The sequence below is a fragment of the Nannocystis pusilla genome, assembly GCF_026626665.1.
In the GTDB taxonomy this organism is placed as follows: domain Bacteria; phylum Myxococcota_A; class Polyangia; order Nannocystales; family Nannocystaceae; genus Nannocystis; species Nannocystis pusilla.
This window is the reverse complement of record NZ_JAPNKE010000002.1, coordinates 734,560-792,230: the sequence shown is the minus strand read 5'-3', so window position 1 is coordinate 792,230 and position 57,671 is coordinate 734,560. Positions and strand designations below refer to the sequence as shown.

Genomic DNA, 57,671 nt, shown 5'->3' with positions numbered 1-57,671 from the left:
TCCTGCAACGACGCCAGCTGGCGGTGCGGGTCGAACAGCTCGTGCGCGCTGCCCCCGGTGAAGAACACGCCCGCGAAGGCGCCGAGCTCGAAGGTGTTGCGCGCGGGCCGGCAGCGGCGGATCCACGGCACCTCGTGCGCGTCCTGGCAGCGCGCGCCCGGGGTCTCGGGCGGGGCCGCGGACGGCGGGGCGGATGTCCGAGCTTCGCTGTCGGCGCCGGGCCTTCGGCTTCGACCTGTCCCGAAGGACTGGTCCGGGACGGCGGCGCGGAGGTCGCTGACGTCGCTGTGGGCGCTGGGTCTTCTGGTCTCACCTGTCCCGAAGGACTGGTACTGGCGAGGGCGCTCGCGGGCAGCGCGACGAGCAGCGCGGCGACGAACAGGCCGGGGGAGCGGCGCGGAACGAGGGCATGGGTCATGGCGGCCGCTGAAGTACCGACCTCCGCCGAGCCGATCGGTCGCCCGCGCGAGAAATGTTCGCGGCGTGAAGTCGCGCCCCGCCGCAGGCCGACCTACACGGTCTCTCCCTCGCGGCCAGCGCCCCGCGACCCGTCGTCATACCCGACCTCGCGAGCGTTTACGTCCGCCTGTTGTGCGCGGTAACTTGGCCGCCTCTCGTCACGAGTCTCGCTCGCATGTCGCTCAAGTCCCTCGTCGATCTGCTGGACAGCCTGTTCTCACCCGACGGCCTGCAACGATTCGTCCACCTCGAACTCGACGCCGAGAAAGTCGTGCAGGAGGTCGATTTCAAGACCGCCCCAGCCCGGGTCTTCTACGAGGTCGCGGTCGCCCTGCGCCAACAGGGACGCATCGACTCGCAGCTGTTCGCCAAGCTCCGGGGAAAGTTCCCGCGACGGGTGAGCGACATCGACGCCGTCGCCATCTTCTTCGGGGAGCCCGCCGCTCCGTCCGGTCTCCAAACGCACGTGATCACCCTCGAGGCCGCGATCGCCGGCCAGATCTCCGCGATCGACGAGGAGCAGATACGAGTCGCGCTCGGCACGGCCGTCCCGGTCAGCCGGCTGAAGCTGGACCTGCACGACCTCGATACCCTGGCGGGCGATCCATCGACATGGTCGAAAGGCCAGGTGAGAATCCGCGAATCGATCCAGCAGCACCTCCGCGATGAAGTGCTCCGCTCCGGAGCCCGCCACCTGTCCCTGTTCGGCCTGGCCCCGATCCCGTGGCTCGTCGCCTTCGGCCTCGCCGTGTCGGAGACGATCGACGCCCGCGTGTTCCAGCGCCTCCGAGCGCCCGCCGGCTGGAGCTGGCAACCCGAGGAGCCCGAGCTCGATCGCTGGTCCGTCATCCCCGATCCCGACGCTCCGCCGGCGCGCGACGTCGCCGTGCTCATCTCGGCCAGCGCGAGCGTCAAGCGCGAGCGGGTCGACGCCGTGCTGCCGCGAGCCGATCGCGCGACCTACGAGATCACGCTCGCCGATCCCCGGATCGACGCCGTGCGCAGCGAGGCCCTGCTCGAAGCGTTCGCTCACCACTACCGCGCGGTCCTCGGACAGATCGAAGCGCGACACCCCGGGATCGAGCGGCTCCACATCTTCGCGGCGGCGCCGGTGGCCGTGGCGATCGAATGCGGGCGGCGGATCTTGCACAATGCCGCGCCGCGGATCGTCTCCTATGAGTTCGCCGGCGGGCAGTACCGCAAGGCGCTCGAGCTCTAGCCGTGAGCTACGCGCACCCGCCACACACCCTACAGCCCGGCATTGCGACGTCCTGGCCGCCTCGCTCGAGCGCGCTCGCGTCGAGCTCGTAGCGAGCCGAGGTGCGAAGCCCTGCCGCCTCGAACGCCGCGCCGTCGCCCTTCCACGAGCGCAGCAGCGAGGCTTGCCTGCGTCCGCCGAGCACCTCGAGGGCCAGACGACCCGCGAGCTCTGCCGTCCGCAGGGCGTCGAGCGAGCTGTACGGCGTGAACGCGTTCCCGCAACCAGCGAGTTCGCGGGTGAACACCTGGCCGGCCGCCGCGAACGCGGCCCGATTCACCAGCACGGCATCCCGCTCCCACGCGTGCGGCGTGAACAAACAGTCGAGGCACCCCGACGACGCGCCCTGGACCGCCAGCGCGTGACCGCCGATACCCAGCGGCTCGAGCCACGTGAACAGCAGCGGCGGACGATTGGCCAGGCCGTGGAGCCGTTCGTTCAGGTCACGATCGACGTTGGGATCGCCGGTCGCCGAGACGACGAGGTCGTATCGGGTGACATCGATCGTCCCCGCGTCGAGCGCCTGCTCGATCGAAGCGGCGCAACAGTCGACCTGGACGCCAGGATAGCGCCGCTGGACCTCGCCTCCGAGCTGCAACGACTTTGCGAGCGGCACTCCCAGCGACGGCGTCCCGAGGACGTGACGATATGCGTTCTCCGGGCGCAGCCGATCGGGATCGACCAGCGTCAGGTGCCCGATCCCGCAGCGGACCAGCTCCAGCGCCAGATGCCCGCCGATGGCGCCGCAACCGACCAGCAACACTCGCTTCGCCTGCAACGACGACTCTCCGCCCCCGCGCGGCACCAGGTAGCCCGGGTCGCGCCGCTCGACGTGGAACTGCCTCACCTCGGCGGTACCCGTCGCCCCCGCCAGGGGATGGGTCCCGCGGATGTCGTCGAACTGCACACCGACGAGGTGGTCGCCGCCGCGAGGCTTCGGCACGCGCACGAGCGCGAACGAGGGCTTCGCCCTGCCCCGCGCGTGGTCCTCCAGCCGCCGCTTTTGCGACCGGGACAGGTTCTGGCGGATGAACTCCACGAGCTGGACCCGGGTCCACGGCCCCAGCGGAAACGGGTCGGGCGGTCGCGGGACGCGCTCGAGCGGAATGTACAGCCCCGGAGTCGCTAGGTTGTCGATGGCTTGCTCGACGAGCCTCATGAGCTCGGGGCCGCGGAAGGGCATCGGCGCGGCGATCAGCTCGAGCGCCTGTGCCCGATCGCGGACGAACGCGAGCGTCCCGGTCCAGGGCAAGAGGACGCGCAGGATCGGCTCGATCTGCGCGCCGGCGGCGAAGAAGACGGTCCCTTCCGGCGGCCCGGGCCAGTACAGCGCCAATTCCTCGATGAAGTCGGCTTTGTTCTCACCGGTGAGCCCGCGACGGATCGTCTCGACCGCGCGGGCCAGCGCCTCGCCGGCGACCGCGACGGGCCGATAGCGATCGAGGAGCACTCCCTCGTGTTCCTGGTAGCAGACGTACCCGTGCTGAAACACGTGAGGGATCCGGCCGTGCAAGTGCTCGTCGAGGACGAACACTTCGGCAGCCGCCCCGGGAACAGCGGCGGGAGGCCGAGCCGCAGCGAGAGTGCATGCCCTTCGACGTGCACCACGCCGTCGATCGCCGCCCTGACGCCATGGGTTTGCGCCCACGGTTCGTACATCGATTCGGCCGGGACCAGGCGAGCCTGCTCGAGCAAGTCGGCGGCGCACAGCTGCTCCGCCACCGCAGTGAGCTCGTGCTCGTGCATCACCCGGCCGATCCCGACGAGACGATCGCCCCGGCCGCGCGACGGACCGTCGAGGACTTGCTCACCTCGGGAAAGTCATCGCCGAAGAACCTCCGGAGGGTGCGGCTCGCGGAGCTCTCGTCGGCGTCGGCGAGCGCGCGCCGCAGACCGTCGTCGAGGTCCTGCAGCTTGTCCCGGAAGACGCGCATCTGCTCGTCGTTCATCCGCCGGAACAGATCGTCGTGCGGCGACACGGGCAGCTTGACCACCAGCCGGGGCGTCGCGTTCGCCAGCATCGTCGACACCAGCCCGGACAACGCCCTGAGGTCATCGTAGTGGACCCGATTGGCCACACCGTCGCGCTCCTTGCTCGGCGCGAACCACTGCAGCGCCGCCGCCGTCAGGCCGATCCCCTTCGGCGCCGCGTCGCCCTCCGCGGAGAATTTCAGGTCTTTCCACCGCTTCAAGCAGCGGATCGCGCGGCGACACTGCTCGCGGTCGTCGTCCGCGAACGTCGCGTCGATCGCCTTGCTCAGGGCCAGCGGGTCGGTATAGCGCCACTCCTTCAATTTCCCGGCGTCTCCGACCTTGCCGACCGCGAGGTGGAACATCCCGTCGGTCCCGGCCGGCACGTACACGTTGAGATCGACGTGGTAGAGCGCCTCGTTGCGCCGTTGATAGTACACCGTCACGCACGGGCGCCGGAGCTCGACCTTGTACCCCGACAGCGCGTCGACCACCCTCTGCTTCAACGCCACGGGATCGGGCCACTCCTCCTTCGTCGTGTTGAAGCGCAGGCCGACGTCGATGTCGTAGTCGCCGTCCACCGGCTTGACGCCGGTCCGCAGCTCGTAGCTCCCCTGGTTGAAGTGACTGAAGCTGGGGCCGTCGAGACGCTCGCGGATCCGGTCGAGCACTGCGTCGCGCCGCTCCTCAACGTGGCCTGCTCGTTGTCCCAGCCGAGCCGGATCGCGTCGTTGAACTTGTTGAACTCCGTCTGCAAGATCGTCATGACTCTCCTGGTTTAGGTGTGGTGCCCGGCCCCGCTCTCGACGATCACCGCCGCCCTGCCCGCGGGCGCTTGTGTTGCATCACGATGACGCGCGCCCGGCTTGTGCTGCAGTGAAGCGCGGCGACGAGCATGGGACCGGACTCGTGGTAGTGGCCGCCGGAGAGCGGACCGTTCGCGTCGCAACGATGTTCGGTCGCTTCGCCGCCCCACTCCGGTCGGCGCACCACGGCCGAGGCCGGCAACCTCGGCGACTCCGGACCCCACGGAACCTCCTCGCCGTCTGCGTGTCCCCCGCGCGAATGCGAGTCCTTCCGCTCCTCGCCCTCGGCCTCTGCGCCTGCGTGACGCGCTCCTCATCCACGCAGCCGCCGACGCCCGCAGCATCGCCGGCCCCTGTTTGCGTGTCCTCCTCGCCCGCGCCCGCTCCCACGCCCGAGCCCCCGCGCCTCTCGCTGCCCGACAGCGAGCCGGCCTGGGCCCTCACGCGGGACGACGTGCTCCTCCAGCTCGAGCACGAGCCGACCTTCGTCATCATCTCTGCCGGCGACCCGACCCGGCCTTTCGGCCGCGTGCCCGCCTTCACCCTCTACCGCGACGGCACCGTCCTCTTCACCCGGGACTCGGAGCAGCGCCGCGGCCTCTTCCGCTACAGCGTGTTCGAGTGGGCCGCCAGGGACCACATCGAGCACGTGCGGGCTCTCGGCGTCGCGCGCATGCGCAGCTACCTCGACGAGTGCAACCCCGCGCCGCATCGACCGGTCTGCGCCGCCGATGCGAGCATTACGATCCTGCGCACCCGACTGCCCGACGGCTCCTTGCACGAAGTGCGCAACTACAACGGCTTCGCCGCCAGGCTCGCCGCGCAGCTCCACGCCGTCTACGACCGGATCGCCCGGCTCGCCGCGCCGCGGACCGGCGTCGACCTCTACCTCCCGCACGCCGCGACCCTGTTCGTCCGCCGCATCGCCGCGCCATCCGACCTCGACGACGCGGAGCTCGCCCGCGCTCGCCCCTGGCCGCTCGACGCCGACTGGCTGTCCCGCACCGCCGCCTCCGGCGCGCAGGTGATCGAGATCCCGCAGATCCGGGCCATCATCGCCGCCACCGGCACCAACACCCCGCACAACCAGCTGTTCGTCCTCGGCGAGGCGTTCGTCCGCGTCAGCATGGTGCCCTGGCTCCCCGGCCACGATCACCGCGCCGCCCTCGATCGACGCGACATGCCCCGCTGATCGCCGCGCAACCTCGCGCCAGTTGTCCGTCCACCGTGACACCGACACCGCCGGCCGGGCGCGGGTTATGCTCGTCGCGTGTCGCTCGCTCCTGCCGTCGCGCGCCTGTTCACCACGCTCGCCGAGCTCGCCGACGCCCCCGTCCCCGCCGACCTCGGCGCGGCGCTGCGGCGCCTCCCGGACGTCGGCGCCCTGCCCTCGCCGTGGGACACCTGGACGCTCATCGGTCTGGCCCGGCATCAAGCCCGCCAGGACTGGGTGCTGAGGGTCGTGCGCGAGCGCCTGCGCGGCGACTCGTCGGCCGTCGACGACGACGAGGGCGAGGTGCCCGGCCTCGCGGGGTGGCACTACCTGTTCCACGGCCGCGGCTGCTGCCTCACCTGCGAGGCCACCGGCGAGGCCATCGACGTCGACTTCGTCGACGACACCGCCGAGCACTTCGACTCTTACTTCTACCTCGGCCACCTCCGCTCGCTGCGCGAGCCGGATGTCCCCGAGGCCAGGTTGCACGCGCTCTGTCCCGAGCTCGAGCTCGCGGTCCTGGCCATCGAGGACCTGCAGGACGCCGGCGCGCTGCTCCGCGGCGAGCACCGCGTCTACTTTCGCCTCTCGCCGGCGCTGCGCGGCAGCATCGACGCCATCGACCGCGTGTGCCGGGCGCTCGCCGACCCCGCGCGCCGCTGCTGGCTCGCCGCCTGCCTCGGCGACTGGCCGTGGGCCCGCGAGCTGGCGACCGACCCCGCGCTGCTCGCCGAGCTCGACGCGCGCGCCGGGCAGTGCCTGGCGCTCCGCCGCGAACGCCTCGATCACGGCCTCGCCCGCCGCGAGCACCACACCTCGCTCCTGGCCCTGCGGGGGCTCGCAGCGCTGCGCGTGGACGACCTCGACGCGCTGCTGCTGACCGCGCTGGCAGGCTCCCCGAGCGGGCTGGTCTCGCTCGCGCTCGAGCTCGTCGAGCCGCGCTGGCGCCCCGAGCTCCACGCCGACGCCGTGCTCGCCCGCCTCGAGCGCGTCGACCCGCGCGGCGAGATCCCGCAGCCGCACATCTTCGCCACCTGCGCCGCGCTCCTGCTCGAGCACCGGTGCCACGTCGACGCAGTGCTCGCCCTGCTCGATGGCCTCGACGACCGCGCCGACGCCCGACTGTTGACGCTGGCGCTGGCCTTCCGCGCCCCCGCGGCTCTCGGTCTGCTCCGTCGCGCCCTGCGCTCGCGCGTGCCCATGCACCGCGGCGAGGCGGCGGCCTTGCTGGCCGCGATCGATGCGCCGTGGACCCGCCGCGAGCTGCGGGCCGTGCTGTCCGAGTCCGACGATCTCGAGGCCACCGCCGAGTGCCGCGCGGCCCTCCGCTGCAGCCGCGATCCCTCCGCCCGCACCGCCCTCGACGCGTGGGAGCGGCTGCACCCGTACACGCCGGCGACGGAGCCGCCGTTCACCTGGCTCGACATCCAGACCGCCCAGTCCGACGACGACCTGGCCTACAGGATCGAAGATCAAGCCGACCTGCTCGCCCGCTACCGCGATCGCCTGGCCGACCCGGACCGCGCTCGAATGTCATGATCCCAAATTCTTTTGAAATGGGGACATGTCTCTCTGAACACGCCCATCCAGGCAGGAGCGAAGGACGGCCGGCCGCGAGCAGATCCTACGATGACCCTAAGGACATGTTCCATGGGTCACATCAAAACATCCGGTCCCGGAAGCCAGCCGACGAGCCTGCGCCCCACGGTATGACCTGTCCCATACGCCATGTCGTGGCGCATGTCCTCACGAACATGTCCGTGCGTACGCCCGGTCGCCGAAGTGGTGGCTCCACTCCGCCGGCGTCAGATCGCGGCCGGCGCGGGCGCAGGCCTCGGCGAGGCGGCCGTCGAGCGTCGCCGGGAACACGCGGGCCAGGCCTTCGGCGCCCGCGGTCACCACCAGCAGCCCGTCGGGCGAAAAAGCACCGGTCCACAGCGTCTGGTCGGGCTCGCCGGGGCCGGCCGCGGGCGTGTGGGGCAGCCGCAGCGACGTGAAGCCTGCGCCCTGGCGCGACCACAGGCGGGCGCTCCCGTCGGCCGAGGCCGTGAGGATCGCGGCGCCGTCGGGGCTGTACGCCGCGACCCATACCGCGTCCGTGTGCCCACGCAGCGACACCGGCTCGCCGCCGTCGAGCGGCCACTCGCACGCGGTCCCGTCGGTCGACGCGGTCAGCGCCGTCCGGCCGTCCGGGCGCAGCTGGATCTGCCCGATCGAGCCCGCGTGGCCGCGCAGCTCGATCGGCGCCGCCTCGGGGTGCGTCAGCGACCACACCCGCGCCACCGCGTCGTCGCCGGCGCTGGCCAGGCGGCCGCCGTCGCCGCTGATCGCCAGGGCGCGGACCGGTCCGGCGTGGCCCTGCAGGCTGGCCTTGCGGACAGACGAGCCCGGCAGCGGCGTCACCCGCACCGGCCCGTCGTCCCCGGCGCTGGCGATGGCTGTCCCATCGGACATGAACTGAAGGACACGCACTGCCCCCGCGTGGGCCGCCACCTCGTCGAGGCTGGGCGGGCCGATCGCGGGGAAGCGGACCAGGTGGACGCGGCCGTCCTCGCCCGCCACCGCCGCGACGTCGCCGGCGGGGCTCCAGCGGGCGTCGTAGAACGCCGCCCCGCGGGGCGCGGTGAAGCTGGCCTCAGGAACAGGCTCGGTCCCCGCCAGCGACCACAGGCGCAGCCGCCCGTCGCTGCCGACCGTCAGCAGGCGCGCGCCGTCGGGGCTCGGCGCCAGCGCGACCGAGCCGCCCTCGCGGTGGCCGCCGAGGCGCGCCGAGGCTCGCCCGTCGCGCGGCCACACCCGCGCCGACCCGTCGAGGCCCGCCGTCACCACCGTGCGCGCGTCGGCCAGGAACGCCGCCTGTTCGATCCCCGCCGCGTGCCCGCGGAGCAGCCATGGGTCGTCCGCGATCGGCCAGCGGCGCGCGCTGCCGTCGACCGACGCCGACAGCACGCGCGCGCCGTCGTGCGAGAAGCGGGCCGCCACCACGCTGCCCGCGTGGCCGCGCAGGCGCAGCGGCGGGCCGCGGACGTCGAGCTGCCACAACCACAGCTCACCGCCCGCGGGTGTCCCGAGGAGCAGGTTGCGATCCGGCCCGATCTGGACCCCGAGCAGCGCCTCCTCGTGGCCTTGCAGCTCGATCCGCTCGCTGCTGCCGTCGCGCTCCCACACCCGCGCGCTGCCGTCGCGCGAGACCGTCACGACCTGCTGCCCGCCGGCCAGGAACGCCGCCCCGTAGACCTCGTCGTTGTGCCCGGACAGCCGCTGCGCCGGCCCGCCGTCGACCTGCACGATCGCCGCCGTGTGGTCGGCGCGGGCGACCACGATCTCCGCGCCGTCGGCCCGCCACTCGGCCGCCAGCAGCCCCGTCGCCCCGCGGGCGGCCGGCGCCGGCAGCTTGAGCGCGCGCGCCGGACCTCCGGCCTCGGGCCACAGCTGCAGCGCCCCGTCGCCCGCGAGCGTCAGCAACGTGGCGCCGTCGGGGCTCCACAGCGCGCGGCGCAGCTCGACCGTCGGCTCGCCGATCGCCTGCGGCGGTTGCTGCGGGCGCAGCACGTGCACGCTCGCCCCGTCGCGCAGCACCAGCGCTCCGCGGGCGCTCCACGCCAGGTCGCGTGGGTCGGCCGGTGACATGTCCCAACAGACAGGCTCGTCCAATTTCCCCGCCGGCCCCAGCGCATGGACGCACGGCGCACCGCCGGCGCGCGCGACCGCCAGCGCCGCCCCGTCCGGCGCGAACGCCAGGCCGCGGACGCTACCTGTCCCGAGAGCCATGTCGACCGGGGCCCGCGGCGTCGCCGTCGACCACAACACGACCGCCCCCTCGCGCTCGCCGGTGGCCAGCCAGCGTCCGTCGGCGCTCTCGGCCAGCGCGTCGACCACCGCCGCGCCCGGCCGGGCGAACAGCTCGCTGCGCGGTCCGTCGAGCGCGTCGAGCAGCGCCTGCTCGACCTCGAGCGGCGGCGCCTCGCCGCCCTCGCGCGCCGTCGCCACCGCCGCCACCGCCAGCAGCAGCCGCACGGCCGGGTCGGCGTGCTGCCCGGCGGCCGCGGCCAGCCGGCGCGCCTCCTCGGCGGCCTGGGTGCGCTCGAGGTCGGCGGCGGTCGCCGCCGTGCGGGCCCGCTGCTCCTCGACGTCGCGGGCGTGGCGCTGCTCGAGCCGCTGCCAGGCCCACGCCCCGCCGCCGGCCAGCGCGGCCAGCAGCGCCAGCGCCAGCGCCAGCTGCCGGCGCACGCGGGTCGGGTCGCGGCCCAGCGCGGTCAGCAGCGCGTCCATGCTCGGCCAGCGCGCGGCCGGGTCGGCCTGCAGCCCGCGGTCGACCACCCGCTGCAGCCAGGCCGGCACCTCGCGCGGGCCGCGGGCGATCGCCCCCGCCACGATCGCCGCGTGCACGTCCTCGCGGCGCTCGCCGGCGAACGGCCGCGCCCCGTGCAGCGCCTCGTGCAGCGCCACGCAGAAGCAGAACACGTCGCTGCGCGCGTCGGCCTCCCCGCCCGCGTGCTGCTCCGGGGCCATGTACGCCGGCGTGCCGACCACCGCGCCGGGGGCCGTCAGCTCGGCCGCCTCGACGCGCAGACCTGCCCGTGGGGTCATGCCCATTCGGACCTGTTCTTTCGGACCTTCCCCTTCGGACCTGTTCTCTGCGCCATCCGGAGGCCGGGCCCGGGCCAGCCCGAAGTCGACCACGCGCGGGCGCCCGTCGTCGCCGACCAGCACGTTCTCGGGCTTGAAGTCGCGGTGGACCAGGCCGACCGCGTGAGCCGCCGCCAGGCCGCGCCCGGCCTGCACGTACATCGCCAGCGTCTCGCGCCAGCTCCGCGGCGCGCGCTGCTGCCAGGCCCGCAGCGTCTCGCCCTGCACGAACTCCATGGCGATGTACACGTGCCCGCGGGCCTCGCCGACCTCGTAGACCTGGACCACGTTGGGGTGCGACAGCCGGGCCAGCGCCTGCGCCTCGCGCTTGCTGCGGGCCGCGGCCGCCGGGTCGTGGTGACCGGGGTGGACCAGCTTGAGCGCGATCCGGCGGTCGAGCTGCTCGTCGTAGGCGGCGAACACCACGCCCATGCCGCCGGCGCCGACGCGGCGCAGCACCGCGAACCGCCCGACCCGCTCCGACTCGTTCGGCGGGCCGAACAACCTGGCCTTCAGGTCAGCCCGCGCCAGCGCGTGCGCCAGCCGCTCCGGGTCGATCCGGAGCGGCGTGTTGCGGACGCTCCGCGGGTCGTCGGACATCCTCCGCGAGGATAACCCGCGAGCGCGCCGCCCGGGACGCGCGTCCCCGCGCACGCGCCCGAACGCCCCGCGCACGCGGCGGACCGGCCGCCTCGGCGAGCCGGAGCGCGGGCGGCCGCCCTGCTCCAAGAACCAGGTCGCGGCAGCGTCGCGCCGCCGACCCGCTCGCGCCTTCGGGGCTCCGTCACGGCTCGAAGCCGATCCCCCGCTCGCGCCAGGCAGCGCCCTGGTGCGGTGTGCGACTCACGACCCCGACGTCGCGCCCGCCGGCGTGCGCGGCCACGACCGGGGCGCCCGCCGGACGGCACATGACTCGCACGACATGTCCTCCGGAACCTGCCGAACGCCGGCCCCCCGCGCGGTCCAATCTGCCCCTTCGGACATGTCGCGGCCTACTCCCGGCCGTGCTGCCGCCGCAGCTCGCGGGCCCACGCCTCGAGCTGCTCCGGCGTCACGTCGACGGTCGGGGCCGCGGGCGCGGCCGCCAGCAGGGCCGCCACGCGCTCGCGCAGGCGCTGGCGCCCGCGGGCGATCCGGCCGCGCACGGTGCCCTCCGGCACGCCGAGCAGCGCCGCCGCCTCGCTGCCCGACAGCCCCTCGAAGTACATCAGCTCGAGCACGATCTGGTCCTCGACCGCGATCTCCCGCAGCGCCTGGACCAGGCACCGCGCCTCTCGCCGGTGCGCCACGATCGAGCTCATCGACGCCCCCTCGCAGTCCTGCACGCACACCGCCGCGAAGTCGAGCGCCTCGCTCTTGCGCTTGTAGCGGCCGCGGATGTACTTGCGCAGCACGTTGCCGGCGATCGCGTAGAGGAACTGGCGCGCCCCCGCCTCGCCGCGCCAGCGGTCCTTGCTCGCGGTGCAGCCGAGGAACGTCTGGCCGACCAGCTCGGCGACGTCGTCCTCGCTGCACACCTTGTTGCGGAAGAAGCGGGTGATCGCGTCGAAGTGGCGGTCGACGAACGCCTCGCCGGCCGCGGCGTCGCCGGCCTGCCACGCGCCCAGGAGCTCGCCGTCGCCGCGCGCCGCCACGCCCGGCACTCTAGCGCACGGCCCGCCCGCGGTCGACCGCCGCGATCGATACCTGTGCGTACGGCCATGTCCCTCGAGACAGCTCTTCCTGCTACTCGCGCGCGACCCGGGGGAACGCGGCCGGGCTGCGGTAGCCGTCGCGGTCGTAGGCGCGCACCGCGAACAGCCAGTCGTCCTTGCTGAGCGGCAGCGTCGCCTCGGTGACCTGGCCGACGTCCTGCGCGTGCTCCCACGTCGCCGCCGAGGTCGCACGCCGCAGCACCTCGTAGCCGGCCACGTCGGGCTCCGGGCTGGCGGTCCAGCGCAGCGTCGTGTCGCCGGTCAGCGCGGTCGCCATGAGCTGCGGGTCACCGGGCGCGGACGGGGCGTTGGCCAGGTGGGCCAGCGCCGCCGCGTCGAGGCGGGCCACGTCGGCCAGGTAGGCCGCGTCGACGTGCTCCGGCAGGTCGCCGTAGCTGCGGCCGGCCTCCGCGCGCACGTCCTGGTGCTGGCGGTCGTAGTCCTCGGCGACCTCGGTGAAGCGCACTGCAGCGAAGCCCTGCTCGTTGAAGGCGGTGTGGTCGCCGCCGCGCAGGAATCGATCTGGCCGAAAGACCAGGCGCGGCCGCACCGGCAGCTCGTGCAGCGCCGCCACCTCGGCGACCACGCGGGCCAGCTGCCGCGACGGCGCGTCGGCGAACGCCCCCGTCTGGCGGGCCAGCTGCCACGCCGCCGGATCGGCGGTCGCCGGCACCCCCTCCGAGAACAGACGGATCTCGCCACGATGACTGCCGCCGCGCGGGTCGCTCGGGTCGCCGACGATGTCGTTGCTGAGCACCCCGGCGATCTCGAGCCCCGCCGCCTTCGCCGCCTCCGCGTGGCGGCGCGCGCCCACGAGGCCCTGCTCCTCGCCGGCGGTGGCCATGAACACCAGCGTCGCGTCGAAGCTGCGGGTCGCCATCACCCGCGCCAGCTCGAGCACCAGCGCCGTACCCGAGCCGTCGTCGTCGGCCCCGGGCGCGTCGATCGTCGCGTCCATCACGTCGCTCGCCCGCGAGTCGTAGTGCCCGAGCACGTAGTAGCGCCGCCGCCTCGCCTCCGGCATCGATCCCGGCAGCACCGCGATCACGTTGACGACCTCGACCGCGCGATCGATGCGCTTGCCGTCGGGCGCGACGCCGTGGACCTCGAGCTCCGCCGTCATCGCCAGCTCGCCGGTGCGGCCGCTGCTCGCCGCGGCCCGCTGCAGCTCGGCCAGCAGCCACCGCCGCGCCGCCCCGATCCCGCGCGTCTCCGAGGTCGTGTCCGACAGCGTGTGGCGCGTGCCGAACCCCGCCAGGCGATCGACGTCCGCCCGCAGGCGCGCCGGATCGATGTCCGCCAGCATCGCGGTCACCACCGCCGGCGCCGGGCCGGGCAACACCGCGGTCACGGGCGCCGGCGCGGGCGAGGCCGGCCGCTCGCTCGCCGGCGTCGTGCTGCGCACCTCCTCGCGGTCATCCCCTCCAACGGGCCGCGGGCTCGAGCTCGCGGGAGCCGCGGCCGTCCCGGCGGCGCCTGCGGGCGGACCGCCGCAGGCCAGCAGCAGCGCCGCCGACACGAAAACGCAGGGTCGCAGCGACACCGCCTCATGGTAGCGGAGACCGGCGCTCGCGTCGCCGCGGCTCGCGGTCCTCCGGCGATCGGGCGGCGCGCGCCGGCGCGGGGGCGGTCCGCCACGACCTGTCCTTTGGGACTGGTGACGCACGCCGCGATCGCGGCGCGCGGTCCGTTCGCCCCGCCGCTGCCGACGCCGGCCGGCGGTCGCGGCGCTGCCGACCGCCGCCCGCTCGCGCCCGGGTGCGACGCTTGAAAAGGGTCCGATCGGTTCTATTCCGACTCCGAAAGGAAGGATGGCCAGCGAGCGTCGCTACATCGGAGAGCTCCTCGCCGCGTCCGGCGCCTTCGTCGGCGACCACGACGACCTCGTCGAGTGCCTCGAGCAGAGCGCCGTGGGGATCTGCGTCGTCGACCGCACCGGCGCGATCGTGTGGGTCAACGCCGCCCTGTGCGCCGCGCTCGGCCGCGACCCCGACGACTGCGTCGGCCGCCACGCCGCCGAGCTGCACGTCGACCCCGAGGTCTTCACCGACATCTGGGCGCGGCTCGGCGCCGGCGAGCGGGTGCGCGGGCGGCCGGCCCGCCTGCGTGGGACCTCCGGCACCTGCGACGTCGTTCTCTCCGCCAGCGCCGGCCGCGACCCTCGCGGCGCCCTCGTCGGCGCCCGCTTCTGCATGCGCGCCCCGGTCGGTCCGGCCGATCCCGCGGCCGCGGCCATGGTCGCCGGCGCACCGCTGGGCATCGTCCGCGCCCAGCTCGACGGCACCGTGCTGGCCGTCAATCGAGCGCTGTGCGACCTGCTCGCGCGGCCGCCCGCGGAGCTCGTCGGCCACGACCTGTTCGCGCTCACCCACCCCGAAGACCGCCAGTTCGACCAGGAAAAATTCGCCCAGCTGTGCGCCGAGCAGACCCGCAGCTACGCCGTGGCCAAGCGGCTCATCCGCGGCGACGGCTCTGCCGTGTGGACGCGGGTCCACGCCGGCGTCGTGCGCGGCCCCGGCGGCGAGCCGCGGTTCTGGTTCGGCCTCGTCGAGGACATCGACGCCGCCCGCCTCGCCGAGGACGAACGCCGCCGGCGCGAGCGGCAGTACGAGCTGCTCAGCCGCCTGTCGCCGGTCGGCATCTTCCTCGGCGAGGCCGACAACGAGTGCGTGTTCGTCAACGAGGAGTGGGTGCGGATCACCGGCCGCACCTTGCCCGAGGTGCGCGGCGGCGGCTGGCGGCGCGCCCTTCACCCCGACGACGCCGAGCGGGTCATCGCCGGCTGTCGCCGCGCCTTCGTCGAGGCCGAGCCGTTCAGCGGCGAGTGGCGCATGCTCCGGCCCGACGGCGCCACCGTGTGGGTGCTCGGGCAGTTCGCCGGCGTGCTCGACGGCGCCGGCCGCAAGCTCTACGTCGGCACCATCACCGACATCACCGCCCGCGTGCGCGCCGAGCTCGATCGGGCCCGCCTCGCGGTCATCGTCGAGAACGCCGCCGACGCGCTGTTCCTGCTCAACCCCGACGGCACCGTGGCGATCTGGAACCCCGGCGCCGAGAAGCTGCTCGGCCACGCCGGCGCCGAGATCCGCGGCCGCTTCCTCGGCGACCTCGTGCCCGGCCACGGCCGCGAGATCGAGGCCGCCCTGCGGCGCGTGCTCGCCGGCGACGTCGTGCGCGAGCTCGAGGCCCAGGTGCGGCGCGACGACGGCGCCCTGTTCGCCGTCACCGTCTCGGCCTGTCCCGTCCACGATCCGACCGGCGAGGTCTCGGCGATCTCCGTCATCCTCCACGACGTCACCGAGCTGAAGGACGTCGAGCAGGCGCTGCGGACCAGCGAGAGCCGGTTCCGCGGCCTGGTCGAGGCCACCGCGCAGATCGTGTGGTCGACCGATCCGAGCGGCGCCGCCGTCGAGGACTCGCCGTCGTGGCGCGCCTTCACCGGCCTCACCCTCGAGGAGACGCTCGGCGCCGGCTGGCTCGACGCGGTCGCCCCCGAGGACCGCGCCCGCGTGCGCGAGACCTGGAAGCAGATCTGCAGCAGCCGCCGGCCCGGCAGCATGGAGTACCGCCTGCGCCGCGCCGACGGCACCTACGCCGCCACCGAGGTGCGAGCCGTGCCGATGCTGGGCCAGGACGGCGAGGTCCGCGAGTGGGTCGGCGTGTGCGTCGACGTCAGCGAGAAGCGGCGCGTCGAGGAGCAGCGCGAGGCGCTGGTCGCCGACCTGCGGCGGGCCATGCACTACCAGGAGATGTTTATGGCCGTGCTCGGCCACGACCTGCGCAGCCCGCTGTCGGCGATCCTCATGGCCACCAGCCTCGGCCTGCGGCGCAGCGGCGACGAGCGCACGCGCCGGGTCCTGCACCAGATCGCCAGCAGCGGCCACCGCATGCTGCGGATGATCGAGCAGCTGCTCGACGTCACGCGGATCCGGGCCGCCGGCGGCCTCGAGATCCGGCCGACCCGCGCCGACCTGGCCGCGATCTGCCGCACCATCATCGACGAGCACCAGCAGGCCAACCCGGCCGCGCGGGTCGTCCTCGACGTGCGCGGCGAGACCCGCGGCACCTGGGACGTCGACCGCCTGTCGCAGATGGCCTCGAACCTGATCGGCAACGCGATCCAGCACGCCGAGGGCGCGCCGGTGGCGACCGCCCAGGTCGACGGGCGCGAGCCCGGCGTCGTCCGCTTCGTCGTGCACAACCGCGGCGTGATCGCGCCCGAGATGCTGGGCGCGATCTTCGACCCGTTCCAGCGCGCCGCCAAGGGCGGGGCCAAGACGGCCGGCCTCGGCCTCGGCCTCTACATCACCGAGCAGATCGCGCTCGCCCACGGCGGCTCCGTCGCGGTCGAGTCGACGCGCACCGGCGGCACCTACTTCCGCGTCGAGCTGCCGCGGCACCCCCGGCCCGCGACGCTGTCGCCGCCGGGCGCCCGCGACCAGGACGGCGTGCCGCTGCTGCGAGGGGACGTGGTCGGATGAGCGGCGGCGCCTCTCCCGTTGCACGCACGCCGGGCGACGGCGGGCCGCCGCTGCAGATGATCGTCGGCCTCGCCCGAGCGATCGCCCAGGTGCGCACCGACCCCGCCGCGATCGTCGAGGTCACCACCCGCACCCTCGTCAAGGACTTCGTCGACGGCAGCGCCGCCCACCTGCTGGCCGGCTTCGACGTCCGCGCCTACGCCCACCGCGACCTCGGCGCGGAGGAGTTCCTGCGCGAGAGCTTCGCGCACGTGCCCGTCGATCTGTTGCCGGCCGGGCGGGTGATCGCCAGCGGCCGCGCGGTGTTCCACGCCCACCTGCCGACCGACTTCGCCGACCAGCTGCCGCCCGAGCTGCGCGCGTACGTGCGGCGGTTCGCCATCACCAGCGTCATCATCGTCCCGATCCGGGCCGAGGACGCCGTCGTCGGCGCGCTGGCGATGTGGCGCGACGAGCAGCGGCGGCCGTTCTGCGACGACGACCTCAACACCGCCTACGTGTGCGCCGAGCACGTCGGCCTCGCGCTCGAGCACGCGATCGCCTTCCGCGCCGTGAAGGACCGCGAGAGCCGCTTCGAGCTGGCCGCGCGGGCCACCCAGGAGGTGCTGTGGGACTGGCACGTCGCCACCGGCCGGGTGTTCTGGGGCGACGCCCTGTACGACACGCTCGCCTGGTCGCGCGACCAGGTGCGGTCCACCTTCACCTGGTGGACCGACAACATCCACGACGTCGACCGCGAGCGCGTCATCGCCGACGTCGAGCGGATGATCCGCGACAACCCGGACCGCGTGCGCTGGCAGCTCGAGTACCGGTTCCGCCGCGGCGACGGCCGCTTCGCCAACATCGTCGATCGCGGCTTCGTCCAGCGCGACGAGCGGGGCCGGCTGTTGCGGCTGGTCGGGTCGATGCAGGACATCAGCGATCGCGTCGAGGTGACCGAGCGGCTGGCGCGGCGCGAGGAGAGCTACCGCGCCTTCGTCGCCGGCAGCGGCGAGGCCATCTGGTGCCTCGAGGGCGACGAGCCGGTGCCGACCGACCTCCCGCCCGACCAGCAGATCGACCTGTGGTACGAGCGCAGCCGGATCTGCGAGTGCAACGACGCCATGGCGCGCATGTTCGGCTACGAGCGGGCCGACGAGCTGCGCGGCGCGCCGATGGACCTGCTGTTCCCGCGCGACGACCCGCGGCTGCGCGAGTTCTACCGCGCCTTCATCGCCGAGGGTTATCGCCTCCTCGACGTCGAGACCGCCGAGACCGACCGCGCCGGCGGCCAGCGCCGCTTCCTCCGCTCGCTGATCGGCACCGTCGAGCACGGCAAGCTGCGCCGCGCCTGGGGCACCCAGCGCGAGGTCACCGACCTGGCGCGCCAGGCCGCCGCGCTGGCCCGCTATCAATTGATGTCGCAGCACGGGCGCGACATCTTCCTGTTCGTCCGCTGCGACGACGGCCGCATCATCGAGGCCAACGACGCCGCCGTCGCCGCCTACGGCTACGCGCGCGACGAGCTGCTGCGCCTGCGGCTGGCCGACCTGCGGTCGGGCGGCGCCCCCGGCGAGCCGGACGCCGTGACCGGCTGCGAGGACGCCGAGGGCGACCTGTTCGAGACGACCCACCGGCGCAAGGACGGCAGCACCTTCCCGGTCGAGGTCAGCTCGCGCGGCGCCGACGTCCACGGCGAGCGGATCGTGCTCAGCGTCATCCGCGACATCACCGAGCGCCGGCGGACCGAGGCGGCCGCGCACCACGCCAGCGCCATCTTGCGGGCCGTGTGCGACAACACCCCGGACCTCGTCTTCGCCAAGGACAACCAGGGGCGCATGGTGTTCGTCAACCCGGCCGCCATCGACGCCATCGGCAAGCCGGCCGAGGCGGTGCTGGGCCGGCGCGACGCCGAGTTCATGGACTCCGGGTACGGCCGCGACATCAGCGACAACGACCAGCGCGTGCTGGCCAGCGGGCGCGCCGACTTCTTCGAGGAGCAGGGCCCCGGCGGACGGACCTTCCTGACCTCGAAGTCGCCGTATCGCGACGCCACCGGCGCGGTCGTCGGCCTCATCGGCATCTCGATGGACATCACCGACCGCAAGCAGGCCGAGGTGCGGCTGCGCAAGACCCAGGAGGCGCTGTCGCTGGTCATGCGCGCCGGCCACATGGGCACCTGGATGCTCGACCCCGACACCGACGCGACCTGGCTGTCGCGCGAGCTCGAGGACATCCTCGGCCACACCGCCGGGGCCGCGGGCGAGGGCAACCTCTACGCCGCCGTCCACCCTGAAGACCGCGGCCACCTGCGCGCCGAGATACGCGCCGCCGTGGCGGCCCGGCGCGACTACATGATCGAGTTCCGCTTCGTCCGCGCCGACACCGGCGCGGTCGGCTGGATGGAGGGCCGCGGTCGCGCCGCATATGACGAGTCTGGCCGTACGACCATGATTTATGGGATAGGTATCGACATCACCCAGCGCAAGCAGGCCGAGCTCGACCTGCGGGAGAGCGAGCAGCTGTTCGCGCGGGCCTTCGGCAAGAACCCCAACCCGATGACGGTCAACGAGCTCCCCGGCGGCGAGTACCTCGAGGTCAACGAGGCCGCGATCAGGACCAGCGGGTTCTCGCGCGACGAGATGCTCGGCAAGAGCCCGCTGCAGCTCGGCGTGCTCGTCGACGCCGAGGACATCGAGCGCTTCGACCGCCTGCTGTCGCGCCGCGCCGCGGTCCGCGACCTCGAGCTGCGCCTGCGCAGCAAGACCGGGCGGATCCACAGCGTCCTGATGTCGGCCGAGCTGATCGAGTACCGCAAGCGGCCGTGCATCCTGACCGTGGCCGTCGACGTCAGCGCCCGCAAGCGGGCCGAGTGGGCCCTGCTCGAGAGCGAGGAGCGCTTCCGCCAGATCGCCGCCACCATCGACGAGGCGTTCTGGTTGATGGAGTTCTCGCCGCACTGGCACTTCGTCTACGTCAGCCCCGGCTGGGAGCACGCCTGGCGCCGCGCGCCCGAGGAGCTGTACGGCGACCCCACCCTGTGGACCCGCGCGATCCACCCCGACGACCGCGTCGCCGCCGAGAACTCGCAGCGCGACCTCGTCACCGGCGCCGTCGACTCGCGCGACCTCGAGTACCGGGTCGTCCGGCCCGACGGCGCGGTGCAGTGGATCCGCGACCGCGGCACCCTGATCCGCGACGCCGTCGGGCGCCCGTGGCGGGCCGCCGGCATCGCCGAGGACATCACCGAGCGCAAGCTGGCCGAGCGCGAGCGCGAGCGGCTGGTCGCCGACCTGCAGGTCGCGATCGCCGTGCGCGACGACTTCCTCTCGGTCGCCTCGCACGAGCTGCGGACCCCGCTGACCGCGCTCGGCTTCCACCTCGAGCACCTGGTGCGGCTCGTCGACCGCGGCGAGCACGACTCGGGCGTGCTGGCGCGCAAGGTCGACGGCGCGATCCGGCAGATCGAGCGCGTCACCGCGTTGGTCGACAGCCTGATCCACGTCAGCCGCATGAGCCTCGGCCGGCTCTCGCTCGAGCTGACGGAGTTCGACCTCGTGGTCCTCGTGCGCGACCTGGTCGCGCGGGCCGAGCCGGACGCCCAGCGGGCCCGCTGCGAGATCCGCGTCGACGCCCCGGCCGAGCTGTTCGGCGCCTGGGACCGCAAGCAGCTCGACCAGGCGCTGCACAACCTCCTGGCCAACGCCCTCAAGTACGGCGCCGGCCGCCCGGTCGACGTGCGCGTGTTCGAGTGCGGGCCCGACGTCGCCATCGAGGTGCAGGACCGCGGGATCGGCATCGCCGAGGAGGACCGGCCGCGGATCTTCGACCGCTTCGAGCGCGCGGTCTCGTCGGCGCACTACGGCGGCTTCGGCCTCGGCCTCTACATCGCCCGGCGGATCGTCGAGGCGCACGGCGGCGTCCTCGACGTCACCAGCACCCCGGGCCAGGGCTCGACCTTTCGCCTGCAGCTCCCGCGTCAGGCGGCGCAACCATGAACGTGGAGAACGAGGGACCGATGAACCGCGCACCGATCATCCTGATCGTCGAAGACGACCGCGACATCCGCGACGTGCTCGCCGAGATCCTCGCCGAGGAGGGCTACCAGGTGCTCGTCGCCGAGGACGGCGCCGACGGCCTGCGGCGGCTGGCCGAGGGGCCGCAGCCCGACCTCATCCTCCTCGACCTCATGATGCCGCGCATGGACGGCTATCAGTTCCGCGAGGAGCAGCGAAAGAACCCCGACTGGAGCGCCATCCCGCTGGTGCTGCTGACCGCGGGCGTCGAGACCTCCGACAAGATCACCGCTCTGGGCGCGCTCGACGTCGTGCGCAAGCCGGTCAAGATCGACTTCCTCCTCGAGCTCATCGGCGGCGTCGTCCGCCGCGCCGCCTGAGCGCGGCCGTCACGCGCGCGGCGGGATCGGCTTGCGGTCGGTCGCCAGCAGGCCCGCGCTGACCGCCAGGATCGCCGCCCCGCACCAGCCGACCAGGTCGACCTGCTCCTGGAACAACCAGATCCCCGCCAGCATCGCCAGCAGCACCTGCACGTAGCCCAGCGCCGTCGCCCGGCCGGCGCGCACCATGTGGAGCCCGCGGGTCATGCTCTGCTGATGAAGAAACGTGCAGACCCCGATCGCCAAAAGGATGGTCCACTCGCGCGCATCGGGCGTCACCCACGTCGTCGCCGCCCACGGGGCCGACAGCAGCGACGCCACCAGCGCGTTGTAGAAGACCACCCGCACCGGGTGCTCCGTCGATCGCAGCTCGCGGATCATCACGTACACGCCGGCCGAGATCAGGGCCCCGAGCACCGCGATCGTCAGGGCGAACGGGTCGGCGGGGACCGCCTCGGCGCCGAACAGCGCCTGCGGCTGCGTCACCAGCACCACGCCGACGAAGCACCCGACGATGAAGACCGTCTCGCGGCGGTCGAGCGCCTCGCCCAGCCACACCGTGGCCAGCAGCAGCGTGAACACCGGGTGGATGTAATGAATGACGATCGCGTCGGCGATCGGCAGGTGCATCAGCGCGTAGAAATAACAGGTCAGGGCGACGAAGCCGAACAGCCCCCGCAGCGCCAGCATCGTGCGCCGCTGGCCCCATACGGGGATGTCACCACGCGCGAGCGTCCCCCGGGCGAAAGCGACCGTCACCAGGCTGCGGACGAGAATCACCTCCGGGAGCGGAACGCGCGCCCCGACCAGCTTCGCCAGCACGCTGAGTCCGCTGAAGAGAATCGCGGCAGTGACGAGGTGGATCACGCCTCGCTGCGTGGCCGCCGCCTCCGCGTCTTGCGGGTTCTCGACGACACCCACGGGACAGTGACTGTACCATGGGCGCACGACGTTCGCATGAGCTTCGCAGTCCACCGCGTGCCCGCGGTCGCCGCGATCGGCGGTGACGACGAGCCCACTCGGGAGCGCGCGGCTTGAGTCGCTCCGGCCTCGCCATCGACCCTGCGAATCGACACCTCATCGAGCTGCTGTCGAGCATCTCGTCGGGCATCGCGTCGGTGAACGACCTCGACGGCTTCGCGCAGGAGATCGAGCGCGCGCTCGACGAGCTGTGCGACGCCGAGTACATCGCGCTGTACCTGTGGGACTTCGACGCCGGGCGCCTGCGGACCTTCGCGGGCCGCGGCTTCTCGCCGGCCGAGCGCGCCGAGGCCGAGCGGACCGCGTGGGAGCGGCACCCGGGCAGCGTGTTCCGCGAGCCGCGGCTGCTGCACGTCCCCGACGTCCTGAACGACCAGAGCCAGCAGACCCAGAACAGCGCGCGCAGCTTCGTCGTGCGCGCGCGCCTGTTCATGCCGATCCTGTGCCGCGACGAGGTGCTCGGCGTGATCGGCCTCGCCTCCGGCACGCCCCACCGCTTCACCGACGGCGACATCGCCGTGCTCGGCTTCATCAGCAAGCTCACCGGCGTGGTCTACCGCCAGCTGCTCGACCGCATCGAGCGCCAGCGGGCCGAGACCTCGCTCGCGACCACCGCCCGGCGCCTCCAGCTCGTCGTCGACGCCCTGCCGATCGCCCTGCTCAGCCTCGACCCCGCGACGCGACGGATCTCCCTCGCCGAGGGCGCCGGCCTGCGCCAGCTCGGCCTCGATCCCGCCGCCTGCCTCGGCGCCTGCGCCGACCAGGCCCTCGCCGGCTTCCCCGCCCTCCGCGACGCCGTCCAGCGGGCCGCCGCCGGCGACGTCGTGGCCGAGCAGCTCGCCATGGGCGAGCGCGTCATCTCGTTCCAGGCCGCCGCCCACCGCGGCGGCGAGCTGACCGCCCTGCTGTTCGACATCACCGACCTGCGGCGCGCCCTCGACGAGCTCACCCTCGCCAACAGCGACCTCGCCCAGGCGCGCGACCAGGCGCTCGAGGCCACGGCGGCCAAGAGCTCGTTCCTCGCGGCGATGAGCCACGAGCTGCGCACCCCGCTCAACGCGATCATCGGCTACACCGAGCTGCTGCTCGAGGAGCACGCCCCCGCGGCCTCGCCCGGCTTCGTCGCCGACATCGAGCGGATCGCCGCGTCGGCGCGCCACCTGCTCGGCCTCATCAACGACGTCCTCGACCTGTCGCAGATCGAGGCCGGCAAGTTCACCCTGCACCCGGAGGACATCGACCTCGGCGCCCTGCTCGCCAGCATCGACGCCGCCTGTCGCCCGGGCCAGCAGCGCCGCGGCAACCGCTTCGTCCTCGACGTCCCCGACCCCCTGCCGGCCCTGCGCGCCGACGCCACGGCCGTGCGCGCGATCCTCATCAACCTCCTCGGCAACGCCCACAAGTTCACGCAGCACGGCGCCGTGACCCTGCGGATCCGCGAGCGCGTGGAGGCCGGCGCCCGCCGATTGGTGTTCGTCGTCGAGGACACCGGCATCGGCATGAGCGAGCCCCAGCTGCGCCGGATCTTCGACAACTTCACCCAGGCCGACGCCTCGATCTCCCGCCGCTTCGGCGGCACCGGCCTCGGCCTCGCCATCACCCTCAACTTCGTCCAGCTGATGGGCGGCGACATCTCCGTCACCAGCAAGCCCGGCGTCGGCTCGACCTTCACGTTCTGGCTGCCGGCCGATTGAGTCGTCTCGGAAAGAGACATGCCCCATCGGGCATGTCTCTTCGCGCATGCCCGAAAGGTCATGCTCGAAGGCGCCCTCGCGCCGGCGCTCACCCGAGCGCGCGCTCGAGGTTGAAGGCCGCGCTGATCAGCGACAGGTGCGTGAACGCCTGCGGGAAGTTGCCGAGCGCCTCGCCGTGCTCGCCGGTCTCCTCCGAGTAGAGGCCGAGGTGGTTGCCGTAGCCGATCATGCGTTCGAACAGCAGGCGGGACTCCTCGAGCAGCGCCGGGTCGACGCGGCCGGCCCGGGTCAGCGCCTCGACCAGCCAGAACGAGCACATGTTGAACGTGCCCTCGCGGCCCGGCAGGCCGTCGGGCAGCTCCTCCGGGTGGTAGCGGTAGACCATGCCGTCGGACACCAGGCCGCCCTGGTTCGGCGGGCGGCGGATCGCCTTCAGCGTCTTCAGCATGCGCGGGTCGTCGGGCCCGAGGAAGAACACCAGCGGCATCAGCAGCGCCGACGCGTCGAGCGAGCGCTCGTCGAACGCGGCCACGAACGACTGCTCCTCGTCGCTCCAGCCGCGGCGGAAGATGGCCTCGTAGATGTCGTCGCGGGCGCGGTACCACTGCTCGCGCGGGGCCGGGAACGAGCGCTTCTCGGCCAGGCGCAGCGCCCGGTCGAGCGCCACCCAGCACATCACCTTCGAGTTGACGTTGTGGCGCATGCCGGTGCGCGGCTCCCAGATCCCGTGGTCCGGCAGGTGCCAGCTCTCGCTGACGTAGTCGACGATCCGGCGCAGGTGCATCCACGCGTCGTAGGAGACCGGGCGGCTGTGCTTGTTCGACAGGTACACCGCGTCGAGCAGCTCGCCGTAGATGTCGAGCTGGAACTGGCTGTGCGCGGCGTTGCCGACCCGCACCGGCTTCGCGCCCTTGTAGCCGGCCAGGTGCGGCAGCTCGAACTCCTCGATGCAGGTCGCGCCCTCGACCGTGTAGAGCAGCCGCAGCGGCGCGCCGTCCTCGCCCGGCGGCTCGTGGTAGCGGCGGTCGAGCCAGCCCATGAACGCGTCGGCCTCCTGGGTGAAGCCGATGCGCAAGAACCCGTACAGCGTGAACGCGGCGTCGCGCATCCACGTGTAGCGGTAGTCCCAGTTGCGCACCCCACCTGGCTCTTCGGGCAGCCCGAGCGTCGGCGCCGCGACGATCGCCCCGGTCGGCTCGTAGGTCAGCAGCTTCAGCGTCAGCGCCGAGCGGTGGACCGTCTCGCGCCAGCGACCGCGGTACGAGCAGCGCGACAGCCAGCGCCGCCAGTACGCCACCGTCCAGCGGAACAGGGTCTCCGCCTCGTCGGGGTCGGGGCCGCGCGGGCAGTCGTCCTCGGCCCCGCCGCGGAACACGAACACCGCGTGCTCGCCCTGGCGCAGGCGGAAGCGGGCGTGCACCCCGCCGCGCTCGGCGACCGTCAGCGGCACGCTGGCCGACAGCGACATCGTCAGCCCGGGCGCGCGGAACACCGCCCCGTGCCGGACGAGCTCGACCTCGTGGGGCGCGCGCGCGTAGTCGAAGGCCGGGCGGCAGTCGGCGTGCAGCCACACCTCGCCGCGGACCGCCCGCACGCGGCGCACGATCTGGTGGTGCCAGCCGTGGTCGAGGTTGTCGCCGACCGGCATGAAGTCCTCGATCTCCACCACCCCGCTCTCGCAGAAGAACCGCGTGACCAGGATGTTGGTGTCGGGCCAGTAGAACTGCTTGCTCGGCGCGGCCTGGCCTTCGGCGCAGATCCGGAACTCGCCGCCCTTCTCGTCGTCGAGCAGCGACGCGAACACGCTCGGCGAGTCGAAGCGCGGGTGGCAGAACCAGTCGATCGCGCCATCGGTGCCGACCAGCGCGATCGTCCGCATGTTGCCGATGATCCCGTGGTCGTGGATCGGCAGGTATCCCATCGCGTCACTCCTCGTGGAACCAGGTCATGCCGCCGTCGACGAAGTACGTCGAGCCGGTCACGTACGCCGCGTCGTCCGACGCCAGCAGCACCGCGATGCCGGCGACGTCGGCCGGCGTCCCGATCCGCTTCAACGGGATCCGCGCCAGCAGCCCGGCGCGGGCCCGCGGATCCTCGGTGACGTCGCGGTTGATGTCGGTGGCGATCGCGCCCGGCGCGATCGCGTTGACCGTGATCCCGTGGCCACCGAGCTCGGCCGCGAGGTCGCGCGTGAGCATCCGGATCGCCCCCTTGGCCGCGCAGTAGGTCGCGTGGCCCGGGAACGACAGCTCCTCGTGGACCGAGCTGATGTTGACGATCCGGCCCGCCCGCTCGCCCTTCAGCCAGCGGCGCACCACCGCCTGCGTGGTGAAGAACGTGCCCTTGAGGTTGGTGCCCAGCACCGCGTCGAAGTCGGCCTCCGTGACCTCGACGAACGGCGCCCGGATCTCCATGCCCGCGTTGTTGACGAGGATGTCGATGGGTCCCAGCGCCTGCCACGCCTCGGCCACCAGCTTCTCGCACTCGTCGGTGCGGCCCACGTCGGCCTGGACCACCACGGCGCGCCGACCCTCGGCCCGGATCGTGCCGGCGACCGCCTCGGCCGCCTCGACGCTGCCGTTGTAGTTGACGGCGACGTCGGCGCCCTCGCGCGCGAAGCGGAGGGCGATCTCGCGGCCGATGCCGCGGCTCGAGCCCGTGATCAGGGCCGTCTTCCCTTTCAATCGCATCCGACCTCCCGACGCGGCGGCGCGGCGCTGCGGCCGGACGACGCTCGCCGACGGCGGGCCTCGTGCGGTGCGTCCTCGCTCGTGCGCATCGCCCATGTGTGACGCACGCGCGCCCGCGGGGCACGGCGAAAAGCCGGTCTTCGCCGCGCGGGCGGCCCCGGGCGCGGCCTCGGCTCCGCCACGCGGCCCGGGCTCGCGGCCCGCGGAGTTGACGCGACCGCGATCGGTCGCCGCGACGCCTCGATCGTCCGCGCCCGAGTTGACGCGGCCCTGCGAGTGCGCTTCGCTCACCGCGTGGTGATCGTCGTCATGGGGGTGTCGGGGGCCGGCAAGACCACCATCGGCCTGCGCCTCGCCGCCGCGCTCGCCGCCCGCTTCGTCGACGCCGACGAGTTTCATCCGGCCGCCAACCGGGCCAAGATGGCGGCCGGGACCCCGCTCGACGACGCCGACCGCGCCCCGTGGCTGCACACCCTGTCGACCGAGATCGACGGCTGGCTGCAGCACGAGGGCGACGTGGTGCTCGCCTGCTCCGCGCTGCGCGCGGTCCACCGCGCCATGCTGCGCCGCGATCCGACCCGGGTCGTGTTCGTGTACCTGCAGATCGATCCGGACGTGGCCCGCGCCCGCTTGCTCGCCCGCCGCCACCACTTTTTCAAGGCTGGCCTGCTGGACAGCCAGCTGGCCACGCTGGAGCCGCCCGACGACGCCGTCACGGTCGACGCCGGCCAGCCGGTCGAGGCGGTCGTCGCCGACATCCTCGCGGGCCTCCCCTGCCCGTCATGACATGCGTTAAAAAACATGTCATCAAGGACATGCTCTCATGAGCATGTCCGAATGCGCAGGTCGTCACGCGACCGCGAGCCCGAGGCTCTTGCGGACGGTGAAGTAGTCCTCGCTGATGCTGTAGCGCACCAGCTCCTGGACCATGTCGCGCGCCGTCAGGAACGAGAAGCCCTCACGCTCCCCTCGGATGTGCTGCGCAGCCACGCCGAGGTCGTCGGCGAGGATGAGGCCGATGCGGTGCGCGGTGATCTCGAGACCACGGGCCCACTTCTCGGCGTCGAGCTGGTGGCCCGCGGCCTCGATGCGCGCGAACAGCTCGCGGAGCTGCTCGGGGTGGCGGCTGGGCAGCCGCGCTCGCAGCTCGCGCGCGAGGACCTCCATGTCGGGCGGAACGCCGACGTCGAGCCCGGCCATGGCCCGACAGGCGCGCAGCACCGCCTTGAGGTTGGGCAAGGAGCGGTCGACGCAGACGAACATGTAGTGCGGCAGGTAGAGCTCGGTCATGGCGCGACCGAGCGCGAACGCCAGCGGCCGCAGGTCGTCGCCGACCGCCTCGCGACCGACGAACAGCGCCGGGTGGACGCGACCGTCGCGCTGCGAGTTGAACACCGACACGCCCGCGCCATCGTCCATGAGGTAGACGTCCGGCTCTCCGACGTTTAGCACCTCCTTGACGTACTTGATCATGCGCGCCACCGGCGAGCGATCGCCGGCGAGGTCGAGGCGGCCGCGCGACCTCGCGAACGACGGCAGGGGCTTGGCCCACCGCGCCGCCGCGGCCGGAGCGTTCATCCCGAACACGCCGGTGAGCCACAGGTCCTCGTCCGGGTGGAACACCTGGCGCCGCAGCATGTCCTCGCTCAGCGGCTGGCGCACCTGGCGAAACTCGGGCCGGTGGAACTGCCGGTGGAGCTGCGTCTCGTCGGCGCTCGCCTGCTTGAGGAACACGAGCGCCCGCGCCACACAGAAGGCCGCGTCGAGCTGGTCCTGGCCGCGGTAGTGCGAGAACAGAGCGTGAAAGCTGTCGTACGCGAGCGGGTCCGCGTCGATGCGCGCCCGGTGCTCCTCGGGGGTCCCCGTCACGGTCGCCGCCACGGCCGCTGCCGCAGTCGCAGGCTTGCTGCCGCCGACGGGCGCTGCCGGAGTCGTGGTCGCAGGCTTGCTGTCGCCAATCGCCGCCGCGGCCTCCTGCACGCGCGAGGCGATCAGCTGCCGCAGCAGATCGTCGGTCATCGGCACGTGCCCGGGCAGCGGCGGCCCCGGCCACGAAGCCCACTGCCGTGCCCACTCGCGCCAGCGCTCCAGCTGCCCGTCGTCGTCACTCATAGCCCGCACGATACCGACGACCCGCGCGAGGCACCAGCCCGCCGCGAATACCGGGCTTCGTGTCGACCGTGCCCGGCCGCGGCCGCTCGAATTCGTCCGGCGGCCGCGCTCGGCGTGTTTCATGACATGTCTCCTGGAACATGCCCGAACGGTCACCCCGTCGCGCGGCGCCGCAAGCACCTCGATCGCCGTCGTCGGCCAGCCGCGCTCAGGGACATGTCCGCCGGGACATGTCGTCTACCCCGACGCGTGGACCTGCAGCTCGCCCACGCCCTGGTACGTCCCGTAGAGCGTCGGCGAGGTGAAGATCCGGACCGCGTAGGTGCCCTTCGCCAGCGGCCCGCACGACACCGAGACCGCGCGGGTCCCGGTCAGCTCGCACTCGACCGCGGGCGAGCTGTCCTCGGGGACAGCCTTGACGATCAGGTTGCGGCCGCGCGGGTTGTCGAGGCTCATCGCGAACTCGCCGGCGACGGTGACCTGCGAGCGGCGCGGCTCGACCAGCTGCAGGCCGTCGGCGAAGAACTTGGGCCGCATCATCGGCTGGCGGGCGAACTCGCCGCGGGTGAGCGGCTGCTCGCGCAGCTGCCAGGCCGGCTCCTCGGGGAAGTGCGTGACCCCGATCAACGCCGGCGGCACGAACAGGTAGTCGGTGCGGTACTCGCGGACGAACGCGCCGTCCTTGAGGTGACCGGAGTCCCAGGTGGCGTCGATGAGGTACCAGCGGCCGTCGACGCGGGCGGCGTTCCACGCGTGCGACTCGCCCTCGACCTCGCGCGACAGCCCGCGCGCGTCGCCGACGACGACCACCACCTCGTCGCCGGTGACCGCCGCGATCGCCCGCATCAGGTTGGCGTAGCCGGCGCAGACGGCCAGGCGCGAGGCGAACACCGCCTCGGCGCGCTGGTCGGGGTAGACGTCGCGGTTGAGGTACGACGCCGCGTCGTAGGCGAGGTGGGTGGCGACGAAGTCGTGGATCGCCTTGATCCGGCGCGCCGGATCGGGCTCGCTCGCGGCGAGGTGCCGACCGACGGCGTCGATGCTGCCGCGCGCCTCGTCGGGCATCGCCAGCACCGCCGGGTGGAGCTCCGCGGGCGACGGCCAGGCCGCCCCGCTCGCGGCTTGCGGCTCGCTCGCGGGCAACGGGTCCGGCGTCGGCGCGGGCTCGGTGCCCGGCGCGGGCGACGGCTGCGGCGGCCGCTCCCACGGGTCGCTCCACGCGTCGTCCGCGGGCACCGGCTGCGGCGCCGGGGCCTCGGCCGGCTTCGTCTCGATCAGCTCCGCGTACTGGTTGTCGTGGGCCGCCTCGTACAGCCACTGCAGCCCGTCGGCCGCCTGCAGCAGGCCGGCGCGGGCGCGGCCTGCCAGCGGGTGCTCGGCGCCCTCGAGGAACCAGTCGCCGCGCGTCGAGATCGCCGTGAACACCGCCTCGGGCCGCGACCACAGCAGCGCGGTCAAGACCGCCAGGTTGACCACGAGCGTGCGCAGGACGATCCGGTCCCACGTCGTCAGCACCCGCCGGTCGCGCCCGTGGGCCCGGCGCCGCCGCAGCAGCTCGGACAACATGTCCCAAGCGACAGGTACGATCGGGAACAGCAGCAGCCCCGCCGCGCACACCAGCCACACCGGCCCGTTGCGGTAGGCCGCCAGCGACGACGCCACCCACACCCCGAGGGCCGGCGCCACCACCACCACGGCCGCCCAAATCGCGCGAAATATCCAGAATAACAACGTTCCGAGCCAGCTCAGCCGCGCACGCGTCATCCTGGGCCAGCCTAGCACGGGCGGACCCGGCGCGCCCTGGCCGAGCCCGCCGGAGCCGCCGACGCGGGGCGCGAGCGCTCACCTGCCATCTCGCACCTTGCTCGCGTCACGCCCGAAGCCGCCGAGCCCTGCACGGGCGCGCTACGGCTTCGGCTCGATGTGGAATACGATCTCGGCGCGGTCCTTGCGGCCCCGCGCGTCGCGTACGGTCAACGGGAACACCCAGTCGCCGGGCGTGGTGAAGTCGACCGAGACCATCCACTTGAAGCCGTCGGGGGTGATGGGCCAGGTCCTGGCGGTCAGGTCGGTGATGGCCTCGTCGAGCACGTTCCACGGCGGCTCGAGGGTCAGGGTGAGCGGCGGCTCCAGCACGTCGCCGTGGAGCTGCGGGCTGGGGTGCGGCGGGTCGGGCCCGACCTCGATGTTGGCCGCGAGCGCGGTCGGCCCGACGTACCGGGGCCAGGCGCGCCCCTCGGCGGCGCGGAGGGAGATCGAGAACTGCCCGTTGTCGGTGGCGATCGGGGTGTCGACTTCGACGTAAGGATTCGGGTCCTCCTCGGGCGTACACGCAGCCGTCGCCACGATCGCGGCGACGGCGACGCTGCTGCTGAGAACGGTCTGAACACAGGGCACCATGGTGCACCTCCCGGGGAGTCATACGCTCGCGCGCGGACCGGGCAACCGCAACGCGTGCGAACGCCACGGTCGCCGCGCGCAACGATTGCTCGCGCGGCGCTCGCACGACCTGTCTCATCGACCAGGTGATGCCGGCGCGATCACGACCTCGGCCCGGAGAATGCGGTCGCCGACCACCAGCGCGAGCGCTGCGGGCAGGCCGTCGCGGACCTCGCCGACGTGGGTGTAGCGGCCGTCGAGGTGCGGGGCGCGGGCGTGCATGATGAAGAATTGACTGCCGCCGGTGTCCTTGCCGGCGTCGGCGATGCCCACGGCGCCTCGCGCGAATGGAGCGTCGCCTGGCTCCGAGGGCAGGGTGAAACCGGGGCCGCCCCAGCCGGTACCGCCGGGGTCGCCGCCCTGGACCACGTAGCCGGGGACGACGCGGTGGAACGTCAGGCCGTCGTAGAAGCCGCGCTGCGTCAACGCGACGATCGCGGCCACGTGCCACGGCGCGGCCGACGGGGCCAGGGCGACGTCGATACGGCCGCGCTCGGTGTGCAGCCGCCACAGCAGTTCGCGTCCGAGCACGGTCTGCGGATCGTGCGGCGGCGTGGGGGCCGGCGCGGCGGGCCCGGTGACGCCGGGGTCTTCGCCGCCGGCCGCCTTCACGCAGGCGCGGGCCGCCGCGCGCACGCTCGGATTGGCGTCGCCCAGCGCGGCGCGACAGACCTGCAGCCCGCGCGCCCCGCCCACCTCCGCCAGCGCCCCGGCCATGCCCGCGAACAGCTCGGCGTCACGGTCGGCCGTGGCCCGCTCGAGCAGCGCGTCGACGATCGCCGGCTCCGGCTCGGGCGCCGCGTCGCCGGCGAAGCGCCCCTGCACCACCTCGGCCGCGGTGCCGGCGACCGCCGGTGAGCTGTCCCGAAGGCCAGCCGCGATCAGGCCGCCGACGTCGACCTCGGACCCCAGGCCCGCCGCCGCCGCCAGGGCGGCCGCCCGCACGCGCGCGTCGGCGTGGCCGGCCAGCGCCGTCAGCCGGGCCGCCCGCGCCTCCGCCGGGCCGCCCACGCCCTGTCCCAAAAGCCCTGTCTCGAAGGACAGACGCTCGACCTCTCCCGCCGCCCCGGCCGCCTCGGCGCAGCGCAGCGGCGGCCGCCACTCGCCGGTCCGGGCCGCCAGCGCCGCCAGGCCGCAGCTCAGCCGCGCCCACACCCGCCGCGCCTCCGGCCGCGCCGCCGCCAGCCGGGCCTCGGCGCGCGCGTGGGCCTCCGCGGCCCCCGGCGGGGCGGTCTTGCCGGCTGTCATGACGGACATGGCCTCGAGGACAGGGTGTCCGGGACCTGTCCCATCGACGATGTCACCCGCGAGCTCGGCCCGCAGCCAGTCCCACAGCGCCGCGGTCGCGGCCGCGTCGCCCAGCTCGCCGAGGCCGCGCACCGCCGCCACCCGCACCCACGGGTCGGGATCGCCGAGGCCGGCCTTCATCGCCGCCAGCGCCTCCGGCGGCTTGCGGCGGGCCAGGCCCTTCAGCGCCAGCGCCCTCGCGTCGGGGTCGACCGCCGCGGCGGCGCGCAGCAGCGCCGCCTCGCCCGCGTCGTGGCCGGCCGCGTGGGCGTGCGCCAGCCCGTACACCGCCGCGTAGACGCGCCGCGGCTCGCCCTCGGCCGCCAGCGCCACCAGGCCGTCGCGCGCCGCGTCGGCGAGCGGCAGCTCGCGGCGGCCGAGGATCCCGAGCACGATCGCCGCCGCCTCGCGCACCTCCGGCGCCTCGCCGGCGCCCAGCGCCGCGGCCAGGCGCGCGCTCGCGGCCGGACCGCCGAGGCGCCGCGTGGCCGTCACGATCGCCAGCCGCTCGCGCGGCGACGCCTGCGGCCAGCGCTGCCACACAGCGTCCTCGAAGCCCGCGACCTCGGACCCGAGCGCGCCGGCGACGTCGAGCGCCTGCATGGCCGCCACGCGCGTGGCCTCGTCGGGGCTCGCCAGCAGCTCGCCGAGCCGCGCCAGCGCGACCGCGTCACCGACCCGCCCGAGCCCGCGGATCGCCGCCGCCGACGGCCCGGGCGGAGCGGTGAGCTCGACCAGCGCGGCCGAGCCGGCCTCGCGCCGCGCCTCGGCGCGCGCGATCGAGAGGCCCGGATCGTCCTCGCCGCCCGGCGGCGTCGGCGGCCGCGCGCACGCGGTCGGCAGAAACACGGAGGCGGCGAGGACGCGGACGAGGCGCGGCACTTCCATGGCCGAACGGTCAGGTCACAGGCACTGCTGCCCGCAGCTCTGCTGGGCGCAGGTGAACAGGGCGAGGATCTGCGGGTTCTGCATCGGGTTGATCATGCACGTCCCGGCGCACTGCTGCGGGTCGTTCGTGGCGAGGCAGTCGAAGAAGCACGCGCAGTCCTCGTCGCCGGCGCAGGCGACCTGCTCGTCGCAGCAGCCGTCCTTGAGGCAGGTCGTGCACTCGTCGTCGTTCGGGGCCGGCGCGCACACGTCGGGCTCGCCGGTGGTGGTCGTCGTGTCGGCGGTCGTCCCGGCGGTGGTGTCCGTCGTCGTCGTGGTCGTCGTCCCCGGCTCGGTGGTGCTGGTCAGCGGCTCGCCGGTCGTGGTGGTGGTCGTCGTCTCCGACTCGGTCGTCGTCGGCGGGACGGTCGCCCCGGACACGCTCTCGCTGTCCGTGCCTTCGGTGGGGCCCGTCGTCGTGGTCGTCGTCGTGCTCGTCGTGGTGGTCTCGGTCCCCGTGCCGGTCTCGGTCCCCGTGCCGGTCTCGGTCCCCGTGCCGGTCTCGGTCCCCGTCGCCTCTTCCTTGCCGTTGCAGCCCGGCAGCGCGAGCAACATCAAGGACAGACCGGCGATCGCACGCAGTGAAGTCGAGTCATGGCGCATGTTAGAAAAACTCCTGGTAGGCAAGTCGAACCGTCACCTTACTGCACGGTTCTCGGGCCTACCAGGCCCGCCGAAGACGAGCTGTCCTCTGGAGCATGTCCCTTGCGCCAGGTACGGCAGACCTCAGATCCCCATGCGCGAGAGCGCGTCGACGACGCTCTCGATCGCGGTCGCGACCTGCGGGTGGTCGGCCTCGAATTGCCGGGCCGACGCGCGCAGCAGATCGACCGTCTCGACGTCGGCGATCGCCGTGGTCGGCTGCGTCGCCACCTCGCCGCCCCGCGCCGAGAGGCGGTCGGCGATCTCGCGCAGCGTCTGCGTCAACATCCCGCGCACCTCGGGATCGGCGGTCGACACCGACTCGAGTTCATGATGCAAATGTGTAAGCGTCTGGCGCAGTTGGTCCGTGTGGCTCACAGGGGGAACATAGAGGATCTTGGCCGCCTGACAAGCGGGCCCGGCCCCGGCGGCCCGCGCGGCGCGGCTTCCAGCGGCGAGGTGACGGGCGTACAGTCCCCGCTCGATGCAGCAGCCAAGGATCAGTCGTCGGCGTCTGGCCGGCCTCTTCGTCTGGGCCGGCGCGGCCCATGCCCTCCCCGCCTGCGGTCAAGCCGCCGCCTCCGACAAGCGCGTGCTCGTGCTCGGAGCGGGTCTCGCCGGCCTCTCTGCGGCCTGGGAGCTACAGCAGCTCGGCTACGAGGTCACCGTGATCGAGGGGCGCGACCGCGTCGGCGGCCGCGTGTGGACCCTGCGCGAGGGCCTCGAGCAGGGCCAGTTCGCCGAGATCGGCGCGGTGCGGATCCCCGACGTCCACGAGCGCACCCTCGACTACTGCGAGATGCTGGGCCTCGAGCTCGACGAGTACAAGGACGGCGAGCCGCTCTACTACATCGACGGCAAGCGGTTCATGCACGTCGCGGGCGAGCCGTGGCCGCTCGACGGCCTCAACGACGACGAGCTCGAGCTGAGCCTCGGCGACTACTGGACCCGCGAGATCTACGCCACCTTCACCGAGTTCGGCGACCCGCGCATGAACGGCTTCCCCAAGCCGGGCATCGTCGAGGAGTACGACGGCATGGTCTACGCCGACTTCCTGCGCATGCGCGGGACCAGCGAGACCTACCTGAAGCTCTACGGCGCCGACAACGGCTCCGAGATCAGCACCATCGGCACCCTGGCGTGGATGGGCGCCGAGGTGGCCGACCAGGCGTGGGGCGCCACCTATCACATCCGCGGCGGCAACGACCAATTGCCGAAGCGCCTGGCGGAAGAGGTGGGGGAGGGCAACATCCGCCTCGGCAGCAAGGTCACCAAGATCGCGCACGACGACGCCGGCGTGACGGTGACGTTCGTCGGGCCCGACGGCGAGACCTCGCTGTCCGCCGACTACCTGGTGTGCGCCATCCCCTTCACCACCCTGCGCGACGTCGCCATCGAGCCCGAGTTCTCGGCCGACAAGACGAAGGCGATCAAGGAGCTGTTCCTGATGAACGCCGGCCGCGGCTACATCCAGACGCGCACCCGCTTCTGGGAGAAGGAAGGCATCGGCGGCCTCAAGATCGCCAAGACCGACGGCCCGGCCGAGCGGATCTGGAACCTCAGCGACGTCCAGCCCGCCGGGACCACGATGGGCGTGATCCAGTCGTACACGCAGAACCACAACGCCGACGCCTACTGCGCGATCGCCCCCGAGGAGCGCGAGGAGTTCTGCCTCTCCGCGGTCGAGAAGTTCTTCCCCGAGATCCGCGACGAGAAGGTGGTCTTCTTCCACTTCTGCTGGTCCGACGACCCGTGGTCCAAGGGCGCGTGGACCGACACCCTGCCCAACCAATGGTGGATCGTCGACGCCACCCGCAAGCCCGAGGGACGGGTGGTGTTCGCCGGCGAACACACCTCCGTGTGGGCCGGCTGGATGCAGGGCGCGATCGAGTCCGGCCAGCGCGCGGCCGACGAGATCGCGGCGATGGGCTAAACGATCGGGCATGCCCGTCCGGGCATGTTCTCGGGGACATGGTTCGAGGGACATGCTCGCAGGGGCATGTCCCTTCGTACTTGTGATGAAAGACGAGCTCGCGGCCCGGGTCGTTGCTGCGAGTCGCTACGCCCCGCGTGGCCCGAGATCGCTGCGAGCCGCGCTTCGCTCGTCGTGCATGGGCCGCTGGTGCGAGCCACGCTTGCGAGGGCGGGTCACGAGCGGTGCCCCTGTGGCCCGGCATCGCGGCGCACGCGCGCCGAAGCAATCGAGAGCGCGCTTCGGACCGACGCGCCGATCGTTTCGCGCTCGCACCCTCACCGTCGCGGTTCGCGCCTCTGCGGGTCGCGTCGATGCACCCCGCGCACGGCGGCATCGCCGTGATGCCGGGCTCGGCCGCTCGCGGCGTCACCAGGCATGGGCGACGCGCTCGTGTGGCGTCACGGACAGCGGTCCCCCGCTGCGCTCGCGCGCGTCGTGCTCGCCACGCACGGCGAGTGCATGTCCGCAGCGAAGCGAGGGAGCGCCGTCTCCGCTCGCCCGCCTCCTCACCTCGCCGCGGCAGTGACGCCGGCTTTCTCGCGTGCTTGCGAGGGCCGCTCGGCCGATCATCCCCTCCGTAGCCCGCGCCATGACGGCCTCCGCGTCGACCCCGATCTTCGCCAACCGCGACGTCGCGCTCTACTGGTGCGTGCGCCTGTGCTCGATGATGGCCTTCCAGATGCTGGCCGTCGCCGTCGGCTGGCAGGTCTACGAGCTCACCGACAGCGCCCTCGCGCTCGGCTACGTCGGCCTCGCGGGGTTCATGCCGGCGGTGCTGCTGGTGCTGGTCGCCGGCCAGGTCGCCGACCGGTTCGACCGCCGCCGCGTGGTCCAGGCCGGGCACGTGCTCGAGGGTCTGGTCGCGCTGGTGCTCGCGCTCGGCTGCTTGCAGGGTTGGCTCGACGTCACCGGCATCTTCGTCGGCGTGTTCATGCTCGGGATCGGCAAGGCATTCGCCGCCCCGTCGCTGTCCGCGTTGCTGCCGGTGCTGGTGACCCCGGCCGAGCTGCCGCAGGCGGTCAGCGTCACCAGCGCGGCGACCCAGTCGGCGGTCATCCTCGGGCCCGCGCTCGGCGGCTTCATCTACCTCGCCGGCCCGGGGGCGGTGTACGCCGTCGGCGGGCTGTTGTTCGCGGCCTCGGTCGCGCTGCTCGGCGTGATCCGCCGCCCGCCGGCGCCGACGATCGCGGTCGCCGACGACCCGGAGGCGAAGTCGGTGTTCGCCGGCATCCGCTACATCCGCAGCCAGCCGGTGGTGTTCGGCGCCATCTCGCTCGACCTGTTCGCGGTGCTGCTCGGCGGAGCCACTGCGATCTTGCCGATCATCGCCCGCGACCTCGTCCACGCCGGCCCGATCGGCCTCGGCTTCATGCGCTCGGCCCCGGCCGCGGGGGCGCTGGCGATCTCGTTCTGGCTGGCGCGGCGACCGATCGAGCGCCAGGCCGGCCGGGTGATGTTCGCCGGAGTGGCGGTGTTCGGCCTGGCGACGATCGTCCTCGGCCTGTCGACGTCGTTCGTCCTGTCGATGATCGCGCTGCTGGTGCTCGGCGCGGCGGACATGCTGAGCGTGGTCATCCGCGCGTCGCTGGTCCAGCTCGAGACGCCGGACGCGTACCGCGGTCGCGTCAACGCCGTGAACTACCTGTTCATCGGCGCCTCCAATCAATTGGGCGAGTTCCGCTCCGGCGTCACCGCGGCGTGGATGGGCCTGGTGCCGTCGATCGTGTTCGGCGGGGTCGGCACGCTGGTGTGCGTGCTGCTGTGGATGAAGTGGTTCCCGGCCCTGGCCGAGCGCGATCGATTGACGGGAGGCTAGTGCTACCAGGCGTAGTTCGCCAGAAGTTCGGGACGGGCTCGTACCCGCACCGGGCCCTTCCAAAGCCGCATGTCGGGAAAATGCGGCACACCTGCGCAGGGCGGCAAGTCAGCCCTGAAACGCCTTGCCGGCGATCTCGCGCAGCGGCGTGGTCGACATCGGCGCGCCGGCGCCGACCGACTCGGCCGCCGGATCGAACGCCCGCAGGCAGGTCAGCAGGACGTCGGACATGTTGCCGTCGCTGAACGGGTACGGCGTCACCTGGTAGTGGATGCCGGGATGGATCAGCTGCTCGCGGCCGTGGCCGGCGAGCAGGATCGGCTGGCGGGCGATGCTGTGCGAGATGCCCTCGGCGCAGTCGGAGCTGCAGTAGATGATCGAGGTGTCGAGCAGGTTGGTGCCGTCGATGTCCTGCCAGGCCTTGAACTTGCGCAGCAGGTCGGCGAAGCGCTCCATGATGTACACCACCCCGTCGTGGACCAGGGCCTGCGCGCCGGCGTCGTGGGTGTGGAGGTGGTGCCCCGCGGTCTGGCCGATCTCCGCGAACACGGTCTCGGCGGCGCCGCCGATGAACAGGCAGCTGGCCACGCGGGTGATGTCGCAGGCGAACGCGTACACCAGCAGGTCGCTCATCACGTCGTTGACCGCGGTGATCGGCTCGACCCCGTCGACGTCGACGTTGGCCTGGCTCGGCATGGCCGGCAAGCTGCACAGCGGGGCGGCGGCGGTGATCTTCTTCTCCAGCGCGGCGATGCCGTCGAGGTGGGCGTCGAGGCGCTGGTTGTCGTGCTTGCCGATCCGCCGGCGCAGGCGCGCCACGTCGTCGCGGACCGCGTCGAGGATGCTGGTCCGCAGCGCGCGGTCGTCCGGCCGCGGCACGAACGCGCCGAACAGCTCGGCCCACACCTCCTGCGGATCGAACGAGGGGTACTGCGGCTCGTTCGGGCCCTTGTGCGACAGGGCGAACATCGTCGTGCCGGAGTCCATGATGCTGACGTGCTTGGAGATCCCGAGGTGGACCGAGGCGATCGGGGTCTTGTCGCCGATGACGTCGGCGATCCTCTGGTCGATCGTCGGCCCGCCCGCCTTCGAGAACAGACCGTCGATCTCGACCATCGTGAAGCCGTTGAAGGCGGTCATGCCCTCGTGGTGGGTGATGATCTGCTCGCAGCGGTTCTGCAGCCCGGTCAGCACCGTCACGTACTCGCGCACGTCCGCCAGCGGCGCCGCTGCTCGCTCAGCGGCCAGTCGACGCCGGTGGCGGTCGGCTCGAAGCGCGGCAGCAGCACGCCGTTGCCGAAGAACCACGTCATGAAGCGGGTCGGCAGCGGCGTCTCGTCGGCGAGGGCGGTGCCGTGGTCGTTGAGCATGGCTTCGAGCAGCGGCAAGGCGATCACGGCCTGGGCCGCGCCGCGCAGGAAGGTGCGACGAGCGAGGGGGCGACGAGGCATGGCGAGGCTCCTAGCGAGGGTCCGCGACCGCGCGGAACAGCGGGCTGGCGACGAGGTCGACGAGCAGGCCCTGGACGCGGTGGCCGCCGGCGACGAACCTGTCCTCCAGGACATCCAGCTCCGGCAGCTCGCCGAAGGTCTCGAGGTGACCGAGGCCGCCGCGCACGAAGTTCTTGATCACGCAGGCCGCGGCGCGCGGGTCGGCGGTCAGGACCGCGGCCAGCTCGCGCGCGCCGGTGAATTCGCCGAGGTCGTCGGTCGCGGCGGCGGCGTCGATCGGCAGGCCGTTGTCGGCGGTGCGGTAGCGACCGAGCGCGTCGTATTCTCGAGCGTGAGGCCGAGCGGGTCCATCGAGCGGTGACAGCCGGCGCAGCCGGCGTCGCTCATGTGCTGCTGCAGCTTGTCCTTCATCGTCTGCGGCTTGTCGGGGTCGTCGGGCGGCAGGTGCGTGTCGACCCCGGGCGGCGGCGGCAAGATGATGTCGCACAGCAGCCGGGTGCGAATGAACTGACCGCGGCGCGTCGGTGAGGTCACCGCCGGGTGGGCGAAGCGGGCCAAGAAGCTGGCCTGACCGAGCAGACCGGCGCGCCCCTGCGCCTCGGGCAGCGCGACCGCGTGGAAGCCGGGCCCCTCCGGCGCCGGCACTCCGTACAGCCCGGCCAGCGCGGCGTCGACGAAGGTGTGGTCGCTGTCGATGAGGCCGCGGATGTCGCCGTCCTGCTCCCACACGATCTCTTCGATCAAGTGCAGGGTCTCCTGCGCCATCGATGCGGCCAGCTGCGGCGAGAACTCGGGGAACAGCGCGGCGCTCTTGGCGATCGTCGGCAGGTCGCGCAGCAAGAACAGCTCGCTGTAGAAATTCGTCAGGGTCGCGCGGGCCTCCGGACGCGCGAGCATCGCCGTCGCCGCGGCCCGCACCTGCTCCTCGGTCTCGAGCGCGCCCGCCTCGGCGGCGGCCAGCAGCTTGGCGTCGGGCGTGCGCCCGAGCAAGAAGAACGACATGCGGGCCGCCAGCTCGAGACCGGTGAGTCGCCGCCGATCCGGCGCGTCCGCGTCGGGCTCGCCGAGCTCGATCGAATAGACGAAGTGCGGCGATTGCAGCAGCGCCATCAATTCGTATTCGAGGCCGACGGCGAACGAATGACCCCAGGCGCGCCCGTCCTCGGCGATCCGCACCAGCGTCGCGACCTCGTCGTCCACCAGCGGCCGGCGCCACGCCAGGCGCCCGAAATCGGCGGCCACGCTGGCGTAACAGCTCGAGTCGGGGGTTGAATCATTCACGCACGGCGCGAATTCCCCGAGCCGCTCGGGGCGAGCCACGGCGGTCATCGCGACCGCCCGCGCCGACGTCTCGCATTGCTCGACCGCGCTCGCCTGCAGCGCCAGCTCCGCCGCGCCGATGGCGTCGAATCCGTGCAGCGGATAGTCCTCGGGGGGCGCAGCCGCAGCCGCCGCCTCGTCGCCGAGGAGGTAGCGGATCGAGCCGACGTACTGGTGGCGCAGCAGGCGACGCAGGCCGCCGGAGACGGGCGCGAAAGGTGGATCTTGCGGAGCGCCGTCGCTGCCCGCGAGGGGCAGGCCGGTGCTCGTCTCGTCGTCGCCGCTCGGGTCCGTGACCTCATTCGCCGGACACGCGAGCAAGGTGAGACACGATGCGACAGTGATCGCCTCGGGGATCGACCGCATCATCGCAGATTGCTATGCACGAACTTCGATCGCTGCGAGTCGCGGAAGGTCGGCCGGATCACGCCGCTCCCGGCGCGACACGATGGCCCGATCTGCCACTTCGTCGGAGCGTCACCCCTGGCGGCCGCGCCACCCGCGAGCCGCGAACGGCGGGCGCGTCGACATCGCCGGCGCGTGAACGGTCGCCGCGTCGGCAGACGCGGGCCGACGACGCGGACCGCCGCGGCGGCCTTCGACTATGATCATTCGCGAATCATCGCAGCAGCCCGCGAGGCGCGCGAGCAGGGCGGGTCCGGCCCGGAGGGGCGCGAGCACGCGCGCCCCTCCGCCCGCGACGACCTCCGGTATACTCGCGGCGGCCCCGCATGCCCCTCACCCGTCGCGCCCTCTCCGGCCAGGCCCTCGCCGCGCTCGCCACCGTCGGTCTGGCGCAGCTGCTGGGGTCGCGCGACGTCGTCGCGGGCCCGCTGCGGCCGGCGCTCCACGCCTGGCTGCGGGACCTGTCGGAGATGACCCGGGCCCTGCGCGGCCGCCAGATCGGCGAGCGCGAGTTCCAGGGGCTGCTCGACGACCTGTGCGGCCGCGTCGACCTCGCCGACCTCTACGCCGCGGTCGATCTCGACGCCCTGGCGGCCCGGGCGTCGCTGCCCGACACCGGCGCGCGCAGCCTCGACGTCGACCTCGCCGCGCTGGCCGGCGTCCCGCGGCTCGGCTTCGGCCAGCGCGTGTTCGGCTGCCGCCGCGGCCGCGCGATCGTCCCCCACGGGCACGAGGACCTGTGCACCGCCTTCATCGTGCTCGCGGGCCGCTGGCGCGGGCGCCACTACGATCGGCTCGAGAGGCACGCCGATCACTACGTCATCCGCCCGACGATCGACCGCGAGTTCCAGCCCGGCGATCACTCGTCCGTGTCGGACCGCCGCGACAACGTCCACTGGTTCCAGGCCGAGGCCGACGGGGCGTTCGTGTTCAACGTCCACGTCGGCTGCCCCGGGCGCAGAAGCGGCGCGCGTGTACCTCGACCCGGACGGCGAGCGCCTGGCCGGCGGGGCCATCCGCGCGCCGAAGCTGAGTCACGCCGCCTGCGTCGCCAAGTACGGCGGCTGAGCGCGCCCGAGCCCGACCGCATGTCCCTGCGGACATGTTTTGAAAACACCGGGCACGAACGTCGGCCCGGCTCCGCCGGCGGCCTGCGTCGGCGCCGCGGCCCGCTGTTTCGGCCTGCCCGATCGAGCATGCTCCAAAAACATGCCCGATCGAGCATGCCCAGGAGAACATGCTCTAAGCGCCAGCCAGCAGCGCCGCGACCTCGTCCTGCGCGTTGAACTCGGCCCACTCCAGCGGCGTCGCCCCGTAGACCGCCTCTCGCGCGGTGACATCGGCCCCGCGGGCCAGCAGCTCTCGGACCACTTCGACGTGGCCGTTGCCCGCGGCCACGTGCAGCGGCGTCGGCAGCCCGGGGCCGGCGAGGCCGTCGACGGCGGCGCCGGCGGCCAGCAGCGCCTCCACCGCGGCGACATGGCCCTCGCGGGCCGCCAGGTGCAGCGCGGTCACCTCGGCCGTCGTCTCGCCGAGCAGCCGGCGCGTGCGGGCGTCGACCGCGGCCCCGCCGCGCAAGAGCGGCCCTATCGCCTCCACGCGCCCGTTCTTGGCCGTCAGCGCCAACCACGCGGCCAGCAGCGCCGGCGGCTGCGGCTCGTCGCGCAGCCGCGCCGCCATCGTCGCCAGGTCGCCCGTGACGAGCGCGGTCGCCACGTCCTCGCCGGCCCCGAGCCCGCGCAGCAGCTCGACCTGGGCCGCGTCCCCGCGGGCCAGCGCCAGCGCCAGCGGCGTGAGGCCGTCGTCGGTGTGCGCGTGGACGTCGGCGCCGAGCTCGACCAGCAGCGTCAGCGAGTTCTTGAGCCCGCGCGCGACCGAGAGGTGCAGCGCGGTCATGCTGGCCGACACGAAGCCCATGCGCTGCGCCACCGCCCCGGGGTCGGCCTCCGCGACCGCCCGGATCGCGCCGAGCCCCGACGGCAGCGCGGTGAAGATGTCCTCGCGCGCCCCGGCGGCCCGCAGCAGGCGCGTCACCGCCGGCCGGTCCTGGTGGCCCTGCGGGGCCCAGCGCACCACCAGGGACCAGCCCAGCGGCGTCAGGCCGAACCACCGATCGCGGTGCTCGAGCGCGGCGCCGTTCGCGAGCAGCAGCTCGGCCACCGCGGGGATGCCCATCTCGGCCGCCCAGTGCAGCGCCGTGGTGTCGCTGGCCGCCTCGCGCGCGTGGACGTCGGCGCCGGCCTGCAGCAGCGCGGCGACCACCGGCAGCTGCCCGCGGTGGGCCGCGAAGATCAGCGGCGTGCTGCCCAGCGCCGGCTCGCGCGCGTGGACCAGCGCCGGCTCGGCCTGCACCTGCGCCACCGCGGCGTCGAGCTCGCCGCGCTGGATGGCCTCGAACAGCGCGGACCCCGGTGACTCCTCGTGGCTGGCGGTCATGACCGGCGGAGGATCGCCCGGTTCACCGGCCGCGACAAGCCGCGGTCCCGCGCACGACATGGCCTTCGAGACAGATCGCCGGCGCGCCGGCAGCCCCTCCGCGCGCCCCGATTTCGCCTGTCATCCTCGCCATTTACGAAATCTCGAAAAATTCGCCGGCGCGTGTCGATCCGCGCCGGCCTCGTTCGACGTGGTCATGAAGGCCGGACGCGGCGACCCCACCGGGCGCCGCCGGCCACGAAAGGGTTCGACGCATGCGATTCATGATGATGATGAAGGCCGATCGGAGCTACGAGGAGGGCGTCCCTCCGAGCCCCGCGCTGGTCGAGGAGATGGGCAAGTTCATCGAGGAGACGATGCGGGCCGGCGTCCTGCTCGACACCGGCGGCCTCGCGCCGACCGCGATGGGCACCAAGATCCGGGCCGCCGACGGCAAGCTGACCGTGACCGACGGCCCGTTCACCGAGGCCAAGGAGATCATCGGCGGCTTCGCCATCGTGCAGACGCGCACCAGGGAGGAGGCGGTCGAGCTCGGCCGGCGCTTCATGCAGCTGCACACCCGCGTGCTCGGCGACGCCTACACCGGCGAGTGCGAGATCCGCCAGATGTTCGGGCCGGGCGACGTCCGATCGCCGACTCCCCTCATTCACCAGCCCCCCACATTTCAGGAGACCTGTCATGCAGACCTCGTCCGCCAAGAGCGCGCTCGCGCCGGTGTCATCCTCAGCGCCCTGCCGGTGCTGTTCCTCCTCGCCGACGCCGTCGGCAAGTTCATCCAGCCCGAGCCGGTCGTGACCGCCTCGGCAGCGCTCGGCTTCCCGCCCGACACGTTGTTCGCCCTCGGCACGCTCGAGGCCGCGTGCGCCCTCCTGTTCGCAATCCCGCGCACCGCCGTGCTCGGCGCGGTGCTCCTCACCGGCTACCTCGGCGGCGCCACTGCGGTCCACGTCGTCCACGGCTCGTCGTTCGCCTTCACGATCGTGTTCGGCGTGATCGTGTGGCTCGGCATGCTGCTGCGCGACGATCGCCTGCTGGCCCTGTTCCCGCTCCGCCACCCGCGCGCGGTGTGAGCGTCAGGGCTTGGCCGCCACGCACAGCGGGCGCGCGGCCTTGGTCGTCACGCGCACCGACGTCTGGCTGCCCTTCGGCAGCCACACCACGAGCGCGCGGCCGCGGTGGGCCGCGGTGGTCCAGTAGCCGCCCGGCTTGATGCCCGCGACCTTGGCGAAGCTCTTGGCCTCGTTGGGGTTGGCGAGCTTCCAGCGGGCGATGCCGAGGTACTTGTTCTTGTCGAGGGCCGCGCAGTACTCCTTGGCCCAGTGCTGGTTGCCGGCCTTGCCGAGGGCCGACGGCGTCACCAGGTCGCCCGACGCGATCAGCGGCGGCGGGGTCGCCGGCGGGGTCGCCTCGGTCGGCGGGGGCGTCGTGGTCGTCGCGGGCGCCGGCTCCTCGCCGGTGGTCGCGCCCGGGGCTGGCGCTTGGGCCATGTCCTCGGGGACAGGTGTGGGCGGCACCACGACCGGCTGCGCCGGCGGCGTCGCCACCGCGCCACCTGCCGTCGGGTCGGGCGGAGGCGCGGGCGCGGGATCGACGGTGCGGAGCGCCTCGGACACGATCGTCGGCAGCTCGATCGGCGGCGCGTCGGGGCCGCGGCCGACGTACCACCAGGCCCCGAACCCGGCGGCGCCGAGCACCACGAGGCCCATGAGCCGCGCCGGCCAGCGCGAAGGCGACGACGGCGGCGGCGACGGCAGCGACAGCGCGACCGTCGGCGCGAACACTGCCGCGTGCGAGGACACCGCCGCCTGCGAGGAGGCCGCGGCGGCCGGGGTCTCGAACGGCTGCAGCGCGTCGGCCAGCTCCTTGGCGGTCTGGAACCGCTCGTCTGGCTTCTTGGCCAGGCAGCGCAGGATCACCGCCGACAGCCCGCTCGGGACCCCGGGCACGCGCGCGTCGACCGGCTCGGGCTCGGCGGTGATGATCGCGATCAGCGTCGCCGGCACCGAGGCGGCGGTGAACGGGTCGACGCCGGTGATCGCCTTGTAGAGCACCGCGCCGATCGCCCAGATGTCGGTGCGGGCGTCGGCGTAGACGGCCCCGTTGATCTGCTCCGGCGCCATGTACTCGGGCGTGCCCATGAGCACGCCGCTGCCGGTGAGGGCCCCGTCGCGGTCGATGAACTTGGAGATCCCGAAGTCCATCAGCTTGACCACCGCGGGGCCGGTCTCGGGCTGGTGGATGAACAGGTTCTCGGGCTTGAGGTCGCGGTGGATGATGCCGGCGCGGTGGGCCGCGTCGAGCGCGTGGAGGGCCTCGCGGATCAGCGCCACCGCGACCGTCGGCGCCAGCTTGCCCTCGCGGGCGATCCGCTGGCCGAGGTTCTCCCCGCGCAGCAGCTCCATCACGATCACCGGGCCGAGCGCGCTCGTCTCGAGGTCGAGGATGTCGCAGATCCCCGGGTGCCCGATCCGCGCGGCCACCCGCGCCTCGTTCTGGAAGCGGGCCACGATCTCTTTGTTCTTCAGCGCCTCCGGCAGGATCAGCTTGAGCGCCACCTCGCGGTCGACGTGGACGTTGCGGCCGCGCCACACCGCCCCCATGCCGCCGCGCCCGAGCTCGCTGACGAGGCGGAACTTGCCCGCCAGCATCCGGCCCTCGAACGGCAGCACCATGTCCGTGGCCGGACAGCGCAGCGTCGCCTCGTCGTGGTCCGCGCCGCAGAACGGACATGCTTCGAGGTGCGCCCCTGCCGATTCGGCGTTCATCGGGAGCCGCAACGTATCACAGGCGCCAGGGGGCCGGCTCGCGCCCGGGGGCGAACCGAAGCGCGCCTGCCCTCGGCCGGCCCGCGGCGTCTCCCCGGGCGTTCCCCGGCGACCCCCTCTGCGGGCCACGGGCGCCCCCCGCGTCGCCGAGCGCACGCCGCGCAGCGCCCGCGTGAGCCGTACGGGCGAAGATCGCCCGCCCCGCGCGAGCCCGAGCCCGCTGCGATTACCTGTCTCGCAGGACAGGATCTCGCCGCCCGCGGCGCTCGCCTCGCCGGGCGTCGAGCTGTCCCTCGGGACAGGCAGGATCGAGCGCCCCGCGGACGCTCGCGCGTGCCTGTCCCTCGGGACATGCAGGATCGAGCACCCGCGGACCTCGTCATTCCCTGTCCCTCGGGACATGCACGATTGCCGAGCGGGCTGTCTCTCCGGACAGGCGATCGCCGGCCCGGTCACGCGCCTGTCCGGATTCATCTGTCTCTCCGGACATGTCTATTTAAAAAATGTCTCTCGGGACAGCCTCGTGCGCGGCCGCGCGGCTCGATCGCGTCAATCGCAGCCCGACACGCCCATCTCGCCGCACTCGACCCAGCCGGCGGGGACGCAACCCGACGGCGAGTCGTAGGGCTGGTCGGGCTCGTCGGGGTCGCAGACCACCGGGATGAAGGGCGGGCAGGCGCCGCCGTTGGCCTGGCAGGCCAGGAACTCCATCGCGGTGTAATCGGCGCACACGTCCCCGTTCGTCTGGATGTGCGGCGCGCCGTAGAGCGGCTGGCACTCGGAGGGTTCGGCCAGGCACCCGGCCTCGTCGAGCGTCCCGCACGTGTCGCAGAACGCGACCCCCGGCGGCTCGCACTGGACGAACCCCGGCGGCGAGCAGGTCGTCCCCTGGACCTCGTAGGCCTCGTCGGTGCCCTCGCGGCAGAACGTGTGCTTGTCGTGCTCGCAGACGATCTCGTCCGTGCAGCCGAGGAACTGCAGGCCCGACGCGCAACCGGGGAACTCGTAGGCGCTGCCGTAATAGGCCATGCAGCCGGGGGAGGCCACGCAGTCCAGCTCGTTGAACTCGAGGCAGTTGAGCGGCGTCGGGCCGGAGGTGGTCGCCGACGTCGCCTCGGCCGTCGTCTCGGACGGGTCGAACATCGTGGTCGCCGTCTGCCAGGACTCGGTCGTCGCGTCGGTCGTCGCGTCGGTCGTCGCGCCGGTCGTACCCGCGCTGCTTTCACCGTCGGTCTCGACGGCGGTGGTGCCGGGGTCTTCGCCGGTGGAGTCGGTCGCGGTCAGATTGCCGAGCTTGGTCGGCAGCTCGCACGCGGCCAGCGCGAGCACGAGGGGCAGGATCCGGGGGCGTAAGCGAAGTGGTTCATGTCGATTCCTCGCCTCCTCGTCTCCGACCGCGAACCGATCCGTCACTGCCCGCAGCGATTCGATTTGCGAACCGCTGCGCCACCGCCGACGCCGGGAACGTGCGCACCAGCAATTGCGCCGCCGACAGCGCGGCCGGCTCGTCGCCCGTGCGGCACAGCGCCTCGACCCGCGCCGCCTCGCGCACGTCCGCCAGCGTCCCGTCGGGGAACCGCTGCGCGTGCTCGGCCACCCCGGCGAGCGCGGCCGCGGCGTCGCCGGCCGCCAGGCGGGCCTGCACGCGATCGATCGCCGCCACCTCCGCGGCCAGGCGCGCGCCCGCGTCGCTCGCTACGGCCTCGACCCCGCCAGGGCCGACCTGCGGCCGGGCGCCGGCGAGCTCCGAGGATGTCTTTTTAGACATGTCCTTCGGGACCTGTACCGGAACCACCGGCGGCTCGGCGACCGGCGCCGGCTCGGGCGCGCCGGCCGGCTCCTTCGCCGCCGCGATCACCGGCGCCTGCGCGGCCGTCGGCGGGCGGTCGGCCGCGCGGGCCGGCTCGCGCGCGACCACCAGGCCGACCGTCGCCGCCCCGGCCACGATCATCGTCGTCGCCGCGGCCGTCTGGGTCGACACCCACGCGGTGAGCCCGACCGCCGCGCCGGGCTTGCCGAGGACCGGCAGCAGGAAGCCCCACGTGCGCGACTCGGCCTCGCGCGGCGGCGCCTGGCGCTGACGCGTGGCGTCGCGCAGCGACTCGAGGCGATCGGCGGCGACCAGCGCCTGCAGCTGTTGCCGCGCCAGCCGCAGCCGCGAGTACACCGTGTTGAGCGGCAGGCCCAGCTCCGACGCGATCTCGGGCGCGCTCATCCCGAGCAGCTCGGTCATCTCCCACACCGTGCGGGTGCCGTCGGCCAGCTCGCCGAGCACGCGCGTCAGCAGTTGCGCGTCGTCGTGGCGCTGCTGCGGGGCCGCGGCCTGCGGGCGCGCCAGCTCGGCGAACGCGGCGTGACGGCGGGCCAGCCGGGCCGCGCCGCGCCGGTGGCGGAACGCGACGCGACGCGTCACTCCGAACAGCCACGCCCGCGGCGAGACCTCGAAGTGCAGCTGGTCGAGCCGGCGGTAGGCCGTCAGGAACACCTCCTGGACCACGTCGTCGACCGTCCCGGCCGCCACGCCGAAGTGCTGCGCCGCCGACCACACGAACGCGAATTCGGCGCGGTACAGCGCCTGGAAGCGACGCAGGTGGGGTTCGTCCTCGTGAGCGGTTTCGCGCGGGGTCATCGCGGGTCCGGAAGGTACCCACGATTCTCCGCGGTCGCGGCGATCCGTCACCACGGGTCTCCGAATCGCAGCTCGACCCCGAGCATCAGCCGGCCGGAGGCCCAGGACGGGGCCCACAGGCGCACCGGGTCGGGGACCGCCTCCAGCTCGAACTTCGGATGGACCGGCGACAGCGCCACTGCACCGCCCCCCACACGCCCCAGCGGGCCCCCGCGTGCCACACGACCCCGGCGCCGAGCACGCCGGCGAGCCAGGCCTGCGTCGCCGCGCGCCCGGAGACGAGGCCGCGCGCCTCGCCGCGCATGCCCCCCGCCTCGAGCCCGACGCACAGCGGCACCTCGACGGGCCCGCGCCCCAGCCGGGCGCAGCCGTGGACCGCCGCCGCGAACAGCCCCGCCCCCACCCCGACCCGCAGCCCGGCCAACTCGCGCGGGACCTCCTGCGGGACCACGAACAGCCCCTGCACCTCCAGGCGCCAGCGCGGCCAGCGCGCCGCCGGCGACTCCGACCGCCCCGGTGATCCGCGGGACCGCCCCGACCTCGCCGCCGCCGTGCACGCGCACGAAGCCGCCTGGCCTTTTGGACCTGCGCGAAGAGACAGGCGGTGCGAGCGGCTCCGGCGGCTCGTCCGTCACCGGCGCGGGCTCGGGCGCGAACTCGGGCGCCGCCTCGGGCAGGGGCGCGGCCTCGGGCTCCAGCCCCGGCTCGGCGGGCTGGACCGGCACGGGCGGGGTCGTCGGGGCCGGCTCGGGCACGCGGGCCGGCTCGACCGCGGCGGCCACCAGCACCGCGACCACGTCGGCCAGGGCCGCGCACGACGGGTCGGAGACGGTCCGCGTCTCGCCGCGCTGGCCGGCCGTCAGCCGCAGCCGCAAGGTGAACCCGCGCCCGCCCTCGCGCACCACGGTCGCCTCGACGTCGACCTCCTCGGCCGTGAGCGGCCGCCCCAGCCGCCGCGCGACCGCGGCCAGCACCTCGTCGCGCTCGGGGCAACCGGCCGGCGCCCGCCATTCGAGCGCGACCTCGGGCGGCGCGGGCACCTGCGCCGCGCCGAGCAGCGGCGCGAGGGCGAGGCGCACGAGCATCGTTCATCGAGGATACCACGCGCCCGTCGACCGGCGAGCGCCGCCGCGCGGAGCCGCCCCGTGCGGTGGGCGCTCGCCGACCCGGCGATCGATCGCGGCGACGAAGACACGGATGACCCTCCTCGTCACCCGCGCGCGTCGCTCCTCGAGCCCTTCCTCCGCGACGAGCTCCAGCCAATGCTCGCCGTGAATCGAGGCCCCGCGTCCGCGGCCGCCGTCGCTGGCTGCACCATCATGATAGCGTCGCGCGGCTGAACATGACGCTCTGGTCGCGGATCCCCATCGTCACCCTCGTCCTCGGCGCGGCTTGTCAAAACAAGTCGATCGAATCAGCCGCCAGCACGGACAGCCCGGCGCCCGGCGTCACGGACTCGACCTCCACCGCCTCGACCGACGCGACGACCGGCTCGACGACCGGGACGACCGACGCGCCAGCCTGGCCGCCGGTGAGCTGCAGCGGCGTGACCTGCGAGCCGGGCGAGTTCTGCCTGATGCGCCCGCCGCTCTGCCAGCTCGTCACCAAGGATCCCTGCTACGACGACGATTACGACGACACCGATACCGACTCCGACACCGGCGAGCCCGAGTCCTATCAATGCTATGATCACGTCTCGGTCCCCGGCGCATGTCTGCCGGTCCCCGACGAATGCCTCGACGATCCCGACGGTGTCGCGGCCTGCCTCGAAAGGCCCGACCTCTGCCTCTACGGGGGGCAATTCGACGACGGTGTCCTCGCGTGCGGCTACGCCTTCGATCACTGTGAAGAAGGCTCCCCGCAACACCCGTCTTGCAAGTCCTGCTCGCCCGCGGCTCCCGCGTGACCTTCGCCGACCCGCGCGTCATCGGCATCGGCGATCGATCCCGCCCCTGCCCGCCGCGGGCCGGTCGCGCTAAGGTGACGCGATGAGCTTCGCCGCCCCGCTCGTCCCGCACCGCTCGACCTGGGACATCGTCCTCCTCTCCTGGGCCCCGGTCCTCGCCGGCGTGCTGGTGGTCATCGGCGCCAAGGCGCTCGAGGGCGCGTCCCCGGCGGTGGCCGGCGCGCTCTCCATGCTCGCGGGTCCGGTCTTCGTCCTCGGCCTGCTCTACATCACCTTCACGTGGCGGCGCGGTCCGACCCTGAAGATCGACGGCGGCGAGCTCGTCCTCGCCGATCGGCGGGTCCCCGTCGCCGACGTCCAGGCCAGCGTCGAACAGTACGTGTTCCGCTCGAAGGGCCGCTTCACCGGCGGCACCTTCTGGCTGCCCCTGCTCGCCCTGCGCTTCCCCGACGGCGGCGACCTGCGGCTCGTCCGGCTCCAAGGCGGCGGCCAGGGCGGCGGTCGTCGACCCACGCGGGCGCCGAACTACGGGCTGGACCCGACCTCGTGGGACCAGCTCGCCGCCCTGCTCGGCGCTCGCTAACGTTGACCGCACATCAATCTCCAGCCCGGTCGCTCCGCCCGCAGATCGGCTAACGTGGCGTCGCATGCACTACGGTGACGACGTCGACGTGCTTTTGAGAAAGACCCCCGAGCGGGTCCTGCAGCGCTTCACCCTCGATTGCGCGGAGCGGGCCATCACGATCTCGATGCGCCAGGAAGGCGTCTCCACGGCGACGGCGGGGCTCATGCGAGTCGAGCTCGAGCAGAAGCGGCTCCACGTCACCACCGGCTCGCCCGACCGCGCGGCGATGCTCGAGCTGCTGGAGGCGCACTGTCAAATCCGCGATCAGCTCCCGGACAGCGAAGTGCCCGGCTGCGACGAAGCGGTGTGCGCGGCCCTCGACGTGTCCCTGTCCGCCGCCGAGGCCGCGCGGGAGGCGGCGCGCGCGGTCGTGCTCGGCCCGTGGCACAAGCCGCCGCGCCACGAGTTCATCCGCGCCCAGCGGTTCTTCCACTCGGACAACGAGGAGTTCTGGCAGCTCCGGCGCCTCAAATGGCTGACCGCGCTCGCGGCCGGCGACCTGTGGCGATTCGAAGAGTCGTCGGCGCCGGCGGAGACCCGGATCGGCTTCGACGCGCAACAGGCCCTGGAGTCGTGCTTGCAGCGCGAGCGGGCCCTGCCCGCGGCCCAGCGCGAGCGCTGGCTCGCCGAGATCGTCGTCAACTACGAGGCCGACATCTGGGTCGTCGACATCCCCGACCTCGGGGTGGTCACGCACGCCCGCGGCGCTCCGCGCCAGCATCCCCTCTGCAGATGCGGGCCCAGGACGCGGGCCAGCCGGAGCCGTTCGCGATCGTGGCGAACGCCTGAGGGCGACACCACCGGCGGCCTCGACGCGACCAGGCCTCTCAGCGCACCTCGTCATCCACCCGCGCGGTGTACGAGCGCGCCGCGGACGACCGCGTCAGAGCGCCGCGCAGCCCGCGGCGGCGCGCGGCGACGCTGCGCTCGCTGATCGCGCCGTAGATCCCGAAGGCCGCGAAGATCATGACGAGAATCATCAGCGAATTCATGGCATCGTCTCCCTGGTCATCACATGAATCGGCGGCTCAGCTCGGCCGGCCGCCGAAGCGGTGGGCGAACACGCCGGCCACGCTGAAGAACAGGGTGTGTTGGTCGCGCGCGAGGCCGGTCGCGTCGTCGGCGATCGCCCCGCCGCGGTAGAAGAAGCCGTGGCGGTTGGTCGAATGATCATAGCGGTACTCGACGCGGAGCAGCAGGTTGTTGAACACGCGAAAGTTGTTGGTGAACGCCGCGGAGACGAGCGTCTGCGGCACGCCGAACATGCGGCCGTCGCGGTCCCAGAAGAGCTCGGGGCGCAGCGCCATGTCCCAGGTCCGCGCCTCGCCGAGCACGCGCCAGCGGGTGAACACCGCGCCGTTCATCCACATCTGCCACGGCGACAGCGGAAGGTCGGTGCGCGGGTCGGCGCCGACGTCGAACACGCCGGAGACCCCGAACTTCTCGGTGTTGTAGGTGAATTGCGTGTCGGAGAACAGCCGCCAGGCCCGCGGGCGCATGTCGGCCTGCTCGGGGCCGATCCACACGTACTCGCCGAGGTTGAAGCGCTCGCTGGCGGTGAACGTGTAGCCGAGCATCACGCTCGGCGCCTTGTTGTTGTCGGCCAGCAATTGCCAGCCGTTGACGATCCACAGCTGGACCTGATGCCGGTCGCGGAGCGTCTGCGCCAGCTTCACGCCCGACAGGTAATACGGCACGCTGTTGAGCTGCCACGTGACCGTGTAATCCAATTGTAGGGACTCCAGTGAATGCCGACCCCGACCGGGCTCAATTGCAGGCCCGCGACCACCTCGGTGCCGTGGCGGGTCCGAAAGCCGACGTTGGCGCGCGAGACGTGCTTCCACACCTCCGGCCCGGCGAACTTGCCGTTCGCGCCGCCGGCCACCGGCTCGTAGGCCACCAGGGCGTCGGCGGCCGGTCCGCCCTGCGCGGCGAACTCGAACAGCGGCGAGAAGCGGCCCGGGACCGCGTCGCGGCGGACATAGGCGACCGCGTGGTTGAGCGTGAACTCGCCGGTGCGCGGCTGCACGCTGGTGCCGCGATACACGTGGTTGTCGGGGTTGTTGCTGTTGTAGGCGTAGTTGACGTCGATGAATCCTCCGACCTCCCACGGCCTCCAGCCGGCCGCGCCGCGCGGGTCCATCTTTTCACCGGCGGCGATCGCAGGGTTGTTGACCGCCGCCGCGTCCGTCCCTGGCAAGGCCTTCTGCACCCGCTCCTCGTCGACCGCGCGCGGACCTACGGGCACCTCCACCGGCGCGCTCGCGGCCCGACCGGCCGAGATCGCGGGGTTGTTGACCGCCGCCGCGTCCGTGCCCGGCAGCTCGCCCTGGACCCGATCGGCGTCGCCCGTCTCCGCAGGCTCCCACGGGGGCAGCGCGGCAGCGGACGAGGGGGCGGCGCGACAGGGACGGACGGCGGGCTCGCAGGCGCGACGGCGAGCGTCAGGGACAAACAGAACGTCGGGCTCATGGACCGACGTGAAGCCTATCGGCGCCGAGGTTAAGACGACGCTAATCGCGGTCGAGCCGCAGGCGGTACCCGACACCGGTCTCGGTGAGCAGCCAGCGCGGGCGCGCCGGCTCGGGCTCGAGCTTCTGCCGCAGCGCGACCATGTACACGCGGAGGTAACGCGTCTCGGAGGTGTGACCGGGGCCCCACACATCCTTGAGCAGCTGGCGATGCGTGACCACGCGGTCGGCGTGGCGCAGCAGGACCTCCAGCAACTTGTACTCGTGCGGCGTCAGGTGAATCTCCTGGCCCGCCCGCGTGACGAGCCGGCGCCCGAGGTCGACCGTGACGTCGCCGAGCTCGAACACCGCGTCGCGGCTCGGCGAGCGCTGGGCCACGTGGCGGAGCGCCACCCGGATCCGCGCCAGCAGCTCGTTCGCGCTGAACGGCTTGATCAAATAATCATCGGCGCCGGCGTCGAGCGCGGTGATCTTGTCGTCCTCCTGGCCGCGCGCCGACAGCACGATCACCGGCGCCAGCGACCACGTGCGCAGCGCGGTCACCACCGTGATCCCGTCGCGGTCGGGCAGGCCGAGGTCGAGCAGCACGAGGTCCGGGTTGTGCTCGCCGGCCCGCGCCACCGCCTCGGCGGCGGTCTCGGCCTCGATCACGCGGAACCCGCGATCGACGAGGATCGTCCGCAGCGAGCGTCGCACCGTCGGATCGTCCTCGACCAACAGGATCAGCGCCGAGGCCTCGGTCATGTCGTCGCTCCTTGCCTCACCGTCGCATCGGACGTGCGCGTGTCTTCTCCGAGCGGCAACGTGACGCGAAACACCGCCCCGCCCTGCGGCCGATTCTGGGCGACGCAGGTGCCTCCGTGGGCCACCGCGATCGCGCGACAGATCGCCAGGCCGAGCCCGAACCCGCCCTGCCGCGCCCCGCCGACCCGCACGAACTTGTCGAAGATCCGCTCCTCCTGGCCGGCCGGGATGCCCTCGCCGCGGTCGGCCACCTCGACCACCATGTTCGCGCCGAGGACCCGCGCCGACACGTCGATCGGGCTCCCGGGCGGGGTGTACTTGGCCGCGTTCTCGAGCAGGTTGAGCATCAGGTGCTCGAACAGCACCTCGTCGAGCAGCACCGGCGGCAGGTCGGACGCGAGCGACACGTGGACCACGTGGCCGGCGAGGTCGCGCTCGATCCGGGTCATCGCCGCGCCGATCGGGTCCTCGAGCGGCGTCCACTCGCGCCGCAACGCCACGCCCGGGGTCTCGAGCCGCGTCATGTGCAGGAGGTTGGTGACGAGGCGGCCGAGGCCGAGCGCCTCGTCGTAGATCGAGCCGGCGAACTCGCGCCGCTTGTCGTCGGCCATCGGACCCGGCTGCGCCAGCACGCTGGCCGCCGTGGCGATCGCGGTCAGCGGCGTGCGCAGGTCGTGGCTGACCGAGCTGAGCAGCGCCCCGCGCAGCTCTTCGGTGCGCGCGCGCAGCTCGGCCTGTTGCGCCTCCTGGGCCAGGAGCACGCGGTGCAGCGCGAGCGCGACCTGGCCGCTCATGGCCGCCAGCAGCTCCTGCTCGGCGATGGGCGTGAGGCGCGAGGCCTCGCCGGTGGTCACGCCGAGCACGCCGATCGTGCGTCCCACGGCCTGCAGCGGCACGTAGAGCGCCTTGGCGGCCGGCAGCGTGTCGGTGCCGGCGCCGGCCGGGCCGCGCTCGAGCGCCTGGCGAGCGGCGGCCTGCTCGACCGGGTCGTCGATCAATTCGACGTCGGTCCCCTGCACCGGCGTGAGCGCGTCGTCGGGCCCTGCGACCAGCACCACCACGCGCCCGCCGGCCAGCTCGGCGACGTGACGCGCCGCGCTGGTGCCGATGCTGTTCTTGTGGCGCAGCTGCGCCAGCTCGCGGCTCAGCGAGTAGAGGATCGCCGTCCGCTGCTCGCGGCCCCGCGCCGCCTCGGCCTGCATGCGCACGCGCTCGGTCAGCCCCGAGATCACGACGCCCACCACCAACATCACCGCGAACGTCAGCGTGTAGCGCACGTCGGCGACCGCGAAGGTGTAGTACGGCGGGATGAAGCAGAAGTCGAACGACGCCACGCTGAGCAGCGCGGCCAGCGTCGACGGCCCGTGGCCGAAGCGCGCCGCGGTCACCATGATCACCAGCAGGTAGAGCATGATGACGTCGGACACGTCGATGTAGGCGTAGAGCAGCGTGCCCAGGCCCGTCACGCCGCACACGCCGGCGACCGCCCACGCGTACGCGCGCGGCGGGGCCCGCCGCAGGCTCTCCGCCGCCCGCAGCCGCCCCCGTCGCGTCGTCGGGATCCCCTCGTCGCCCGAGATCACGTGCACGTCCATCTCGCCGCTGCCGCGCACCAGCGAGTCGAGCACCGATCCGCCCAGCAGCTCGCGCAGGCGCGACCGGCTCGGCTTGCCGACGACCAGGCGGGTGACGTTGCGGCCGCGGGCGTACTCGAGCACGCGCGCGGCGATCGGCTCGCCGCCGATCTGCACCACCTCCGCGCCGAGCGACTCGGCCAGACGGATCGTCTCGGTCAGCGCCCCGCCCTTGTCCTTGCGCAGCGCCATGCGCGGCGTCTCGACGTACAGCGCGATCCACTCGGCGCGCAGCCCCGCGGCCATCCGCGCGGCCGCCCGCACCAGCCGCGGGCCGTTCTCGCTCGGGCCGATGCACACGAGGATCCGCTCGGCCGTGGCCCAGGTGGCCTGAATGCCGTGGGCGCGGCGGTAGGCCTGGACGTCGCTGTCGACCCGCTGAGCCATCCGCCGCAGCGCCAGCTCGCGCAGCGCCAGCAGGTTGCCCTTGCGAAAGAAGGCCTCGGTCGCGTTCCGGGCCTGCTCGGGCAGGTACACCTTGCCCTCGCGCAGGCGCTCCAGCAGCTCGTCGGCCGGCAGGTCGCACAGCTCGACGTCGTCGGCGCGGTCGAACACCGCGTCCGGCACCGTCTCGCGCACCCGCACCCAGGTGATCTGCGCGACCACGTCGTTGAGGCTCTCGAGGTGCTGGACGTTGAGCGTGGTGTAGACGTCGACGCCGCGCGCGAGCAAGAGGTCGACGTCCTGCCAGCGCTTGCGGTGCTGCGAGCCGGGCACGTTGGTGTGCGCCAGCTCGTCCACCAGCAGCAGCCCCGGCGCGCGCCAGCGCGGCGTCGAGGTCGAACTCCGCCAGGCGCTTGCCGCGGTAGTCGATCGCCCGCAGCGGCAGCCGCGGCAGCCCCTCGAGCAGCGCCGCCGTCTCGCTGCGCCCGTGCGTCTCGACCACGCCGACGACCACGTCGACGCCCGCCGCGTGCTCGCGCCGGGCCGCCTCGAGCATCGCGTAGGTCTTGCCGACCCCGGGCGCGGCGCCGAAGAAGATCTTCAGCTGGCCCCGCCTGGCCCGCGCCTCCTCGGCGCGCGCGACCTCGAGGAGCGCCTCCGGATCGGGCCGCGCGTCGGCGTCGTCGCTGCGATTCATGGCGCCCCGGCGAGCGCGCGATTGAGGCGGAGGACGTTCACGCGCGGCTCGCCCAGGATACCGAACGTGCGCCCCTCCGTGTGCGCCTCGATCAGCGCCAGCACCTCGGCCTCTCCGCGCCCGCGGGCCCGCGCGACCCGCCGCGCCTGGTAGCGCGCCGCCGCCGGTGAAATGTGGGGGTCGAGGCCCGAGCCCGAGGCCAACACGAGGTCGGCCGGGACCGGCAAGGTCGCCTCCGGATCGGCCGCCCGCAGCGCGGCGATCCTGGCCTTCACCGCCGCGTGAAGGTCCTCGTTCAGCGGACCCGAGTTGCTCGCGCCCGACGACCTGGCGTCGTAGTTCACGGCCGACGGCCGGCCCCAGAAATCACCCGGCGCGGCGAAGCTCTGGCCGATCAGCTCCGAGCCGATCGGCCCCGCCTCCGCGGTCACCAGCGAGCCGTGCGCTGCGCGGGAGGACACAGAGGTCGCAATCGCGGTGACGATCCATGGATAGACCACGCCGGTCACGACGGTGAGCGACAACAGGAGTACGAGGGCGGGACGAATGGCTTGCGACATGGCCGAGCTCTCAGGCGACCGCGACGGCCGCCAGCGCGAGGTCGATCAGCTTGATCCCGACGAACGGCGCGACCAGGCCGCCGAGGCCGAAGATCAGGAGGTTGCGACGGAGCAGCGCCGCGGCCGGCAGCGGCCGCACCTTGACCCCGCGCAGCGCGATCGGCACCAGCAGGATGATGACGAGCGCGTTGAAGA

Annotated in this window: 44 protein-coding genes and 2 pseudogenes (2 of these 46 only partly in view); 15 read left to right on the top strand and 31 right to left on the bottom strand. The window is 73.2% G+C overall.

The annotated features are described in order from the left end of the window. Positions 1-131, bottom strand: partial view of an OmpA family protein gene (locus OV079_RS03665; RefSeq protein WP_267766250.1) — the beginning only. Its footprint begins 1,177 nt before the window's first position; 131 of the gene's 1,308 nt are visible here — the first part of the coding sequence; its start codon is at positions 129-131; the stop codon falls past the left edge of the window. 503 nt (positions 132-634) lie between these two features. On the opposite strand from OV079_RS03665, the gene OV079_RS03660 reads away from it, so the two are divergent. Continuing rightward, positions 635-1,678, top strand: a complete 1,044-nt coding sequence (locus OV079_RS03660; RefSeq protein WP_267766249.1) for an SAVED domain-containing protein — start codon at positions 635-637, stop codon at positions 1,676-1,678. Between the two features lie 7 nt (positions 1,679-1,685). Here OV079_RS03660 and OV079_RS03655 read toward each other — a convergent pair whose 3' ends face one another. Together OV079_RS03655 and OV079_RS03650 are read right to left on the bottom strand one after the other, a co-directional pair. Next, positions 1,686-3,251, bottom strand: a complete 1,566-nt coding sequence (locus OV079_RS03655) for a ThiF family adenylyltransferase (RefSeq protein ID WP_267766247.1) — start codon at positions 3,249-3,251, stop codon at positions 1,686-1,688. 211 nt (positions 3,252-3,462) lie between these two features. Beyond that, a complete protein-coding gene (locus OV079_RS03650; protein ID WP_267766246.1) occupies positions 3,463-4,359 on the bottom strand; it encodes a cyclic GMP-AMP synthase DncV-like nucleotidyltransferase in 897 nt (298 codons plus the stop codon). Positions 4,360-4,855: 496 nt separating this feature from the next. On the opposite strand from OV079_RS03650, the gene OV079_RS03645 reads away from it, so the two are divergent. After that, positions 4,856-5,686 (top strand): hypothetical protein, encoded by an 831-nt coding sequence (locus tag OV079_RS03645; protein WP_267766245.1) that lies wholly within the window; start codon positions 4,856-4,858, stop codon positions 5,684-5,686. A gap of 78 nt (positions 5,687-5,764) precedes the next feature. Beyond that, positions 5,765-7,246, top strand: coding sequence for a DUF6896 domain-containing protein (locus tag OV079_RS03640; RefSeq protein ID WP_267766243.1), 1,482 nt, complete (start codon positions 5,765-5,767; stop codon positions 7,244-7,246). A gap of 207 nt (positions 7,247-7,453) precedes the next feature. On the opposite strand, the gene OV079_RS03635 is transcribed toward OV079_RS03640, so the two are convergent. From OV079_RS03635 to OV079_RS03625, 3 genes are all read right to left on the bottom strand, one after another. After that, positions 7,454-10,936 carry a WD40 repeat domain-containing serine/threonine-protein kinase gene (locus tag OV079_RS03635; RefSeq protein WP_267766242.1) on the bottom strand — a complete coding sequence of 1,161 codons (3,483 nt, stop codon included), beginning with the start codon at positions 10,934-10,936 and terminating at the stop codon, positions 7,454-7,456. A gap of 392 nt (positions 10,937-11,328) precedes the next feature. Next, the gene (locus OV079_RS03630) at positions 11,329-11,970 is read right to left on the bottom strand and encodes an RNA polymerase sigma factor (RefSeq protein ID WP_267766241.1); all 642 of its coding nucleotides are present in this window, start codon (positions 11,968-11,970) and stop codon (positions 11,329-11,331) included. A 91-nt stretch (positions 11,971-12,061) separates the two neighbouring features. Beyond that, complete coding sequence (locus OV079_RS03625; protein ID WP_267766240.1) at positions 12,062-13,435, bottom strand: M20/M25/M40 family metallo-hydrolase; 1,374 nt, start codon at positions 13,433-13,435, stop codon at positions 12,062-12,064. A gap of 406 nt (positions 13,436-13,841) precedes the next feature. Here OV079_RS03625 and OV079_RS03620 point away from each other — a divergent pair, with 406 nt between their 5' ends. Genes OV079_RS03620 through OV079_RS03610 form a run of 3 tightly spaced genes read left to right on the top strand, consistent with a single transcriptional unit; the run spans position 13,842 to position 20,886 of the window. Further along, positions 13,842-16,511 carry a PAS domain-containing sensor histidine kinase gene (locus OV079_RS03620; protein ID WP_267766239.1) on the top strand — a complete coding sequence of 890 codons (2,670 nt, stop codon included), beginning with the start codon at positions 13,842-13,844 and terminating at the stop codon, positions 16,509-16,511. Beyond that, positions 16,508-20,488, top strand: a complete 3,981-nt coding sequence (locus OV079_RS03615) for a PAS domain S-box protein (RefSeq protein WP_267766238.1) — start codon at positions 16,508-16,510, stop codon at positions 20,486-20,488. The genes OV079_RS03620 and OV079_RS03615 overlap by 4 nt, the downstream gene beginning before the upstream one ends. A 20-nt stretch (positions 20,489-20,508) precedes the next feature. After that, positions 20,509-20,886, top strand: a complete 378-nt coding sequence (locus tag OV079_RS03610; RefSeq protein ID WP_267766237.1) for a response regulator transcription factor — start codon at positions 20,509-20,511, stop codon at positions 20,884-20,886. Between the two features lie 9 nt (positions 20,887-20,895). On the opposite strand, the gene OV079_RS55535 is transcribed toward OV079_RS03610, so the two are convergent. Beyond that, on the bottom strand, positions 20,896-21,807 hold the full coding sequence (locus OV079_RS55535; RefSeq protein WP_267766235.1) for a DMT family transporter: 912 nt from the start codon (positions 21,805-21,807) through the stop codon (positions 20,896-20,898). Between the two features lie 113 nt (positions 21,808-21,920). On the opposite strand from OV079_RS55535, the gene OV079_RS03600 reads away from it, so the two are divergent. Further along, positions 21,921-23,561 (top strand): GAF domain-containing sensor histidine kinase, encoded by a 1,641-nt coding sequence (locus OV079_RS03600; RefSeq protein ID WP_267766233.1) that lies wholly within the window; start codon positions 21,921-21,923, stop codon positions 23,559-23,561. A gap of 88 nt (positions 23,562-23,649) precedes the next feature. Here OV079_RS03600 and OV079_RS03595 read toward each other — a convergent pair whose 3' ends face one another. Both OV079_RS03595 and OV079_RS03590 read right to left on the bottom strand, forming a co-directional pair. Next, positions 23,650-25,482, bottom strand: coding sequence for a glycoside hydrolase family 15 protein (locus OV079_RS03595; protein ID WP_267766232.1), 1,833 nt, complete (start codon positions 25,480-25,482; stop codon positions 23,650-23,652). A gap of 4 nt (positions 25,483-25,486) precedes the next feature. Next, the gene (locus tag OV079_RS03590; RefSeq protein ID WP_267766231.1) at positions 25,487-26,251 is read right to left on the bottom strand and encodes an SDR family NAD(P)-dependent oxidoreductase; all 765 of its coding nucleotides are present in this window, start codon (positions 26,249-26,251) and stop codon (positions 25,487-25,489) included. Between the two features lie 294 nt (positions 26,252-26,545). Here OV079_RS03590 and OV079_RS03585 point away from each other — a divergent pair, with 294 nt between their 5' ends. Continuing rightward, positions 26,546-27,037 (top strand): gluconokinase, encoded by a 492-nt coding sequence (locus tag OV079_RS03585; RefSeq protein WP_267766230.1) that lies wholly within the window; start codon positions 26,546-26,548, stop codon positions 27,035-27,037. A 63-nt stretch (positions 27,038-27,100) separates the two neighbouring features. Here the strand turns inward: OV079_RS03585 and OV079_RS03580 are convergent, their stop codons facing one another. The 6 genes from OV079_RS03580 to OV079_RS03555 form a co-directional block, all read right to left on the bottom strand. Next, positions 27,101-28,363, bottom strand: a complete 1,263-nt coding sequence (locus OV079_RS03580; protein WP_267766229.1) for a hypothetical protein — start codon at positions 28,361-28,363, stop codon at positions 27,101-27,103. 237 nt (positions 28,364-28,600) lie between these two features. Continuing rightward, on the bottom strand, positions 28,601-30,094 hold the full coding sequence (locus OV079_RS03575) for a transglutaminase domain-containing protein (protein ID WP_267766228.1): 1,494 nt from the start codon (positions 30,092-30,094) through the stop codon (positions 28,601-28,603). A 174-nt stretch (positions 30,095-30,268) separates the two neighbouring features. Further along, entirely contained in the window at positions 30,269-30,763 is a 495-nt protein-coding gene (locus tag OV079_RS03570; protein ID WP_267766227.1) for a hypothetical protein, read from the bottom strand. A gap of 114 nt (positions 30,764-30,877) precedes the next feature. After that, positions 30,878-32,977: a peptidylprolyl isomerase gene (locus OV079_RS03565; RefSeq protein ID WP_267766226.1), complete on the bottom strand. Its 2,100-nt coding sequence runs from the start codon at positions 32,975-32,977 to the stop codon at positions 30,878-30,880. 15 nt (positions 32,978-32,992) lie between these two features. Further along, entirely contained in the window at positions 32,993-33,619 is a 627-nt protein-coding gene (locus tag OV079_RS03560) for a hypothetical protein (RefSeq protein WP_267766225.1), read from the bottom strand. 123 nt (positions 33,620-33,742) lie between these two features. After that, a complete protein-coding gene (locus tag OV079_RS03555; protein WP_267766223.1) occupies positions 33,743-34,036 on the bottom strand; it encodes a DUF4404 family protein in 294 nt (97 codons plus the stop codon). Between the two features lie 106 nt (positions 34,037-34,142). Between OV079_RS03555 and OV079_RS03550 the strand changes: the two genes are divergently transcribed. Both OV079_RS03550 and OV079_RS03545 read left to right on the top strand, forming a co-directional pair. Then, positions 34,143-35,591, top strand: coding sequence for a flavin monoamine oxidase family protein (locus OV079_RS03550; RefSeq protein ID WP_267766222.1), 1,449 nt, complete (start codon positions 34,143-34,145; stop codon positions 35,589-35,591). A 631-nt stretch (positions 35,592-36,222) separates the two neighbouring features. Next, positions 36,223-37,449, top strand: coding sequence for an MFS transporter (locus OV079_RS03545; RefSeq protein ID WP_267766221.1), 1,227 nt, complete (start codon positions 36,223-36,225; stop codon positions 37,447-37,449). 108 nt (positions 37,450-37,557) lie between these two features. On the opposite strand, the gene OV079_RS03540 is transcribed toward OV079_RS03545, so the two are convergent. Genes OV079_RS03540 through OV079_RS03525 form a run of 4 tightly spaced genes read right to left on the bottom strand, consistent with a single transcriptional unit; the run spans position 37,558 to position 40,589 of the window. After that, on the bottom strand, positions 37,558-38,661 hold the full coding sequence (locus OV079_RS03540) for a DUF1552 domain-containing protein (RefSeq protein ID WP_267766220.1): 1,104 nt from the start codon (positions 38,659-38,661) through the stop codon (positions 37,558-37,560). Next, positions 38,646-38,900, bottom strand: a complete 255-nt coding sequence (locus OV079_RS03535) for a hypothetical protein (protein WP_267766219.1) — start codon at positions 38,898-38,900, stop codon at positions 38,646-38,648. The genes OV079_RS03540 and OV079_RS03535 overlap by 16 nt, the downstream gene beginning before the upstream one ends. 10 nt (positions 38,901-38,910) lie before the next feature. Then, a complete protein-coding gene (locus OV079_RS03530; RefSeq protein WP_267778451.1) occupies positions 38,911-39,111 on the bottom strand; it encodes a hypothetical protein in 201 nt (66 codons plus the stop codon). Continuing rightward, positions 39,108-40,589 (bottom strand): DUF1592 domain-containing protein, encoded by a 1,482-nt coding sequence (locus OV079_RS03525; protein WP_267766218.1) that lies wholly within the window; start codon positions 40,587-40,589, stop codon positions 39,108-39,110. Before OV079_RS03525 ends, OV079_RS03530 begins: the two co-directional genes overlap by 4 nt. 362 nt (positions 40,590-40,951) lie before the next feature. Here OV079_RS03525 and OV079_RS03520 point away from each other — a divergent pair, with 362 nt between their 5' ends. Next, positions 40,952-41,911: a hypothetical protein gene (locus OV079_RS03520; RefSeq protein ID WP_267766217.1), complete on the top strand. Its 960-nt coding sequence runs from the start codon at positions 40,952-40,954 to the stop codon at positions 41,909-41,911. On the opposite strand, the gene OV079_RS03515 is transcribed toward OV079_RS03520, so the two are convergent. Beyond that, a complete protein-coding gene (locus OV079_RS03515; RefSeq protein ID WP_267766216.1) occupies positions 41,868-43,061 on the bottom strand; it encodes an ankyrin repeat domain-containing protein in 1,194 nt (397 codons plus the stop codon). The two genes, OV079_RS03520 and OV079_RS03515, sit on opposite strands and share 44 nt — an antisense overlap. Before the next feature lie 254 nt (positions 43,062-43,315). On the opposite strand from OV079_RS03515, the gene OV079_RS03510 reads away from it, so the two are divergent. After that, a complete protein-coding gene (locus OV079_RS03510) occupies positions 43,316-44,131 on the top strand; it encodes a DoxX family protein (protein WP_267766215.1) in 816 nt (271 codons plus the stop codon). 3 nt (positions 44,132-44,134) lie between these two features. Here OV079_RS03510 and OV079_RS03505 read toward each other — a convergent pair whose 3' ends face one another. From OV079_RS03505 to OV079_RS03490, 4 genes are all read right to left on the bottom strand, one after another. Next, positions 44,135-45,826, bottom strand: coding sequence for a serine/threonine-protein kinase (locus tag OV079_RS03505; RefSeq protein WP_267766214.1), 1,692 nt, complete (start codon positions 45,824-45,826; stop codon positions 44,135-44,137). Between the two features lie 549 nt (positions 45,827-46,375). Further along, complete coding sequence (locus OV079_RS03500) at positions 46,376-47,155, bottom strand: hypothetical protein (protein WP_267766213.1); 780 nt, start codon at positions 47,153-47,155, stop codon at positions 46,376-46,378. Positions 47,156-47,189: 34 nt separating this feature from the next. Then, on the bottom strand, positions 47,190-48,455 hold the full coding sequence (locus OV079_RS03495; protein WP_267766212.1) for an RNA polymerase sigma factor: 1,266 nt from the start codon (positions 48,453-48,455) through the stop codon (positions 47,190-47,192). 47 nt (positions 48,456-48,502) lie between these two features. After that, positions 48,503-49,540 carry a hypothetical protein gene (locus OV079_RS03490; RefSeq protein WP_267766210.1) on the bottom strand — a complete coding sequence of 346 codons (1,038 nt, stop codon included), beginning with the start codon at positions 49,538-49,540 and terminating at the stop codon, positions 48,503-48,505. A 257-nt stretch (positions 49,541-49,797) separates the two neighbouring features. Between OV079_RS03490 and OV079_RS03485 the strand changes: the two genes are divergently transcribed. The 3 genes from OV079_RS03485 (at position 49,798) to OV079_RS03475 (ending at position 51,920) form a co-directional block, all read left to right on the top strand. After that, positions 49,798-50,361 (top strand): hypothetical protein, encoded by a 564-nt coding sequence (locus tag OV079_RS03485; protein WP_267766209.1) that lies wholly within the window; start codon positions 49,798-49,800, stop codon positions 50,359-50,361. Between the two features lie 82 nt (positions 50,362-50,443). Further along, positions 50,444-50,944, top strand: a complete 501-nt coding sequence (locus OV079_RS03480) for a hypothetical protein (protein WP_267766208.1) — start codon at positions 50,444-50,446, stop codon at positions 50,942-50,944. A 64-nt stretch (positions 50,945-51,008) separates the two neighbouring features. Further along, entirely contained in the window at positions 51,009-51,920 is a 912-nt protein-coding gene (locus tag OV079_RS03475; protein ID WP_267766207.1) for a hypothetical protein, read from the top strand. A 94-nt stretch (positions 51,921-52,014) separates the two neighbouring features. On the opposite strand, the gene OV079_RS03470 is transcribed toward OV079_RS03475, so the two are convergent. From OV079_RS03470 to kdpB, 7 genes and pseudogenes are all read right to left on the bottom strand, one after another. Continuing rightward, entirely contained in the window at positions 52,015-52,716 is a 702-nt protein-coding gene (locus OV079_RS03470; RefSeq protein WP_267766206.1) for an outer membrane beta-barrel protein, read from the bottom strand. Then, positions 52,659-53,240 (bottom strand): outer membrane beta-barrel protein, encoded by a 582-nt coding sequence (locus OV079_RS03465; RefSeq protein WP_267766205.1) that lies wholly within the window; start codon positions 53,238-53,240, stop codon positions 52,659-52,661. Before OV079_RS03465 ends, OV079_RS03470 begins: the two co-directional genes overlap by 58 nt. A 259-nt stretch (positions 53,241-53,499) precedes the next feature. After that, positions 53,500-54,201, bottom strand: coding sequence for a response regulator (locus tag OV079_RS03460; RefSeq protein ID WP_267766204.1), 702 nt, complete (start codon positions 54,199-54,201; stop codon positions 53,500-53,502). Next, positions 54,198-55,403, bottom strand: coding sequence for an ATP-binding protein (locus OV079_RS55530; protein ID WP_338089050.1), 1,206 nt, complete (start codon positions 55,401-55,403; stop codon positions 54,198-54,200). Before OV079_RS55530 ends, OV079_RS03460 begins: the two co-directional genes overlap by 4 nt. Before the next feature lie 36 nt (positions 55,404-55,439). After that, positions 55,440-56,775: pseudogene (locus OV079_RS03450) on the bottom strand (DUF4118 domain-containing protein); the annotation flags it as partial. Positions 56,776-56,912: 137 nt separating this feature from the next. Next, the gene (kdpC, locus tag OV079_RS03445; protein WP_267766203.1) at positions 56,913-57,476 is read right to left on the bottom strand and encodes a potassium-transporting ATPase subunit KdpC; all 564 of its coding nucleotides are present in this window, start codon (positions 57,474-57,476) and stop codon (positions 56,913-56,915) included. A gap of 10 nt (positions 57,477-57,486) precedes the next feature. Further along, positions 57,487-57,671 (bottom strand): annotated as a pseudogene (gene kdpB, locus OV079_RS57185) (potassium-transporting ATPase subunit KdpB) (it continues 1,881 nt past the right edge of the window).

Bases quoted from the DNA above. Each gene is read 5' to 3' on its own strand.
- OV079_RS03620 (WP_267766239.1), top strand. From the start codon at position 13,842: ATGGCCAGCGAGCGTCGCTACATCGGAGAGCTCCTCGCCGCGTCCGGC.
- OV079_RS03545 (WP_267766221.1), top strand. From the start codon at position 36,223: ATGACGGCCTCCGCGTCGACCCCGATCTTCGCCAACCGCGACGTCGCG.
- OV079_RS03580 (WP_267766229.1), bottom strand. From the start codon at position 28,363: ATGAGTGACGACGACGGGCAGCTGGAGCGCTGGCGCGAGTGGGCACGG.
- OV079_RS03505 (WP_267766214.1), bottom strand. From the start codon at position 45,826: ATGAACGCCGAATCGGCAGGGGCGCACCTCGAAGCATGTCCGTTCTGC.
- OV079_RS03495 (WP_267766212.1), bottom strand. From the start codon at position 48,455: ATGACCCCGCGCGAAACCGCTCACGAGGACGAACCCCACCTGCGTCGC.
- OV079_RS03475 (WP_267766207.1), top strand. From the start codon at position 51,009: ATGCACTACGGTGACGACGTCGACGTGCTTTTGAGAAAGACCCCCGAG.
- OV079_RS03615 (WP_267766238.1), top strand. From the start codon at position 16,508: ATGAGCGGCGGCGCCTCTCCCGTTGCACGCACGCCGGGCGACGGCGGG.
- OV079_RS03595 (WP_267766232.1), bottom strand. From the start codon at position 25,482: ATGGGATACCTGCCGATCCACGACCACGGGATCATCGGCAACATGCGG.
- OV079_RS03525 (WP_267766218.1), bottom strand. From the start codon at position 40,589: ATGATGCGGTCGATCCCCGAGGCGATCACTGTCGCATCGTGTCTCACC.
- OV079_RS03565 (WP_267766226.1), bottom strand. From the start codon at position 32,977: ATGGAAGTGCCGCGCCTCGTCCGCGTCCTCGCCGCCTCCGTGTTTCTG.
- OV079_RS03635 (WP_267766242.1), bottom strand. From the start codon at position 10,936: ATGTCCGACGACCCGCGGAGCGTCCGCAACACGCCGCTCCGGATCGAC.
- OV079_RS55530 (WP_338089050.1), bottom strand. From the start codon at position 55,403: ATGCAGGCCGAGGCGGCGCGGGGCCGCGAGCAGCGGACGGCGATCCTC.
- OV079_RS03485 (WP_267766209.1), top strand. From the start codon at position 49,798: ATGACGCTCTGGTCGCGGATCCCCATCGTCACCCTCGTCCTCGGCGCG.
- OV079_RS03570 (WP_267766227.1), bottom strand. From the start codon at position 30,763: ATGGTGCCCTGTGTTCAGACCGTTCTCAGCAGCAGCGTCGCCGTCGCC.
- OV079_RS03480 (WP_267766208.1), top strand. From the start codon at position 50,444: ATGAGCTTCGCCGCCCCGCTCGTCCCGCACCGCTCGACCTGGGACATC.
- OV079_RS03490 (WP_267766210.1), bottom strand. From the start codon at position 49,540: ATGCTCGTGCGCCTCGCCCTCGCGCCGCTGCTCGGCGCGGCGCAGGTG.
- OV079_RS03535 (WP_267766219.1), bottom strand. From the start codon at position 38,900: ATGCCTCGTCGCCCCCTCGCTCGTCGCACCTTCCTGCGCGGCGCGGCC.
- OV079_RS03550 (WP_267766222.1), top strand. From the start codon at position 34,143: ATGCAGCAGCCAAGGATCAGTCGTCGGCGTCTGGCCGGCCTCTTCGTC.
- OV079_RS03510 (WP_267766215.1), top strand. From the start codon at position 43,316: ATGCGATTCATGATGATGATGAAGGCCGATCGGAGCTACGAGGAGGGC.
- OV079_RS03515 (WP_267766216.1), bottom strand. From the start codon at position 43,061: ATGACCGCCAGCCACGAGGAGTCACCGGGGTCCGCGCTGTTCGAGGCC.
- OV079_RS03660 (WP_267766249.1), top strand. From the start codon at position 635: ATGTCGCTCAAGTCCCTCGTCGATCTGCTGGACAGCCTGTTCTCACCC.
- kdpC (WP_267766203.1), bottom strand. From the start codon at position 57,476: ATGTCGCAAGCCATTCGTCCCGCCCTCGTACTCCTGTTGTCGCTCACC.
- OV079_RS03560 (WP_267766225.1), bottom strand. From the start codon at position 33,619: ATGCGCCATGACTCGACTTCACTGCGTGCGATCGCCGGTCTGTCCTTG.
- OV079_RS03590 (WP_267766231.1), bottom strand. From the start codon at position 26,251: ATGCGATTGAAAGGGAAGACGGCCCTGATCACGGGCTCGAGCCGCGGC.
- OV079_RS03520 (WP_267766217.1), top strand. From the start codon at position 40,952: ATGCCCCTCACCCGTCGCGCCCTCTCCGGCCAGGCCCTCGCCGCGCTC.
- OV079_RS03610 (WP_267766237.1), top strand. From the start codon at position 20,509: ATGAACCGCGCACCGATCATCCTGATCGTCGAAGACGACCGCGACATC.
- OV079_RS03460 (WP_267766204.1), bottom strand. From the start codon at position 54,201: ATGACCGAGGCCTCGGCGCTGATCCTGTTGGTCGAGGACGATCCGACG.